Here is a 57,671-nt window from a genome sequence, read left to right as displayed (position 1 = left end):
AGCAAACCCAGGCGTTTTCGGAAATTCCCTTGGCTCCATCGCAAGAGAAGTATGGTTTACAATCGTAGCCAACGGCTCATAGCCATTTGCTTTTGCTACATCTTCATCCATTAGCATGAGCGCAGCTGCTCCGTCATTCACGCTAGGTGCATTTCCTGCTGTAATAGTTCCGCTGTGACTAAATACAGGCCGAAGAGACGAGAGTTTTTCTAACGACGTATCTTTTCTTGGTCCTTCATCTTTTTGAACCGTTATCGTTCCTTTTTTAGACGGAATATCAACTGAAATTCTTTCTGCAGTCCATATCCCTTTCTCTTCTGACTCCACCGCTAATTGATGACTGCGAAGGGCCCATTCATCCTGCTTTTCTCGGGAAATATTCATTTCAGAAGCTATTTCATTTCCATACGTACCCATTTGAACTCCTGTAAAGCTGCATGTCAATCCGTCATGAACCATCAAATCCGTCACAACACTATCTCCCATACGGAATCCCCATCTTGCTTTTGGAAGAAGATACGGTGCGTTACTCATCGATTCCATTCCACCTGCAATGATTGTTTTTGCTTCTCCTAATCGAATCAGCTGATCAGCAGTTGTAATGCTGCGCATGCCCGATGCACAAACTTTATTAATGGTTTCCGTCTCTACTTGCCACGGTAAACCTGCATAATGCATGGCTTGCCTAGAAGGCAGTTGTCCTTGGCCCCCTTGCAGCACGCACCCCATAATAACGGAATCAATTTCTGCACGTCCCTTTGATGCTGCTTGAATCGCTTTCCCGCCTAGTTCTGCCGCTTTTAGTCCACTTACGCTGCCACCTAATTTTCCAAAAGGTGTTCGAACTGCACTCACAATAACTGTTTTCCCCACTATTGTTTCCTCCTCTTTTTCCTAATCTTTGTCCTTCTCGATTGAACGCTTGCTCAATTTCCTTTCTGTAAAAAGTAGAGATGAAGACCATCTCTACTTCTCCTTTATGAAACCTGTTCTTGGACGTCACCATAAATTGACTTTTCAAGCAGTTCTGCTACGTCATACGTATGAACCTGTTCTTCTACTTCTTTTGCTTTTGTTCCGTCACTTAGCATCGTTAAGCAGTACGGGCAACCTGAACTGATAATGCTTGGGCTAACGGCCAAGGCTTGTTCCGTGCGCGCTACATTAATGCGCTGGCCGGTCGTTTCTTCCGTCCACATTAACCCTCCTCCTGCTCCACAGCACATACCATTTTCACGGTTGCGATCCATTTCAATCAAACGAACACCTGGAATCGCTTTCAAAATTTCTCTTGGTGGACTGTATACTTCGTTATATCTTCCTAAATAACAGGAATCATGGAAGGTAATTTTTTCATTAACCTCGTGTTTTGGTGACAGCTTACCTTCTTTCACCAACATAGCTAATAATTCTGTGTGATGATACACTTCTCCTTCAAAACCGAAATCTGGATATTCATTTTTGAAGATATTGTAAGCATGTGGATCAATCGTAACAATTTTTTTGATTTCATTTTTTTCAAATTCAGCGATATTTTTAGAAGCTAACTCTTGGAATAAAAATTCATTGCCCAACCTGCGCGGCGTATCACCAGAATTTTTTTCTTTATTTCCTAAAATCGCAAATGAAACACCCGCTTCATTGAGAAGCTTTGCAAACGATAGAGCGATTTTTTGGCTGCGGTTATCATAAGATCCCATCGAACCTACCCAGAACAAATACTCAAACGTTTCACCGGCTTTACTTACTTCTTTAACAGTCGGAATGTGAACATCTTCTCTTACATGCCGCCATTCTTCACGCTCTTTTCGGTTTAATCCCCAAGGGTTTCCTTGACGTTCAATATTCGTCATGGCACGCTGAGCATCCGCGTCCATCTTTCCTTCGGTTAATACTAAAAAACGTCGTAAATCTATGATCTTATCTACATGCTCGTTCATTACGGGACATTGATCTTCACAGTTTCGGCACGTTGTACATGCCCAAATTTCTTCTTCTGTAATGACATCTCCGATTAAAGCTGGATTATATTCTGCTGTTGCTGCAGCCTCTTCTCCGCCTTGGCTGGCCGCCATCATCGCCAGCTGATTCCCTTTTGTTTTGGAGAATGCATACGTAGGAACCCAAGGTGCCTTAGATGTCACAACCGCTCCTTTTTCTGTTAAGTGATCGCGCATCTTTAAAATTAAATCCATTGGAGATAAAATTTTCCCTGTACCCGTTGCCGGACACATATTCGTACATCGACCGCATTCTACACAGGCATATAAATCAATAAGCTGATGCTGTGTAAATTCTTCAATCTTTCCAACTCCAAACGTCTCCTGCGTCTCATCTTCAAAATCAATCTTTTCAAGCTTACCTGGCTTAGAAACACGGTTAAAAAATACGTTAGCCGGTCCAGCCAGTAAATGAGCATGTTTTGATTGAGGAACATATACTAAAAACGTCAATAACACGGCTAAGTGAATCCACCATGAAACATAAAAAATGGAAATAGCGGCAACATCATTGATTCCCTTAAACAAGATGACAATAGATGACGCAATCGGTTCTGTCAATGCTGGTTCATGATTATGCCAGATGATTGACATAGCGTTTCCAACCAGCACTGACAGCATAAGTGCTCCAATAAAAATCAGTACTAAACCAGATTTAAACCCTCTTTTTAAACGCACAAGCTTTTCTACGTAGCGGCGGTGAAAAGCCCAGACAACTGCTACTAAAATCAAAAACGTCACAATTTCTTGAAAAAATGTAAAGCCGGGATATAAAGGTCCAAGCGGCAAATGTTTACCTGGAAGCAAACCTTTTATAATGAAGTCTAACGCGCCGAACTGAACTAAAATAAACCCATAAAAAAACATGACGTGCATAATTCCACTTTTTTTATCTTTTAACAGCTTCTTTTGTCCAAACACGTTCACCCAAATTTTTTGTAGCCTTTCTTTTAACCGCTGATCAAATTCAACTTTTTTTCCTAATTGAATATACTCAATGCGTGTGCGAATTAAATATAAAAACAAAGAAACAGCGTAAGCGGTTACAATAATAAAAAAGAGAAAATTCACCCACAGCAACCCTGTCATCTCGTCCCCTCCTTGAATAATTTGTTACCTTTCTTTCCTCCTGACGACTAAATTTTCTGATAATATATCTGTTTTCATTGTATATAATGAATGAGCATTCAGTCAATATCTTTTCTTTCTTTTGTTCATATTCTATTTAAACAAGGTGACACTAAGAACAACATAAAATGTATTTACATCGGGAAAAGAGGTGACATGATGAGCGGCATGGTTGTAATTTTACTTTTTATTATTTTTATTGCTTGGCTTGCAATTGACCTTGGCGTTGGAAAGAAAGTATTTTCTCAGGCTGAAAATACATTTCCAAAGCGCCGTGCTTCTCTTTTTTTGTTCGCAGACGGGAATGTCTTGTATAAAGATTTATTTCACGAAATAGAAAATGCCTCTTCATTTATCCATTTATCGTTTTACATCGTACAAAATGATGAAGTTAGCCAAGATTTTTTAGATTTACTAGTCCAAAAAGCACAGCAAAATATTGAAGTCCGGTTATTGGTAGACCGTGTGGGAAGCTATAAAATCAAGAAAAACAAAATTGCATTCTTAAAAAAACAAGGTGTTCATTTTGCTTACAGTCGAACGCTACGGTGGCCTTATTTGTTTTATACACTCAACGCACGCAATCACCGTAAAATGGCCGTTATTGATGGGAAAGTGGGCTACATTGGCGGTTTTAATATCGGAAGAGAATATTTAGGACTCGACGCCAAGCTTGGGGTGTGGAAAGATTACCACCTGCGTATGGAAGGTGAAGGTATCCAAGATCTTCAAATGCAGCTGTTGAGCGACTGGTATGCTGCTACCGGCTTAGACCTGCGTAAAATGGAAAGATACTTTCCACCAACCTCTGAAGGAGACTATGCTATTCAGCTACAGTCGACTGAAGGTTTTTCACTTGAAGAAAGCTTTTTATCGATTATCAACCAAGCCAATAGGGAATTGTACATAGGTACTCCTTATTTTATTCCAAGTGAACCTTTGATGAATGCTTTATTGCAAGCTCGTGCACGGGGAGTACAAGTTCATATTTTAATTCCAATGCGTGCAGATCAACCGCTTGTTCATCATGCTGCGTTTGCCTATCTTCCTACATTACTTCAAGCAGGCTGTATGATTTATCAATATTATTACGGTTTTTACCACGCAAAAGTATTAATTGCAGACAATGTTATCTGCGATGTAGGAACGGCTAATTTTGATAAAAGAAGCTTGTTCTTAAACGCTGAAATCAACTGTTTAATCTATGATGCCACATATATTGAAGAGGTAAAGAACAGCTTTAAAGCTTGTATGGGGGAATGCCCGGTTTTGTCTTTAGAAGATGTCAAAAACCGAACATGGAGTGAAAAATTAAAGCAAGGATTTGCAACCTTTATTTCTCCGTTACTTTAATGAACGAAAAGAGGAAGATTTATCATGAAAATTAGATTTGGCTATGTATCACATGCCCTGTCGCTTTGGGACTGCTCACCTGCTAAAACCCTCACGTTTACTAGATGGAAAAAAATGAAAAAAGACGAGAGACTGGATAAGCTTCATCATGTCACAAAACAAAATTTGAATCATACTAAGCGCGCTTTACATTTTAATATTGCTCATGAAATTATGCTGTATCGATTATCATCTTCTCTTGTCCCTTTAGCGACTCATCCTGAAGTAGATTGGAATTACATTGATGCGTTCCAAGACGATTGGTCAGAGATAGGAGAATTGATTCGGAATCATCAGCTGCGCGTGAGTTTCCATCCCAATCAGTTCACATTATTTACAAGCGATAAAAAACATATTACAGACAATGCGGTAAAAGATATGGATTATCACTATAGAATGCTTGAAGCGATGGGAGTAGCCGATCAAGCCCTTATTAATATTCATGTAGGAGGAGCCTATGGCAATAAAGAAAAAGCGATCGGTCGATTTCATGAAAACATTCAAACGCTGCCACCTGGCATTAAAAAGCGCATGACTCTTGAAAATGATGATAAAACATATACAACTGAAGAAACATTAGCTGTATGCGAAAAAGAGAAAGTCCCTCTCCTTTTTGATTATCACCACCACAAAGCAAATGAAGGAGAAGAACCTCTTGAATTATTGCTCCCTCGTATCTTTGACACGTGGAAACATATCGGGTTAAAACCAAAAGTACATATCTCTTCTCCTAAATCTGAAAAAGAATTTAGAAGTCACTCTGATTATGTCTCAACTGATTTTATCGCACCTTTTTTGCAAATAGCTAAAGATATCGGACAAGATTTTGACGTAATGATTGAAGCAAAGTTAAAAGATAAAGCGATGCTAAAATTAGTGGAAGATTTAGCATCAATGAGAGGAGTAAAGCGTACGGGAGGCGCCACGCTTGTTTTTTAAATAAAAAAAGAGCCAAGAGGCTCTTTTTTTGTTACATTTTTTCAGGTGCTGAAACACCAATTAGTTTTAAGGAGTTTTGAAGCGTTACTTGAACAGCTTTCACTAGTTCAATACGTGCTTTACTTGTTTCTACATTATCGCTGTCTAATACTTTTTCTGCATTATAGAAGCTATGGAACGTAGAAGCAAGATCAAATACATAGTTCGTAATGCGGTGCGGAATACGTTTTGTTGCTGCTTCCGCTACGGCCTGAGGGAACTCTCCGATTTTCTTCAGCAGTTCCATTTCTTTTTCTGCACTAATTAATGAAAGGTCAGCGCCAGATGTTGATTGAATCCCCATCTCTTCACCTTGACGAAGAATACTGCAAATACGGGCATGAGCATATTGCGCGTAGTATACAGGATTTTCATTAGATTGAGAAACAGCTAAATCTAAATCAAAGTCTAAATGTGTATCCGCACTTCTCATCGCAAAGAAGTAGCGAGTTGCATCAAGGCCTACCTCTTCTACTAGATCACGCATTGTTACTGCTTTACCTGTACGTTTGCTCATCTTCATTTTTTCGCCATTTTGATACAGTTGAACCATTTGAATAATTTCTACTTCCAGCGTATCTTTTTCATAACCAAGCGCTTGAATCGCCGCTTTCATACGAGGAATATATCCATGGTGGTCGGCTCCCCAAATGTTAATTAGCTTATCAAATCCGCGTTGAATTTTGTCTTGGTGATACGCAATATCTGGTGTTAAGTACGTAAATGAACCGTCATTTTTAATTAACACACGGTCTTTATCATCACCAAATGTCGTAGAACGGAACCACGTAGCACCTTCTTCTTCATATACATGGCCTTGTTTTTTCAGCGTTTCAAGTGCAATTGAGATTTTATCATTTTTATAAAGAGACGTTTCAGAATACCATACGTCAAATTTCACACGGAACTGTTCAAGATCACGCTTTAATTTAGCTAACTCATAATCTAACCCGTATTGACGGAAGAATTCAAAACGCTCTTCTTCAGAAGCATTTGCATACTTGTCTCCGTGCTCTTTTGCTAGCTCTTTTCCGATGTTTATAATGTCAGCACCATGATAGCCGTCTGCAGGCATTTCTTTCTCTAAACCAAGAGCCTGCATGTAGCGTGCTTCTACTGAATAAGCCAGGTTATTAATTTGGTTACCAGCATCATTGATATAATATTCACGTGACACATCGTAACCTGCTTTTTCAAGAACATTACATAATGAGTCTCCAACTGCAGCACCGCGGGCATGTCCTAAATGTAAATCCCCTGTCGGATTAGCTGAAACAAACTCAACCTGTACTTTTTGTCCGTTCCCTACGTTTGTTTGACCGTACGCTTCACCAGCTTTTACAATCGTTGGGATAAGCTCTGTTAAATAAGAGTTATTCATATAAAAGTTGATGAATCCAGGGCCTGCAATGTCAATTTTCTCGATAGATGCTTTTGATTTATCGAAGTTTGCTACAAGCTCTTCAGCGATAACACGCGGTGCTTTTTTGGCAATACGAGCTAGCTGCATAGCCATATTGGTAGAATAATCACCATGTGTTTTATCTTTTGGGGTTTCTAATAGAACTTCTGGAAGTTCTGCTTTTTCAGCAAGTCCTGCTTTGACCACAGCATCTTGAATTTCAGCTTTTAATTTTTGCTGCACTTGTTCGACGATGTTCATTTTTTCTCCTCCTTGAATGTAATGGTTAACGCATATTTCCCGGTAGGCTGACCCTGTACTTCTAGATCATACGTTAAAAATAATCGACCCTTTTGAGTCATTTGTTTATATTCAATGTTATGAGCGAATGTTAGTAAATCCATACGTCCATAAGGGCTTATATAAGTTCCTTCGATCTGTACCTTTTTACGAAACGATTGCTTCATTTGAACAGCACCGGTTCGATTAATTGATACTTCATCTTCGCTAATTTTCACCATTGTTCTAATATCTCCGATTTCCTCTTGGCGCTCTGTGTATGTAAGATAAATTTTCGATCCTTTTTCATAATACATACCTTTTGCATTTACCGATGTTGTCTCTTTTCGGTGACCATCGCGGATATCCGTCACAATTTTAACTTCAATGGGTTTCTTGACTTCTGAAGCGTTACTCACAAAAGACACTTCCTTATTAAAATGAATACGTTATAACTTAAATAGTATAAACATTCTAAAGAAAGAATTCAATAATACTTCAAAGGAAATATGATAGATACGCCGAGAATTCACCTTTTTACAGGACGTGACGCATTCACATATTTCAAATAAAAAAGGCAGCCACAGCGGCCGCCTTTTACTTTATTTATTTCTTTTGTACCCAGCCTAAGATCATTTCGCGAATAAGCTTGCTTGCTGTATTAGCTGTTTGTTCAGACGGATCATAAATTGGAGCTACTTCTACTAAATCTCCTCCGACAATGCGAAGATCTGATTTAGCAATTGCGTGAATAGAAGCTAAAAGCTCTTTTGACGTGATACCGCCTGCATCTACTGTTCCTGTACCAGGAGCGTGCGCTGGATCTAATACATCGATATCAATTGTTATATAAACAGGACGACCTGCAAGTGTTGGTAGAATCTCTTTTAACGGCTCTAGAACTTCAAATTTTGAAATATGCATGCCGTTTTCTTTTGCCCATTGAAATTCTTCTTTCATTCCTGAACGAATACCAAATGAATAAACATTCTCCGGTCCGATTAGTTCTGCAACTTTACGAATCGGAGTGGAATGAGAAAGTGGTTCTCCTTCATACTCTTCACGAAGGTCTGTATGAGCATCCATATGGATAATGGCCAAATCCGGGTATTTTTTATACATAGCTTTCATAACAGGCCAAGAAACCAAATGCTCTCCGCCCATGCCTAATGGGAACTTGTCTGCTGCTAAAAGCTGGTCGATATACTCTTCAATCATATTTAAGCTGCGCTGAGGATTCCCAAATGGAAGTGGAATATCTCCTGCATCAAAATATTTTACTTCCTCTAGCTCTCGATCTAAATACGGGCTGTATTCTTCTAATCCAATTGATACTTCACGAATACGAGTTGGGCCAAATCGTGAACCTGGACGATAGCTAACTGTCCAGTCCATTGGCATTCCATAAAGAACCGCTTCACTTTCTTCAAAAACAGGGTGACTGCCGATAAATACATTACCTGAATAAGCTTCATCAAAACGCATATTTTGTTCCTCCTTCATTATTCATAGAAAAGATGCCAGCCTTAAACCTCTGGCATCTCACTTGTATGTGATAACTTATTTAATAAGATCTTGCACAAATTTAGGTAAAGCAAATGCGGCTTTGTGCAATTCTTTTGTGTAATACTTTGTATCAATATCGAAGAAACGATCTTCGCTTACTTCTAATGGATCATGTTTCTTTGACCCCATTGTAAATGTCCATAAACCGCTTGGGTACGTTGGAATATTTGCTACGTATAGACGTGTAATCGGGAAGATTTCTCTTACATCACGCTGAACATTTGAGATAAGTTCTGGCGTAAACCAAGGGTTGTCCGATTGAGCAACAAAGATACCATCTTCTTTAAGTGCTTTTGAGATACCTGCATAGAATCCTTTTGTAAATAAATTTACAGCTGGACCTACTGGCTCTGTTGAATCCACTAAAATGACATCGTATTCGTTCTCGCTTTTAGCGATGTGCATAAATCCGTCATCTACTTGTACATCAACACGAGGATCTTCTAGTTTGCCCGCAATTGAAGGTAAGAATTTTTTTGAGTACTCAATAACTTTTCCATCGATATCAACTAACGTCGCTTTTTTTACGCTTGGGTGTTTTAAGATTTCACGGATTACGCCTCCGTCTCCTCCACCTACAACTAGTACGTTTTCTGGATTTGGATGCGTAAATAACGGTACGTGCGCAACCATTTCATGATAAACGAACTCATCTTTTTCTGTTGTCATTACCATACCGTCAAGTAGGAGCATGTTACCAAACTCTTCTGTTTCAACCATGTCTAATTTTTGAAACTCCGTTTGCTCTGTATGTAAAGTGCGATTAATTTTAGCTGTAATACCAAAGTTCTTTGTTTGCTTTTCTGTGAACCATAATTCCATTTCAAACTCTTCCCTTCTATTTTGAGAATTAACCTATGCATAGATTACCCTAACATAATTTATACAAACATGAAAAAAGTATAGATGAATTCAGCAAAAAAGCAAGTAAAATTTTTAGCAATGGAGGTTTAAAACCACCTTTTCTATTTCATACTGATGATAGATACAAGCTTTAGAATCTACTTGCATCGTTCTTTTAATAGAATTTTGTTGTGTTGAAAACAACATGTACGGTGCATAGTGACACATATTGGTGGTGAATAGAAATGGAAACGGTATTAACCGAACATTTAAAAAAGGCAAGACGCATCTTCCGAATTCTTCTCGTCCTTGGTATATTAGCGGGGGCTTTATTATTGTTTGCCTACATAAGCATCTTTCTCTACGCCAAAATCGCTGGCCCCCCTCCGCTAAACGTTTCTCAAACAGCTGTTTTCTACTCAGCAAACGGTAAAGTTCTTGATGAAGTTCACAATGGACAAAAGCGCTACTGGGTTTCACTTAATCAAATTTCACCTTACGTAAAAGATGCGACTTTAGCCGTTGAAGATAAGCGCTTCTATGAGCATCACGGCTTTGATATGCATCGAATCGCCGGAGCAGTTGTAGCTGATATAAAAGCTATGGGAAAAGTACAGGGTGCGAGTACCATTACTCAGCAGTATGCACGAAACTTGTTTTTAGAGCACGACAAAACGTGGACTAGAAAGCTTCAAGAAGCTCTGTATACGATTCGGTTAGAAATGAATTATAGTAAAGACCAAATTCTAGAAGGCTACATGAATACGATTTACTACGGTCATGGAGCTTATGGAATTGAAGCGGCAGCTAGGCTGTATTTTGATAAGCACGCCAAAAATTTGACGTTAAGTGAAGCGAGTATGTTAGCAGGTATTCCAAAAGGCCCTAGCTACTACTCTCCTCTTATTCATCAAGAAAATGCAAAAAAACGACAAAATATCATTTTATCTCTTATGAAAGAGGATGGAATTATTACAGCCAAGCAAGCAACAAAAGCGCTTGTAACACCTCTAGCATTCGCAAAGCCTGCCGAAAAAGATCCTAATAAAGAAGATGCTTCTTACTTTATGGATGCAGCGCTAGCAGAATTAAAGCAAGATTTAGGCATTGATGAAACCATGATTTACACAAATGGACTTCGCGTTTATACAACGCTGGATGAAAAGATGCAGCGAACGGCAGAAGAAAAAATGAAGGATGTTATCAGCAGCTCTTCAGACGTACAAAGTGCATTTGTTGCGATGAATCCTAAAAATGGACAAGTGAAAGCTCTTATTGGTGGAAGAGATTATGAAAAGAGCCCGTTTAATCGCGCGACTCAAGCAATAAGACAGCCTGGCTCAACGATGAAGCCATTTTTATACTATGCGGCGTTAAAAGATGGTTTTACTGAATCTACTCCAATGAAAAGTGAAGAAACGACGTTCAAATTGGAAGATGGCGTTTCGACATACACGCCTAGTAACTATCACAATTATTATGCAGATGCTCCTATTACAATGGCTCAAGCCATCGCACTTTCAGATAATATTTATGCCGTAAAAACGCATTTGTTCATTGGGGAAAACCGCTTGATTGAAACTGCTAAAACACTTGGAATATCATCACCTTTAAAGAAAGTTCCATCTTTAGCTCTTGGAACTTCGCCTGTCAAAGTCATTGATATGGTTAATGCGTACGGCATCTTTGCTAATGGCGGAAAAGAAATTCGTCCAACATTTATTAAACGAATTGAAACCCATGACGGAGAAGTTGTTTATCAAGCTCCTTCCGAACAGAAACAAGTCATTGATAAGCGCTATGCTTTTCTTACTACCCATTTAATGACAGGCATGTTTAATCAAAAGCTAAATGGCTATACAACCGTCACAGGAAAGCCTATTTCTAAATATGTATCTCGTCCTTACGCGGGAAAATCCGGCACAACCTCTACGGACAGCTGGATGATTGGCTACTCTCCTCAGCTCGTTTCAGGCGTTTGGGTTGGATATGATCAAGGAAGGACAATGGATGATGTAGCTGAAAAAGGATACGCAAAAAAAATGTGGGCATTATTTATGGAAGATGCTTTAAAGGGGAAGAAAAAAGAAAAGTTTAAAGCACCAAACGGATTAATGAGCGTAAACATTAATCCTCAAAATGGAAAGTTAGCATCCAAATCATGCCCTGTTCAATATAAAGCTTATTATTTAACTGGAACACAGCCAAAAACATATTGTACTGATCACATCGATCATGCAGCAAAAACGAAGAAAAAAGAGCGTGAAAAAGAAGATAAAAAGTTTCACTGGTTACCCAAATGGTTTGATTAAAAAAAGCTTAAGGCCAAGGCCTTAAGCTTTTTTAGCATTACGATGTTTGAAGCGCTTCTTTTAAGTCATCATTAGATAACGTCCAAATTTCTTCATTATGAGACTTCAAAAACTCACGAAGCAAATCCTTAGACTTGCTATCCATTTCTCCCACCATAATGCGTCGTTTTAAGGATTTATCCATTTTGTTTACATGTTCAGGAAGTGACTTATAGCCGCGGCGTATTTCACGATCAACGGTCATTTCACATGCTGTCATACCTGCGTAGTAAGGTCCTTCTTGCTTGCGATCAATTGTTACCCACACAAGCCAATATAACTTGCCGTTTGGCACCTCGTCTTTATTCGGTAAGAACTTAATTCCTTTTTCCACTACACTTCTTGCATGCATCGCACCGATATCCACAAATACTTCTTCATCGCTCGGACAAACAAAAACTGGTGAAATGTTTTCTAAACTTAACGCTCCAACCCCGTAACCGCCGTGGCCGTCGGTTGAATCGTCTTTTATGATATTAAATCCTATACTTTTCTTTTTTGACTGAGTCATAGTAAGCCTCCTCTATTCATTAAATCAGTGGTGCTAATATCTGCTGAAAGATATTCATAACAAACATTGCTGCTCCGTTTAGAAGCGGCCAGATCACAATTCGATCCAGAGGTGTAATCACAAGAATCAAAAATACAAAAATGCCCCAAGACTCATACTGCGTCATTTTGGCTCGCGTGGACGGCGGAACGAGATCTTCAATCACGCGGTAGCCGTCTAAAGGCGGAAAAGGCAACAAGTTAAATACACCTAGCGTTAGGTTTATTTGAATAAATAATGTAACAAAACGATAAAGCGCATCATTGTCCACTGCGGCGTTATTCATCAAATAATAAATAAGCAAGCCGATAAATGCCAACACCAAGTTGCTAAATGGTCCCGCTATCGATACTAGAATACCAGCTAAACGTGGCTTTTTAAAGAAATAGCGATTAACAGGAACCGGCTTCGCCCACCCAAAACCTGCGATGATTAACAAAAGCGTTCCAAATGGATCTAAATGAGCCAGCGGAGAAAGCGTTAGCCTTCCTTGCTTTTTAGCCGTGTGGTCTCCAAATAAATAAGCTACATACGCATGTGCAAACTCATGCAGCGTGAATGCAACAATAAGCGTCATTACCACGTAAGGAAGGTCTTGCAATGAAAAAGCTAAAAAATGTTCCACTCTTTATCTCCTTTATTTTAAAATAATTTCTACCTATCACATCTACTAGATGAATCTTTTTTTTTGCGGTAAGAAAGATACAAGGTTTCTTCAAATATGCCCTAAAAGTTCTCAAAGACCAGCGATGTGCTTCCTTTAGGCACACCTGTTTTTTTATATCGATGTTATTATAAAAGTATACTACAGATTATGGCCTCCATCACTATCTCATACTGTCATTTTATTCAGAAAACGGGTACACTAATCATATAATGATCAAAAAGGAGTGTACACATTATGCCAGTTGTAACTGTTAAAATGCTTGAGGGCCGTACAGATGATCAAAAAAGAGCTCTTGTTGAAAAAGTAACGGATGCTGTTGTTGAAACAACAGGTGCAGCACCTGAAAAAGTATCCATTATCATCGAAGAAATGTCTAAAAACCATTACGCTGTAGCGGGCAAACGCATGAGCGATCAATAACGCCTACATAAAAAAGATGCCATAGGAATGAACCTATGGCATCTTTTTTAATGGACAGACAGCGTTGCCTGAAGTTTTTCAATATATTTGTATGCTTCTGAAATGTCTTCTTCTGTATAGTTTTGCTTACGCTTTAACGTAAACACTTTTTCTTTTACTTCTTCTTTCGGTAAATTATCGAAATATAAAATCGTAGAGACAAGCTCCAAAAATTTCGAGCTTTGTTCGTTCATATCCTTCATACATTCCTGCAAGTGAGGAAGTTCTAAGTCATAGTGGCTTAGAAATCCTTCCCCCGCTTCTGTTAATACGTAGCGATACTGCATATACCCGCCTTTTTTCTCTTTAATTTCACTTAAAAAGCCTAAGTTACACAGCTCTTCAATTCGAAGCGTTAATTCCTCAGAATAAGGTCCAAAAAAGTGAAAATTATACTTTTCATAAAAAGGAAACTTCAGCTTTTTTCCGATAAATATCATCTTTTGTAACTTTTTTCTGCCAACAACTTCTCCCGCCGCGGAAAATACTTTCACAATCTTTGCGTGATCGTTTAACACAGCCCCTTCAACTCCTATACTATTTAACTCTGATCTCCTTTTAGTAAGTTTATAATCTGATCTTTAACTTTTCGCTTAGACGACAATTGATCAATGAGATCTTGTGGAAAATATAATTTATGATCGGTTCTCTTTTTCCCTGAAATTGCTTCAACAATCTCCGACTGACGTGATAATTCACGCACTTCATTATTTGGCATCAACAGATGAATCGGCAAACGCTCTTCCTCTTCACCCGGTCGATAAAAATCGTATGGTAAGTCGCTTGAAGAATCGACGACTAAATAATAATCTGGATTAATGCCCGCTTTTTTAAATAATGTTGTAAGCTCCATCCACATCTTCATTTGTGAATTCGGATTAAACTCAATGTATTTAAAAAGCTGACGATTCATAAATCTTCGGCATAGATCAGATAAAATTTCATCCTCTTCTTCTTCCCACGCTTGAAAATAAAATAAAATAACAGATTCATCTAATTTCAAATACTCTTTTAGCGATATTTCTTCTTCAAAAATCGAATAAAAATGAGTTGGCTCCTGCTTAAACTCATAGTAATGATGATGGAGCTCTTTTGCACGATGTAAAATTTTTGTCAAAATCACTTCAGCACTTCTCGTAACAGGATGAAAATACACTTGCCAGTACATTTGATAGCGGCTCATAATATAATCTTCAACCGCATGCATACCGCTGTGTTTAATCACGGCTTGGTCTTCCCGAGGGCGCATAACACGCAGAATTCGTTCCATATCAAAATGACCGTAGCTTACTCCTGTGTAATACGCATCACGCTGCAAATAATCCATGCGATCTGCATCAATTTGACTGGAAATCAAACTAACGACAAGCTTATTTTCATATGTTTTCGCAATTACTTCAGCCACTTTTTTAGGAAAATCCTTTCCTACTTTCGTTAACACTTGATTTACCTCTGTGTCACCTACGATAATGGCTTGTGTAAATTCTTCATGGTCTAAGTGGAAAACCTTCTCAAACGAATGTGAAAACGGACCGTGACCTAAATCGTGCAGTAAAGCAGCACAAAGACAAAGAAGACGCTCATCTTCATTCCATTCAGGGCGTCCTTGAAAACCGTCATCAATAATACGGCGCACAATTTCATAAACACCTAAGGAATGACTAAAACGGCTGTGCTCAGCCCCATGAAACGTTAAGTATGTCGTTCCTAGCTGTCTAATACGACGCAGCCTTTGAAATTCGGCTGTCCCAATTAGCTCCCAAATAACACGATCTCTTACATGGATATAGCGGTGAACAGGATCTTTAAATACTTTTTCTTCACTGAGTTTTTCATTAGGATATGTCATTTACATACCTCTCTATCTTCACTTTGTTGTTGCTATAATTTTTCGACACTCACTTCCTATTTTCCTATTCAGAATAAAAAATCACCTTGTCAAGCAACCAAGGTGATTTACCTAACAAACAAGGCGATTCTGTTTGTAAGAAGCTCGTTCGACAAATAAGTAGCAGAAAAGCAGCTATTTATTGTTTCACTATCTATTTTTTTACTTTTTTCTCAATCTTCTCAATTAATTCATCCTCTGTTGGCGCTGCTACAGGACGGTTGTTTACAAATGCAAATGACTTTTTACGTCCGGGTCCACAGTAAGACTGGCAGCCGATTTGTACTTCAGCTTGTTCATCTATTTTTTTAAGTCGAGGTAACAACGTTTTGACGTTTGTTGCCTGACAATCATCACAAATTCTAAATTCATTTGCCATGTTGACACAATCCTTTCAAAATTGGTTCATCATTTTGTCTAAGGGGTATTTTACCCCTATTTGAAGTCCGATGCAAGTTAAAGAAGGAAGCAAAATCTATCATACTCCTAGAAGAAATGGTATAAAGTATGGATTTTTTGTACATGATGATACTACAAAACATGATTACTATGAGTCATGGAAAATAGAGGAGTGAACAAAGTGAAAGATAGACAAGATGCTTGGACAGAAGAAAACGACTTATTATTAGCTGAAACAGTATTGCGCCATGTCCGCGAAGGAAGTACGCAGCTGAATGCGTTTGAAGAAGTTGGAGATGAATTAAATCGCACTTCAGCAGCATGTGGATTCAGATGGAATGCTGTGGTACGCCATCAGTATGAAAAAGCACTTCAGCTAGCCAAAAAACAGCGAAAACAGCGCATGCGTGCACTTGGACAAGAGCAAGGCAAAAAGAAATTATTATATACGCCACCAGCATCTGTAGAGCATGTGGAACAAATGATGTCTGCACCTACAGCAACATATAGCTTATCTGAAACACAAGTAGAAAAAAGCAGCAGTGAAGAGCTTTCAATGGCTGACGTTATTCGCTTTTTGCAAACAATGCCAAATCAAGCGAGCAATTTACAAGCATTGCAAAGCGAAAACAAACGCTTGATGCAAGAAAATACAGAATTAGCTAAGAAAAACACAGAGTTGGAAAAACAAATCAAACATCTCGAGGCAAATGCTACTACTATTCAAGAAGACTATGAAACATTAATGCAAATCATGAACCGTGCGCGAAAGTTAGCTCTATTCGATGAAGAAGAACGTTCTTCTACTACATTTAAAATGGATCGTAACGGAAATCTTGAGAAAATGGCTGAATAAGCTACACGAACGAAGAAAGAAGGATGTCAAACTTGGCTCTTCTTTCTTCTTTTTCTATTTTACAGCCAATGACACGACGCCTTTATGCTATAATATGTTCGTTTACTGTTTATAAAGGGGTTTGAGATATGCAGCAGAATAGTTTGAAGCTTTTGGCACAGCCCGCTTGGCGTATTATTGATCAATCCAGTCTAGGTCCTCATTTTGATGCCCGTCATTCTTTTGCCATCGATGACACGCTTTGTACAACCGTTGGAAGAGGTGAATCTCCAGCTGTCATGCGCTCATGGGTGCATCACGATACGATTGTATTAGGCATCCAAGATACAAAGCTCCCTCATTTAGCTGAAGGTGCAGCTTATTTACATGAACAAGGATATAAAACAATCGTCCGCAATTCAGGCGGCCTCGCTGTCGTACTTGATCAGGATGTTCTAAACATTTCTTTAATTTTTCCTGATGCAGAAAAAGGAATTGATATTGATCGTGGATATGAAGCCATGTTTGATTTGATTAAGGTCATGTTTGCATCTTACGGGACAGCAATTGAAGCGAAGGAAATCGTAGGCTCTTATTGTCCCGGCAGCTTCGATTTAAGCATTCGCAATCAAAAGTTTGCAGGCATTTCACAGCGACGCGTTCGCGGCGGAGTGGCTGTACAAATTTACTTATGCGTTAAAGGAAGCGGTTCTAAGCGTGCTTCTCTCATTCAAGAGTTTTACAAAAAAGGTCTCCAAAACACGGAAACTAAATTTTCATACCCAGATATCGAGCCTCACACAATGGCTTCTCTATCTGAACTATTACAGATTGAGTTAACTGTATCTGATGTCATGCTGCTTTTATTGCAAACACTGAATAGTATGAGCTCTTCTCTTGTAAATATGCCTTTAAATGCTACTGAACAAGAGCTGTTTGAGACGCAGCTGCAGCGCATGTATGACCGCAACGAAAAAGCATTAGGTTCATTAGCCGAATAAAAAAACTCCGCCCTAGGACGGAGTTTTTTTATTACAATGCTTGAGCTGCTGTGATTAAAGCAAGCTTGTACACATCTTCTTCGTTACAACCGCGAGATAGATCGTTTACTGGTTTGTTTAGACCTTGTAAGATTGGACCTACTGCTTCGAAGTTTCCTAGGCGCTGTGCAATTTTGTAACCAATGTTACCTGCTTCAAGGCTTGGGAATACAAATACATTTGCATCTCCTTTAATCACTGAACCTGGTGCTTTCTTTTCAGCTACAGAAGGAACAAATGCTGCATCGAATTGGAATTCGCCGTCTAATGTTACGCTTGGTGCTAATTCTTTTGCAATTTCTACTGCGTTTGCTACTTTTTCTGTTTCCGGAGATTTTGCTGATCCTTTTGTTGAGAAGCTTAGCATAGCAACACGAGGATCAATATCGAACATTTCAGCTGTACGAGCACTTTCGATAGCAATTTCAGCTAAATCTTGGCTATCAGGTGAAATATTGATTGCACAGTCAGCAAATACGTATTTTTGATCGCCACGAACCATGATAAATACGCCAGATGTTTTCTTAACACCTTGTCTTGTTTTGATAATTTGTAGAGCAGGTCGCACTGTGTCTGCTGTAGAATGAGCGGCTCCGCTTACAAGACCGTCCGCTTTGTTCATATGAACAAGCATTGTGCCAAAATAATTTTCATCTAATAAAATTTTGCGAGCATCTTCTTCTGTTGCCTTACCTTTACGACGCTCAACAAATGCTGCCACCATTTCATCAAATTCAGAGTAGCTTTGAGGATCTAAAACCTCAACACCGTCTAATTTTACGTTTAGTTCTGCTGCTTTTGATGCTACAGCGTCTTTGTTTCCAACAACGATAGGCTTTAAGATATTGTCGGCAGCTAAACGAGAAACAGCACCTAATACGCGCTCATCTAATCCCTCTGGGAATACGATTGATACATCGCTAGCTGATACTTTTTGTTTTAAACCTGTAAATAAATCACTCAAAGTAAATCCTCCTCGATATGTAAAAAACTTTTCTCATAATAGGATACTCCACTTTTTTTAAAAATCAAAGGCATGTCCTTCAAGAATCCATGATTACAAAAAAGTCTTTTAATTCTTAATTTTCCGCTAACACCTAAAATAAAACCTGTTTTTACTTTGCGACAATTGTTTAAAGTTTAGTCACAAAATCACAGGTTTTTCATTCCAGTTCTTCGGACAAACTATGATATAGTAGAATTGGAATTTATCATAATCGGACAATAGGAGTGAAACGAAATGGCAGAAGCAGCACAAACATTAGACGGTTGGTATGCACTTCATGATTTCCGTTCAATCGATTGGGGCGCTTGGAAGCAGTTATCAAGCGACGATCGCCAAGCGGCCATCCATGAATTTTTAGGTTTGATTGAGAAATGGAAAGGAACTGAAGCTGAGAAGCAAGGCAGCCATGCTTTATATACCATTGTCGGCCAAAAAGCAGACTTTATGCTAATGCTTGTTCGTCCTACTATGGAAGAACTAAATGAAATTGAAACAGAATTTAATAAAACAAAGCTTGCTGAGTTTACCATTCCTACTTATTCATACGTATCAGTAGTTGAGTTAAGCAACTACTTACCTGCTGGGGAGGATCCTTATGAAAATCCTCAAATCCAAGCTAGACTATATCCAACTTTACCAAAAGCTAGTCATGTTTGCTTTTATCCAATGGATAAACGTCGTCAAGGAAATGACAATTGGTACATGCTTCCTATGGAAGAACGCCGCAGCTTAATGCGCAGTCATGGAATGATTGGACGTCAATACGCTGGAAAAGTAAAGCAAATCATTACGGGTTCTGTTGGTTTTGATGATTATGAGTGGGGCGTTACTCTTTTTGCAGATGACGTACTTCAATTTAAAAAATTAGTATACGAAATGCGTTTTGACGAAGTAAGTGCTCGCTACGGGGAATTTGGCAGCTTCTTTGTCGGAAATTTATTAAAAGAAGAAGCTATTGCACGTTTTTTACACGTTTAAACTAAGCCGCAAAAGCGCTCATCGCTTTTGTAACGCCTAGAGCAATAAATATCAATGAGCTTTATCTAAAAAACCTGTTTCCAAGTGGAAACAGGTTTTTTATTTTCTAGCCATGGCATATTCGCACTTACAGGACCATATATATACAACAGTGTCACAAGTAAGCGAGGTGGGATAATGGCAGTCGTTGCACACAACGAAGAAGATGTTAAGCTCCTAGCCAGACTCATTCGAGCTGAAGCTGAAAGTGAAGGAAAACAAGGGATGTTACTGGTAGGAAATGTAGGCGTGAACCGCGCTAAAGCTCCCTGTTTAGATTTTAGAAATATAAGAACCATTCGTCAGATGGTGTTTCAAAACCCAGGCGGATTTGAAGCAACTCAAAAAGGCTACTTTTATCAGCGTGCCCGCCAGTCTGAAATTACACTTGCACGACGTGTATTAAGAGGGGAACGTTTTAACCCCGCGGAAAACTCACTGTGGTTTTTCAAGCCCAGCGGCGACTGTCCTGCTCAATGGTATAACCAAAATAACACAGGACGATTTAAATCTCACTGTTTCTTTGCACCAACTCAAGCTGATTGTCCAGGAGTTTACTAATTTCTTTTTGTTTGAAGGAGGTTCCTATGAAAAAACCAAAGTCTAATCAACCGCAACAGCAATATATGCAAAATCCGTATATGAGTCCAAACTACCCTTATTATATGCCTCAGCCGCAGCAGCCCCAGCCAGGCGGCCAGCAGGTTCAAGGGCAAAGCCAAGGAGGTCCGCCCCCTACCTCTTCTGGAGGCAGTGGTGCCCCGCAAGACCCAAATCAACTGCCCATTGAAGAATCATATATTGAAAATATTTTACGTTTAAATCGAGGAAAAATAGCGACTGTATATATGACGTTTGAAAATAATACGCAGTGGAACGCGAAAGTCTTTAGAGGGGAAATTGAAGCAGCCGGACGCGATCATATCATTTTAAGTGATCCACAAACTGGCACTCGTTATTTACTGCTTATGGTTTATCTCGATTACATCACTTTTGAGGGTCCAATCAAATATAATTATCCGTTTAGCGGTGGAGGCCAGCAGTTGAGCAATTATTCTCCGCGTTAAAAAAACCCCTTTTCAGGGGTTTTTTTATAGCCATTTTACAGCTGCAACAACAATTAAAATCCAAGCCACGATAAACGCAACTCCACCTAGCGGAGTAATCGCGCCGAGAACTTTAATACCGGACGTACTTAATACATAGAGACTGCCTGAAAACAGCACAATCCCCGCGAACATAATCCAGCCCGAAGCTGTTAACAAAGAAGATTGAGGAAATTTGCTTAATAGAAACGCAATGACAAACAGCCCCATTGCATGGAACATTTGGTACTGCACTCCCGTTTTCCATACCTCTAAATACTTCTCTGAAATTTTCCCTTCTAACCCGTGTGCTCCAAAAGCACCAAGAGCAACCGCTAACATCGCATTGATTGCACCGATTATTAAAAATAGTTTCATGTTTTTCTCCTCACTTTAGAAATCAAACAGACTATCGCCATTTGCATCATCTGATTTCAATTTCGTTCCCTCAAAATTAGGTTTGGATGACTGAATAATCTGTTGCTGCATAATCTCAGGAGATTGCATCATTTCCGGTGAAGACATTACAACAGGCTTTGAAACCGAGACAGGTTTCGATACTGAAACCTCTCCATTTTGATCTAATGCAAGCTCACACAGTGCTTTTATGGCAACCAATTGATCTCGAACGTTCGCACTATTCGAATGGTGCTTTGCTTTTTGTACTTCTGCACTAATTTTATCAAGGAGCTGCGCCATTTTTATATCCATGTAGACACCTCATCTTACATTCAATATGACTTTATACAGCTATTTTATCAAAAGATGAAATAGGAGGCTATGTCTGAAGCTAATCTTCATGAAATGCTCACTTTTACACATCGTCAATTTGCCAATCAATGGATTGACGTCCGTATTGGAGCAAAAACTCATTTGCTCGTTGAAAGTGATTATTGCCAAAAAAGCCTCGATTAGCCGAAAACGGGCTAGGGTGCGGGCTTTCCAAAATTAAATGGTGCGAATGGTGAATAAGCTCTTTTTTAGCTTGTGCATGCTTGCCCCACAGCAAAAACACAACTGGCTCCTCTTTTTGTGCCACTAATTCAATAATACGGTCCGTCAGCTGCTCCCACCCTTTTCCTTTGTGAGAGTTCGCTTCTCCTCTTCTAACCGTTAAAACAGTGTTAAGCAAAAGAACGCCTTGTTCTGCCCATTTGACTAAATAACCGTTATTCGGAATGTGATAATCCATTTCATTTTTCAGCTCTTTGTAAATATTCACTAAAGAAGGCGGTGTTTTTACTCCTGGTTGAACAGAGAAGCTCAGTCCATGCGCTTGATTTGGTCCATGATAAGGATCTTGTCCCAATATGACCACTTTTACATTTTTATAATCCGTATAGTGTAAAGCATTAAAAATATCATATTTATCAGGGTAAATGGTGTGGTGATTATATTCATCCACTAAGAATTCTCGAAGCTGTATGTAATAGTCTTTTTGAAATTCTTCTTCTAATAAAGGAGCCCAGTCATTTTTTAAAATACTCATTGCTTATCACCTCATAATAATCTTTTCTGTTATTTTATCGTAAACTCTGCCCCCTGCTCAAACGTGGCCTGCTTTAAATATGCTGAGAGCCTGGGCATATTTTAATATTGTCATGTTCAATGAAACTTTGTATACACTTATAAAGAGTGTATTTTTATATTAAAGGAGGGATTCCATATGATCATCAGCAATCCCCACCAAATAGACGTAACCTACAGCCTGGGTGTTACACCCGTTGAACCGATGATACCAAGAAAATACACCGTTTTCCCAGGTCAACACACTTCTGTTCCTTCCATTCAAATCGGCATTGAATTTGCCTACGATCATATGCAAAAAGAGCGGAACGAATATTTAGCATCCTTCGTCTTTGATAAAGGTTTTTATTCCCTTACTGTGTATTATTATATCGGTGCACATACATCAACAGATGGAACCATTACACGCTACCTTCACTTTTTAGAACAGCTCCCTGTCATTCTATCGTCCATCTATCACGCTGATGCTTCTTTTTTCGAAAAACATCCACTTTTAATGCACTGTCCTATTTTTATCATCGCCGATAGCCCTGACTTGCCATTTTCAACAAAAAAATCTATCGGTTCCCTGTATCAATATAAATAAATGAGAAAAGCTACTGTTAAAATAACGGTAGCTTTTTCTCCGTATTCGAAACAAAATACTTTTAAACTTGTTAAAAACATGGAATAATAACTACAAATTGTTTTAATCTATTTGCGTTAACCCTTTAAAATCGTTACAATTTATTAGTAGTTCTATACATAAAGGAAAAGGTAAACAAGCAATCATTCGTTTGTTTATAAAGGCCGAGTTTAACGGGCAATGAATCCCCAGATTTCATTTAAGTGTTGTCTGTTAAAGCGGAAAAAAATTGAACGTAACTACGACAAAGTGAGGTCCTAGAAGTAATGACAAATGTACAACCAAAATCCATTATCGTAATTTTTGGCGCTACAGGTGATTTAGCAAAACGTAAGTTATTCCCCTCTATTTTCCGCTTATATAAAGCGAACAAACTATCGGAAGATTTCGCTGTTGTTGGTGTCGCAAGAAGACCTTGGACTAACGACGAATTACGCGAAAATGTAAAAAAATCAGTGAGCAGTTTCAAAAACAGTGACGCTGACATTGAAAAGTTTGCTTCACATTTTTATTACCAACCGTTTGACGTAACAGATGTCGCTTCTTATCAAGAATTAAAAAGCCTAACAGAAAGCCTTGATGAGCAATACAACGTGCCTGGAAATCGTATTTTCTATCTAGCAATGGCACCTGAATTTTTCGGAACAATTGCTTCGAATTTAAAAAATGAAGGTTTAACACAAACAGACGGTTGGAGTCGCCTAGTCATTGAAAAGCCATTTGGCCATGATTATCCTTCTGCTAAAGAACTAAATGAACAAATTCGCCATGCATTTAAGGAAGATCAAATTTATCGTATCGACCACTACCTCGGTAAAGAAATGGTGCAAAATATCGAAGTTATCCGTTTTGCAAATGCTCTATTTGAACCGATGTGGAACAACCAATACATTTCAAACATCCAAATTACGTCTAGCGAGACGCTTGGTGTAGAAGACCGTGGCCGTTACTATGAATCTTCAGGTGCCCTTCGAGATATGGTACAAAACCATATGCTTCAAATGGTGGCCCTGCTTGCAATGGAACCGCCAATTAAATTAACACCGGAAGAAATTCGCAGTGAAAAAGTAAAAGTATTGCGTGCTCTTCGCTCTTTATCAGTAGATGAAGTGGATGATTATTTTGTACGAGGCCAATACGGCAAAGGTGTACTTGAAGGAGAAGAAGTGATCGGCTATCGCGAAGGAAACTCGGTTGATCCTGAGTCTAATACCGCTACATTTGTATCTGGTAAGCTTATGATTGATAACTTCAGATGGGCTGGCGTACCAATTTATATCCGTACAGGTAAACGCATGAAAGAAAAAGCAACGACAATTGTTGTACAGTTCAAAGACTTACCAATGAACCTGTACTTCAATAAAGATAAAGAAATTCACCCAAACCTGCTTGTCATTCATATTCAACCGGAAGAAGGCATTACGCTTCACTTAAACGCGCGTAAAACGCCGGGTGCAACATCGTCCACACCAATTAACTTGAACTATTGCAATAACTGTGGAGATAAAATGAATACACCGGAAGCTTATGAGCGCCTTATTTATGATTGCATGCTTGGAGATGCAACGAACTTTACTCACTGGGATGAAGTAGCCCTTTCTTGGAAGTTTGTTGATACCATTTCAGAAGCATGGGAAAGCACAAAAGCACAAAACTTCCCGAACTACGAATCAGGTTCAATGGGACCAAAAGAATCAGATGCATTGCTTGCTGAAGACGGTTTTCACTGGTGGCCAGTCGGCGAAGACAACTTCTCACCTAAAGAGTAAATAAAAAAAGCAGCTGTAGTATACAGCTGCTTTTCTTGTTTTTTATTTTAACCACTCAGTATGGAATACGCCCTCTTTATCAACACGTTGATATGTGTGAGCTCCGAAGTAGTCACGTTGCGCTTGTAAAAGGTTCGCTGGTAACGTTTCTGTACGGTAGCTGTCATAGTAAGCTAATGCACTTGAGAAACTTGGTACAGGAATACCTTGTTTAACCGCAATTGAAATAACTTCACGAAGAGCCGACTGATAGCCTTCTACGATATCCTTGAAGTATGGGTCTAATAATAAGTTTGTTAGATCTGCATCGCGATCGTAAGCTTCTTTAATTTTTTGTAAGAATTGTGCACGGATGATACAACCACCACGGAAGATCATTGCAATATCACCGTACTGTAAATTCCAGTCATATTCTTCAGAAGCTGCTTTCATTTGAGCAAACCCTTGCGCATATGAACAAATTTTACTCATGTACAATGCTTTACGGATTGCTTCTACTAATTCGGTTTTATCACCTTCAAATGCAGCTGCATTTGGACCGCTCAATACTTTGCTTGCTTTTACACGTTCTTCTTTCATAGCTGAAATAAAGCGCGCAAATACAGATTCCGTAATGATTGGTAGTGGTACACCTAAATCAAGCGCACTTTGGCTTGTCCATTTACCTGTACCCTTTTGACCTGCAGTGTCTAAAATAACGTCTACAAGTGCTTTACCTGTTTCTTCATCTTTTTTCGTAAAGATATCAGCTGTGATTTCAATTAAGTAGCTATCTAGCTCGCCTTTATTCCATTCAGCAAATACTTCATGTAGTTCATCTGTTTCTAAACCTAATACGTTTTTCATAATGAAGTATGCTTCACAAATTAACTGCATATCGCCGTACTCGATGCCGTTATGAACCATTTTTACGTAGTGACCTGCACCATTTGGTCCAATGTATGTGCAGCAATCATCGCCTTCAACTTTCGCTGAAATAGCTGTTAAGATTGGGTTTACAAGTTCATATGCTTCTTTTTGTCCGCCAGGCATGATTGAAGGTCCTTTTAATGCACCTTCTTCTCCGCCGGATACGCCTGTACCGATGAAATGGATACCTAATTCTTCTAGCTCTTTGTTACGACGAATTGTATCCTGGAAGAATGTATTTCCGCCATCGATTAAAATGTCGCCTTTTTCTAAGTATGGTTTTAACGAATCAATTGTTGCATCTGTAGCAGCACCAGCTTTAACCATTAATAAAATTTTACGCGGTTTTTCAAGAGAATTAATAAACTCTTCCACACTGTATGTACCTGCAAAATTTTTACCTTCTGCTTCTGTTTTTAGGAACTCTTCTGTCTTTTCAGGAGAGCGGTTATAAACTGAAACAGAATAGCCTCTGCTCTCAATGTTTAGCGCCAAGTTTTTCCCCATAACCGCTAAACCGATAACACCGATTTGTTGTTTTGCCATGTTAAATTCTTCCCTTCATGTGTAATATGAATTGGTCAACCTAATCGTAACTGAACATATCATAAAGAAAGTTACAGATTCAAGTTTGATATAACCATAATCATACGTTTTATTATACACATTTGAAAAGAATCATGCTCACCGAACATTGATTATTTTGAAGAAAATTTCGATAAAATAAGCGAAATGAACGCAGTTACTAATCATCCGTACATTCTTAACTACCTTTAGACGCATTTTAACATTTTCTTAAACAATTACTTTTGTTAAAATATTAAGCAGTTAATCATTTCAATGAATTAATGATCAACACGGTTGTTACCGTTTTACTATATTTATTGCAGCTAAAAAAGCTGTACTAGTACTTATTTTGTTTTATGAAGAGGGATTTTATATATGACGAAACCAATCAAAGATCCGTTCAAGGAAAATTTTGATACGCTTGAAGAATTCGCTGATCGCATTAGCGAAGTATTGAACTGTCCTATTACCATTGAAGATGCTAATCATCGCTTATTAGCTTATAGCACCCATGATGAAAGAACGGACCAGGCGCGTATTGCCACGATTATTGGAAGAAGAGTTCCGGAAAAAGTCATCAACAACTTATGGAAAGAAGGCATTATTCCTAAACTGCTTGAGACAAATGAACCTGTGCGTGTGAAAAATATAAATGAAATTGGACTTGGAGATCGTATAGCTATTTCCATCTGGAAAAATGAAGAAGTTCTAGGATTCATCTGGGCTGTTGAAATTGAGAAAGCCTTAGGCAACGAAGAAGTAGAGCTATTAAAAAAAGCTGCGAATGTATTAAAAAATAAATTGCTACAGCTTCAAATTCGAAAGTATAAACGAGAGGAACGTTCACAGGAATTCTTCTGGAAATTATTAACTGGTCACATTAAGTCTCGCCAGGAAATTTCAGAAGCGTTTTATGAAGCTCAAATTACAGCTCCATCAACGTTTTCCATTGCTATCTTCCGCTTCCAAGAAGATATTACGCCTGAAGCTGAACGTCAAATCTCGTATATGCTAAAAACGATGCATCGCTTGAAAATCGTTCTTTATACGATTGATTGCAATGACTTAATCTTACTGCTTTCTTTGGATGCGGTTGAAAACCCTCTTGATGAACAGCGAGATTTTGCAGACTATTTTAGAGGCAACATGTATGAACGCTTTGATGTTACTCAAATTAAAGCCAGCTGCAGCAGTATTTATTCATCGCACGATCATATCGAAAAAAGTTATAAAGAAGCCTTGAACGTATTAGATATGAAAAGTAAGTTTCCAGAAGAAACGAAAGAGATTATTAACTATCAGGAATTAGGTATTTATCAATTTCTTGATGTTATTTTAGAGAAGCGCGTGCAAGATCAATTTGAAAACCATTCTTTAAAGAAGCTAACTAATTACGATCTTCGTCATAATAGCAACTTGGTGGAGACTCTCGAAGTATTTTTAAATAATGATAATAACATTAACGAAGCAGCAAAAGAATTAAATGTGCATATGAATACACTTAGCTATCGATTAAAGCGAATTTCAGAGATTGGTGATATTAACTTAAAGGACGTTAATCAAAAAATGACTCTTTATATTGATATTAAGTTAATGAAATATAAAAAATAACAGATAATGTAACTTCTTTTAACATTGAGCTATTCGTTTATTAGAAAATAAATGAATAGCTCTTTTTATTCCCTTATGATGTTAGATATCCTTACATAAAAATTAAAAATTCTAGTAAGTAAGCGTTTACATTTGTGTGTTTAAACAAAAACCACTTCTTCAATTCTTCTTTCTAGACAAAGAAATTTCATAAAACTTTCTTTATACTAAAGGTACACAAACGACCAAGGGGGAAATTAATCATGATTATTGGCGTACCAAAAGAAATCAAAAACAACGAAAACCGAGTAGCGATTACACCAGCAGGCGTAGCATCATTTGTTGGTACAGGTCATCGTGTATTAATTGAAAATGAAGCGGGTATTGGAAGTAACTTCACAAACGAAGATTATGTAAAAGCTGGAGCTGAAATTGTTGAGACAGCAGCTGACGTTTGGGCACAAGCTGAAATGGTTATGAAAGTAAAAGAACCACTAGCAAGTGAATACGGCTATTTTAGACCAGGTCTTATCTTATTCACATACCTTCACCTAGCAGCTGAACCAGCACTAGCAAAAGCATTAAAAGATAGCGGCGTAACAGCCATTGCTTATGAAACAGTAGCAGTAAATCGTACATTGCCTCTATTAACACCTATGAGTGAAGTAGCAGGACGTATGGCTGCTCAAATCGGTGCTCAATTCCTTCAAAAATCAAACGGCGGAAAAGGAATTTTATTAGCGGGTGTTCCTGGAGTTAGCCGCGGAAAAGTAACGATTATCGGAGGCGGCGGCGTTGGTACAAATGCTGCAAAAATCGCAATCGGTCTCGGTGCTGATGTAACAATTATTGATTTAAGTCCTGAACGCCTACGTCAATTAGACGATATCTTTGGCAACCAAATCAATACGCTAGTGTCAAATCCTTACAATATTGCGGATGCAGTAGCAGAGTCAGATTTAGTGATTGGCGCAGTATTAATCCCAGGTGCAAAAGCTCCAAAACTAGTAACAGAAGAAATGGTGAAAACAATGAAGCCAGGTTCTGTTATTGTTGACGTAGCAATCGACCAAGGTGGTATCGTTGAAACAATCGACCACATTACAACACACGATCAGCCGACTTATGAAAAGCACGGGGTTGTACACTATGCAGTTGCAAACATGCCGGGAGCAGTTCCTCGCACATCAACAATTGCTTTAACAAACGTAACCGTACCTTACGCACTTCAAATTGCTTCTAAAGGTGTTCACAAAGCAATCGCTCAAAACGAAGCGTTAAAATTAGGAGTGAACGTTGCAAACGGAGCCATTACGTACGAAGCAGTTGCACATGATTTAGGTTATGATTATGTGTCAGTAGACGTAGCTCTTGAAAAAGAATTAGCTTCTATCTAATAAATAGTGAAAAACGTCCTTAACCCGCTGTTAAGGGCGTTTTTATTTTGCATGAACAACAATTAGCTATAAAAAACACGACTATTTAAAGCTTTGTGTATCTGTTCACTGGTAATCTCCGGTACTATTGGCCAGAATTCAGGAGTAGGAAACATAAGGTTACTAGGCGTTCTATTATGATTTCCATCTAGTTCATGAAAAGGTTCTGGATCATCCGTCTCGTTAAAACGATTCGTAATAAACATAAAATGACCCAATTCATGTGCGAGAAGATACTCATCTGTACTTGCATTTGTCATAATAATAAGCGGAAAAGAATTATAAGTTACAGCGAGAGTAGATGAATAATCAAAATTAACAGGCCCAAATCTATTTCCATTCATGTAAAATACATACACATCAGCATTTTGACAAACTTTTCGGCCAGTTTTAAGCATTGCTTGTACCATTGTAAGATGACTAGACCCTCCAATTGGAAAATTTTCCGCATTACTAACAATGCCACTGATGTTTTCCAAAAAAACAACTGAACGTGTAATAGTAAATGTAACACCTTGGATTAATCGGTTTTTCTCATATTGTTTCCATATTTTATTAGCAGCCGCTATGTCTCTTTTTACACGATTGGGAACTATAGACTGATTATCTGTGGAGTTTCTATCAACTTTAGCTCCTGGTAATACAATTATACAAACATTTAAAGTGCCTGCCTTAACAGTTCGGAAGTGATCGTTTGTTAAATTTGAATTCATATAATAATCTTTGTGGTTTTTTTTGCGAGGTTGTGATTTATTGAAAGAATACGAATCGTCTTTATAACTGTCATGATTAGAATGTTTTTTTATGTGAATCACCCTTTCTTAAGTTTCTCTTTATTTTATTCATGAAAAGAAAGAGTGCTTGGACCATAAGTTAAAAGAGGCTAAGACAAAAGTATACACTTAGGATTCATACAGTTTTTAGAAATTGAATATCTACATTAAAAGCGATAAAATAAAAGAAAAAGTGAAAAGTGAATGGAAGAAATTTATCTAAAACACATTGGGCAGCTAAAAACCGACCGGTGGAAGTTTTACTCTATTTTCTCTATGAACTTAAAATACGGGAGGATTTTTTATGACAATGAATAAAGCATTAACCATTGCGGGTTCTGACAGCAGCGGCGGAGCTGGCATTCAAGCAGATTTAAAAACATTCCAAGAACTAGGTGTTTACGGAATGACAGCTTTAACAACAATTGTAACAATGGATCCCGATAACAGCTGGTCTCATAACGTATTTCCACAAGAAGTTTCAACTGTTGAGCAGCAGTTGAAAACAATTGTAAAAGGCGTAGGCGTACAAGCTCTAAAAACAGGTATGCTTGGCTCAGTGGAAATTATTGAGCTAGCCGCAAAAACAATTGAAGAATATGGTTTAAAAAATGTCGTAGTAGATCCTGTGATGGTATGTAAGGGAGAGGACGAAGCGCTTCACCCCGAAACAACTGTCAGCTTGCGTGATGTACTAGTTCCAAAAGCAACAGTCGTAACGCCTAACTTATTTGAAGCTAGTCAATTAAGCGGACTTGGTCCTATCAAAACGGTGGATAAAATGAAAGAAGCAGCCGTCAAAATTTTTGACCTTGGTGCCGAATATGTATTGATTAAAGGCGGAAGTAAATTGGCGCATGAAAAAGCAATCGATTTGCTTTATGATGGAAAGACGTTTGAGATCTTAGAGTCTGAACGTATTGAAACGACATTTACGCACGGTGCTGGATGCACATACTCAGCTGCGATTGCCGCTGAATTGGCAAAAGGCAGTGACGTCAAACAAGCTATTTATACAGCAAAAGAATTTATTACAGAAGCAATTCGTCATTCGTTTGCTTTAAATCAATATGTTGGACCAACAAACCACGGTGCATACCGTCGTAACAAGGAGAAAGTAACAAACTAAAAAGCATGCCTAAAGGCATGCTTTTTAGTTTGCTTATTGTTTAACTGTTTCAAGCGCATTTAAAATAGCTTGAGCTACGCCGTGCTCGTCATTTGTTCCTGTTACGATATGGGCAAATTCTTTAATTTCTTGAGGGGCATTCCCCATCGCTACAGCACGTCCAACTCGCTGAAACATCGATACGTCGTTATAATTGTCTCCAATGGCCATCGTTTCTTCTAAAGAAATATGGCGCTCTTGAACAAATGATGTAACTGCAATTCCTTTTTGAGCATTTTCATCATTTATTTCAATATTTTCTTTACCAGATGCACTGACTGCAATCGAATCTAACTTCACAAGTTCTATTTTTGCCTGTTCTAACTTTTCTTCGTCAAAAGAGAAAGCAAGCAGCTTATAAATGTCCTTGTTTGGATCTTGAAACAACGCTTCATACTCTTCAATAAGCTTTACTCTGCCGCTATTGAAACGCTCTTTTGCCGCTTCTAACGATTTTTCATAATTATCTTTTAAGCTAGCGCTTAAATAAATATCCATTAATACCGACAAAGCTTTTTCATAGTCATTTGAATACGTACCTTCACTTGTATAGACTTCAAAGTACAACTGAAACTTCTTAAAAATATTTTCTACTTCGCGAATAGATTCCATCGTCATGCCTACTGAATATTGTTTTTCCCCTTGTGGATTCCGAAGCTCTGCTCCGTTTGCACAAATTAAATATGTATGAAGTCCTGCTTCTTCTAAAACATAACGGGCCTCTTCATAAGAACGTCCCGTAGCAATAACAACTTCCACCCCTGCCTTTTGAGCTGTCTTAATCGCTTGGGCATTTTCTTTACTTACAACTTGTTCACTATTTACTAAAGTTCCATCCATATCGATCGCAATACATTTAATCATGATGTACCCCTTCCTATGTATCTTTGCTCTCTTATTTTATTCTAGCATATGTTTTTTTGCGCTTTGCTACTTGCATGTAAAAGATTTACTAATTTTTTGTATACGCTCTGTTATAATCTGTTCCTTTTCTTGCTTTTTCGAAAACCTCTTTGATCGTCTTTAAATGCAAATCAGCTGTTGAATATACGTGAAAATTCATATCCTCTTCCTTCAGATGCTTACCAACGCCGATAGAAACCATATCTGTTTGATTAATAGCTTTTATACCCGCCTCTCCATCTTCTATAGCCACACATGCATGGGGTGTTACTTTTAGTTGATCGGCAGCTGTCAAAAATATTTCTGGATCTGGTTTTCCCTTCTTTAATTTTCTCACATCCACAATGCAATCAAAAAAAGGACGTATTCCTAACGCATCCACTACAGTATTTGCATTTGAACTAGAAGAAGCAATCGCCGTTTTAATACCTTGTTTTTTACAATCCTCTAACAACAATTGTATTCCTGGAAGTAAGTGATTCTTTGTCATTTCCTTTATTAATGCTTGATAATGCTTATTCTTTTCATCAGCAAGCTGTTCTTTTTTTTCCACTGTGAGACGCACGTTACCTTGTGCAGCAATGAGCTCTACAGTTTTCACTCGGCTGATTCCCTGCAGCTGCTGATTTAGTTCTTCAGAAAATGAAACGTTAAGTTGATCTGCTACTTTTTTATTTGCTTTATAATATAAATGTACCGTATCTGCAATAACACCGTCTAAATCAAAAATAATCGCTTGTAGCTCTTCTTTTTTCATATTATCCTCCTCTGTACTTGTCTTTATGCCATTATTTGAATGCTTTTATTACATTCCATCATGTTAAAATACCGTTGATATTGTTCACTTTATCATAAAAATTTTTTCATCATTTATGATTCATGAATAAATTTTTCAAAAAAAGAGAAATTACAGTCTTGCATTATGAAAGCCCTTTTATTACAATAGGGTTATGCAAACGGTTGCACTATCTTGGAAATATAGTTTATCAAAAAATAAAATGAAAACCCATACATAGGGGAAGGGGAAAAACTATGAAAAAGTTCTTTTCATTTGATTTTTGGCAGAAATTTGGTAAGGCTTTATTAGTAGTAGTAGCGGTTATGCCCGCAGCTGGTATTATGATTTCACTTGGAAAGCTAGTTGCAATGACTGGGGGAGACATCACTGCTGTACAAACAATTGCACGCGTGATGGAAGATATAGGTTGGGGTATCATTACAAATCTTCACATCTTGTTCGCTGTTGCCATCGGGGGATCTTGGGCAAAAGAACGTGCTGGCGGTGCATTTGCTGCACTCATTGCATTCATTCTTATTAATCGAATTACAGGAGCCATTTTCGGAGTTAAAGCAGAAATGCTCTCAGATTCAAAAGCAACGGTTCAATCACTGTTTGGACAAGAATTAGTTGTAAAAGACTACTTCACATCTATTTTAGGATCTCCCGCTCTTAACATGGGAGTGTTCGTAGGAATTATCGCTGGGTTTTTAGGCGCGAATTTATTCAATAAATATTACAACTATGATAAATTGCCTGAAGCCCTTTCGTTTTTTAACGGTAAGCGCTTCGTACCATTTGTGGTCATCGGTGGTTCAGTTGTAACGGCACTGCTTTTATCCATTGTATGGCCGTTTATCCAAGGTTCATTAAACAGCTTCGGACAGTGGATTGCAACATCTAGAGACACAGCTCCTATTCTAGCACCATTTATTTTCGGAGCATTAGAGCGCCTGCTTCTTCCATTTGGTCTTCATCATATGCTGACAGTTCCTATGAACTACACGGAGCTAGGTGGTACGTACAAAATTTTAACGGGTTCTGGAGCAGGTTCCACTGTTGCTGGTCAAGACCCTTTATGGCTTGCTTGGATTGCAGATTTAAATAATTTCCGCGCTGCAGGAGATATGGACAGCTACAAACAGCTCTTACATGACGTTACACCTGCACGATTTAAAGTAGGACAGATGATTTTATCTTGTGCGTCATTAATTGGAATCGCTTTAGCAATGTATCGGAACGTAGATCCTGACAAACGTTCGAAATATCGTTCAATGTTCTTTTCAGCTGGACTAGCTGTTTTCTTAACAGGCGTAACAGAACCGATTGAATTTATGTTCATGTTCGCGGCACCTCTTCTATACGTCGTATACGCCATTATGACGGGACTGGCTTTTGCCATTGTTGATATTGTTCATGTTCGAGTACACTCATTTGGTGTAATTGAACTATTAACACGTACACCAATGATTATCAAAGCCGGACTATGGGCTGACTTAATGAACTTTGTCATCGCCTGCCTTGTATTCTTTGGCTTAAATTTTGGAGTGGCAAACTTCTTAATCAAACGTTTTAACTTCCCAACGCCGGGACGTAACGGAAACTATATCGATGAAGAAACAACTGCAACAAGCAGCAAGAAGGTGAAAAATGATTCGCTTGCCCCAGTCATTATTGGACTGCTTGGCGGAGAAAACAATATTGAAGACGTTGATGCTTGTATGACTCGCTTACGTGTAACGGTAAAAGATATACATGCCGTTGCAGGAGAAAGTGAGTGGAAACAAAACGGAGCCCTTGGTTTAATCTTGAAAGATAAAGGGGTACAAGCTATTTATGGACCTAAAGCGGATGTTTTGAAATCCGACATTCAAGATTTGTTAGGAGCTTAACATAATGAAGCTATTAACGTTAAATTGCCACTCTTGGCAAGAGGAAAATCAGCTAGACAAGTTATCTTGTCTAGCTGAAGTAATTAAAAAAGAAAAATATGATGTCATTGCTTTACAGGAAGTAAGCCAAAAAGTAGACGCACCTTATGTATATGACTACATTCGTAGCGATAATTACGCTTGGCTTTTAGCAAAAGAACTGGGTAAGCAAGGTGAAGACTATCAATTGGTATGGGATTTATCTCATATAGGCTATGAAGTGTATGAAGAAGGAATTGCCATTTTAACGAAACACCCGATTATTGAGGAGCATTCATTTTTTGTTTCACAAACGTCAAATATTGACTATTGGAAAACGAGAAGAATTGTTGGAGCAACAATCGAATATGAAAAAGAACTCCTTACGTTTTATTCTTGTCATCTTGGCTGGTGGGATGACGAGGAAGAGCCGTTCAAGCAGCAAGTTGATACGCTGCTAGCTCATGTACACAAAGATAACCCATTTTTCCTACTCGGAGACTTTAATAATGACGCTCATAGACGAAATGAAGGTTACGACTACCTGTTGAGCCAAGGCCTCTATGATACGTATACTCTATCGAACAAAAAAGACAGCGGTATTACAGTTAAAGGTAACATTGCTGGATGGGATGATAATGAACGGGCACTGCGCCTTGATCTAATTCTATCGAGTCATGCGCAGGATATTCAGTCATCAACTGTGGTTTTTAACGGCATACATTATCCCGTTGTTTCCGACCATTTTGGGGTAAGCGTTGAAGTGAAATAAGTGACATAAAGCGAACGAATAGCGTTCGCTTTTTTTCGTGTGATTATGATGATGTGAAAATCATCTTCTTTACTGCTTTATCTATCGTTTTAGAAGTGTCCGATAAACTTTCGCATTTTAAAAAGTAGGTGTGCTATAATATTGTGATGTTGGCGATATGCAACCCATTTTTGCATGTTTATCGATGAAATCGCTCAACTTAATAGTAAGATGATACATGTAAGCTCTATTTAAATGAACACCCGTTGTCATTATCATAAACTAATAAAGAAAAATAGGTGTGAAACAATCATGAAAATTTTGTTGATTTCAAATATGTATCCTTCGGAACAATTCCCAAGCTATGGTGTATTTGTTCAAAACACTGAAAAAATTTTAGTTCAACATGGTATTCAAGTTGATAAAATTGTCATGCAAAAAAAGACAAGCAAATTAAGCAAGCTTTTTAGCTATGCTTCTCATTATGCTAATGTCGTCTTGACGGGCTTGACAAAAAACTACGACTACCTTTACGTACATTATGCATCTCATAATGCTCTTCCGCTGCTGATTCTTAAAAAGCTAAAGAAGAATGTGAAGATTGTGACAAACGTGCATGGTTCAGACGTTGTACCTGAAGTACCTTCACAGGAAAAGTATCAGCCTAGAGTAAATGACTTATTGCAACATTCCACTAAAATTATTACTCCTTCTCCTTATTATAAAGGGCTCGTTGAAGAGAAATATAAGGTTCATAACCCAATCTATATTTTTCCAAGCGGAGGAGTGAATAAAGATCTGTTTCACCCTTATGCAGATAAAAGCAAAGCTTATCAAGAACTAAACTTGGACCCTACTATCCGTTATCTTGGATGTGTAAGCCGCATTGATGTGGGTAAAGGATGGGAATACTACCTGCAAGCAATTGCAAAAGCTGAACAACAAATGCCCACTTCTTACAAATACCTATACGTTGGAAGCGGAAAAGACGAAGCTGCATTTAAGGAAATGATCAAGACTCTGGGCCTAGAGGAAAAAGTCATCCATTTCCCTCTCCTTCCTCAGTCCTCTCTTGCTTACGTATATAATGCGATTGAAGCATTCGTGTTTCCGACCGTAAGAAAAGGAGAAAGTTTGGGCTTAGTCGGACTCGAAGCTATGGCTTGCGGAGCACCCGTAATTGGGAGTCAGATTGGTGGTCTAAAAGATTACATTATAGACGGAAAGAATGGTCTATTCTTTGAGCCTAAAAATGTAGACGAACTAGCTTCACAGCTACAGGCTTTTATTAATCTTCCTGAAGATGTGAAACAGCAAATGTCTCAACAGGCGTTACAAACAGCAAACCGCTACACAGTAGATGTAATTGCTGAACAACTCCCAACAATTTTTTTTGATGAGGTGGAAAAATGAAAGTCGCAGTTTTAATTCCTTGTTATAACGAGGAAGTAACAATTGGAAAAGTAATTGACGATTTCAAACGCGAACTGCCTAGTGCAGATATTTATGTGTACGATAACAATTCAAAAGATCGCACAAGTGAAATTGCACTTGAACACGGGGCAATCGTCAAAAAAGAATTCAAGCAAGGAAAAGGAAACGTTGTACGTTCGATGTTTCAAGAAATTGATGCAGATTGTTATGTCATGGTAGATGGGGATGATACGTATCCTGCAGAATTTGTTCATCAATTAATTGAGCCTATTAGAAATCGAGAAGCTAACATGGTCATTGGAGATCGTTTATCAAACGGAACGTATCTCGAAGAAAACAAACGTGCTTTCCATAATTTTGGTAACAACTTAGTACGTTCTTTAATTAATGGCCTTTACAAAAGCAACATTAAAGATATCATGACAGGTTATCGTGCGTACGATAAATTATTTGTAAAATCAATACCTGTGATGAGCCCGGGATTTGAAATTGAAACAGAAATGAGTCTTCACGCGTTAGATAAACGCTTCCGCCTAAAAGAAATCGCGATCGATTATCGCGATCGACCTGAAGGCAGCGAATCGAAACTTAATACGTTCTCTGATGGATTTAAAGTGTTACGAATGATTTTTACGTTATTTAAAGAGTACAAGCCGCTTCAGTTCTTCTCCATTTGGACAGTGTTATTTATTGTCGCAGGATTAGCTGTTGGTGCTCCAGTACTTTATGAATTTTTTGATACAGGCTTTATTACTAAAGTACCTTCATCTATCTTAGCAACTGGATTGATGGTGTTAGGTGTTTTATCTTTCGTCTGTGGATTAATTCTAGATACAATCGCTTCATTAAATCGCAAGCAATATGAATTAGAACTAAATAAAAAAATTGAACAGATTGAACAAGTAGGAGAATAACAATGATGAAGAATAAAAAAAGTATTTTGCTGCTTACAGTAACAGCTTTAATTATTCTTATCGGTTTAAGTATTGGTAATCCAGACGGTGTTCAATATCTTTCCCTTTTTGCTGCACTTGTATTTACCATCATAAGCTCTATTTTTATAAATAAAAATAGAGCTTATGCTTCATTTAAACCGCTAGAATGGCTATTGCTGATTGTTTTTTCGTTTATCGTACAGTTTTCGCTTTTAGATAACTTACATATGACGAGCTCAACTATTTTTTCACTCGTTTTGTATGCCATCAGCCGTACTTTATTGGCAATGCTGCTGACGGCCGCTGTACTCAGCGCTATCAAACAGATAAACGATTTTCACTATAAATTTGCACACCCAAAGCGTTACCTAGGAATTGTTACGATTCTTATTTTAGCTGTTAGTCTATATTACTGGTTCGCCTTTTTCCCAGCGGCCATGACTCCCGATTCATTAGCACAGTGGAGACAGGCACATAACGGAGAATTTAACGATTGGCACCCTATTATGATTACGTGGCTGATTATGCTGCTGACAAAAATATGGGATAACCCAGGAATTGTAGCATTCACGCAAATTGTTGTTGTAGTAAGCATATACGCCTATACGTTTGACTTTTTCATTAAACGCAAAGCACACCCTGTTATGATTGGACTTTTAACAGCTATTATTGTCATTATTCCAAGCTTTTTAATCTTTTCAATTATTATTTGGAAAGATATTTTATACAGTGCTTTTCTGCTGTTTTTTACGGTGAATATTGCAAAAATCTATTTATCAGAAGGTGCTTGGATTAAAAGTAAAGCAGGCTTTTTCTTACTTTTACTTTCCGCATTTGGAGTAGCTTTCTTTAGACATAATGGTTTTCCTGTATTTGTTTTGACTTTCCTTTTAATGATCGTCTTATTCAGAAAAAATTGGAAACCTCTTGTCACGATTTTCTTAGTCGTCTTTATTTTACAAAAGATTGTTACAGGCCCTGTGTTCACTTGGCTTGATGTACAGCCTTCGGATCCAAATGAAGCTTTGTCTATCCCAACTCAACAAATCGCAAACATCATTTCAAATGATGGGGAGATGTCAAGAGAAGAGCGCGAATATTTTAATAAAGTGCTTCCTATTGAATTGTGGAAAGAAAAGTACAATCCATATAAAAGCGATCCTATTAAATTCACTTGGAAATACTACGACCGCGAGTTTATTTTTAATGATCTAGGTCTTTATTTTAAGAATTATGCTAGCATTGTCATCAAAAATCCTTATCTAGCAACGGAAGGCTTTCTCAAACAAACGGCTTTAGTATGGCAAATCAATCCTTTTAAAGATGGCTACACAGATACGTATGTAACCAACATTTATTACGGCAATGATTTAGGTCTTAAAAATAAAGTAATCGAGCCGTTTATTACGCATACTGCCAATGCTTACTTAGCTATTTTTAAGCACCCTGTTTTTACATTCTTATGGAAACCAGCTTTTTATCACTGTGTCATTTTATTATTTTCATTAATGCTAGTGATTCGAAGAGGAATTACGTCACTTATTATCGTCATTCCTTGGGCTCTTAACACGCTTTCTGTTCTTGCGGCATTGCCGGCTCAAGATTTTCGATATTTATTAGCAAGCGTATTTGTGTCTTTCTTCTTTATTGGTCTTCCTTTTGTCCGATTTGATCAGAAAGAAAGGGATGTGACCTCCTGATGGAGAGCAATTACAACAAAAAGCTAGGAATCACACTCATTATCGTGGCTTCCCTGTTTACAGCTGTTGGACAACTTTTTTGGAAGTTGTCCGAAGCTTCATTTAACTTAAATTTAATTATTGGTTTTTTTCTTTATGGATTAGGAGCGGTTTTTATGATTGCCGCTTTTAAATTTGAAAGAGTTTCCTTACTTCATCCATTTTTAAGCCTAGGATACGTAATCAGCATTGCTCTTGGTTTCTTTCTATTAAATGAAACCATTAGCCCTATGAAGCTGGTCGGTACTCTTATTATTATCGTAGGTGTAATTTTAGTAGGTGGCCAAGATGAATAGTATCCCGCTTTTAATTATTATGACCCTTTTAGGTTCAGTTGGAGCTGTCTTTTTCAAGTATATTTCTACGTATTTAAATGAAAAAAAGATAAAGCTAGCGCTTATTTGCTTTGTGGGTGGCGGCCTTTTTTACGGGACGGCAGCTCTGCTTAATGTGTATGTTTTAACGCTGTTACCTTATTCTATTGTATTTCCGCTCACGTCTATTACGTATATTTGGACATTAACATTCGGTTACTTTCTAATTAAAGAAAAAGTTACAACAAAACAAGTTATCGGCTGTATTCTTCTAATTGTCGGATGCTTCTTTATTGCTAATAGTTGATGAGATAACTTGAAAAGGTAGGAGTTTCGCATGAAAAACTTAAAATTCGCGAGCATTTTACTGCTCATATCAACATTATTTTTGAAATTTTCTAGTATGATTCGTGATTTAGTTATTGCTAACTATTTCGGTACAAGTTATATCGTCGATTCATACAACGCAGCAATGATCATTCCAAACGCTTTTATTTTATTTATGTTAACGGGGATGAAGGATGCGTTTATTCCTAGTTATTTACGTTATGAAAAAGAAAATAAAGGAAAGGTTCATTTGACTAATATTGTTAAATCAACCTTTCTTATTTGTTTCATTATTTCGGTTCTCGGATCAATTGCCGCTTTCTTTTACTTTCCCGCTTCGTATTCTAATTTTTCCAAAGCAGCAATTGAACTAGGAATTTATACGGGCGTTATGTACTTTTTATCTCTTTCACTAGTTGGAGTGAATGCCGTATACGAAGGTGTATTTGATGCACGAAGTCAATATTCTTTCTCCGTGTTTTCTCAAACGGTTGTCGTACTATTTACGATTTTAAGTACAATCCTATTACATTCAATTATGGGCGGCTATGCAATTGCTCTTGGCTATTTTATAGGAACAATTGCTTCTTTCTTAATTAAAGTTGTCTATTTTAAACCGCAGCATCTGCTGTTATGGAAGCAAAAAATTGACCGTGATGAAGTGGTGGCTTTTTATAAAGTATTCATCCCTGTTGGTGTGACCATTATGGTCGGTCAAATTAATTTAACTGTAAACTTCTTCTTTGCTGGCTCCTTTGGTGAAGGTGTTATTTCATACTTAAATTACGCCTTCAGACTTGTAAGTATTCCCCAGGCAATATTCGGGGTTACGGTCGCAACCATTATTTATCCGCTGATTGCAAGAGCCATTTCTGAAAAAGATGAAGAACGCTTTAAATCAGGAATTGAAAAAGGGATTACTTTTATGCTGATGCTGCTAATTCCGACGATTGTTATTATGATCTTTTATATGAAAGACATTGTAATGATTGCTTATCAGCGCGGTGCATTTGACGCACATTCAACGTTAAAAACAACGGATGTATCTTATTATTACCTAGGTTCGGTGTTTTTCTATTCGCTGCAAGCTGTTCTTGCAAAAGGATTTTATTCTCTTCAAAAAGGTTATCTTATTATGAGAGCAGGCTTATTATCCATTGTGTTAAATATCATCTTTAACATGATTTTCACTAAATTTATGGGATACCAAGGATTAGCACTTTCCATGTCAGTGGTTGCCTTTTTCTACACGGCCATCGTATTCGTTATGCTGGCAAAACAAATCAATCACTTCCATTACGGATATCTAGTGAAAGAAACAGGAAAAATTCTTTTAGCTTCCGTACCTGTTGCTATCGTCATGTTCTTCTTAAAGGACATCGCATTTTTGAATTCATTACATGTTATCTTACGATTTGGTATTGTCTGTATTGCAGGTGGTTTAGTATACTTAATGTCGACGCTATTATGCAGAGTAGAAGGTGTTATGCTTTTAGTTAAAAGAAAACGTTAATTCACGTAAAACAGGAGAGTACTATATGAAGAACACATACTGGTTATTTTTTCTGTTCGTTGGTTTTATTTCAATTCAGCCAATTATTGATATGCTAACGACGTACATGGTTTTGAACATGGATAGTGGTCTCTCAATTGGGGTTGTTATTCGCTTTCTATATATGATTTTTGCAGGTGTCCTACTTTTAGTGTTTGCCAAACAGTCAAAATGGGCTAGATATTCGATTATCTACCTTATTGCTTTTGCACTCTTTCTTGGACTCAATATCTACTTAAATCATCAATGGAAAGATCCTTATTATATTGGGCAAGAAATTAAATTTTTCAATAAGGTTGTTTATATGAACGTTACCTTACTTGGAATGATTGTGATGTTTTCACATTATCGATCGTCTGTGGATGTAAAAAGAATACTGAGCAAAAACTTATTGACTGCTTCACTCATCATCAGTATTGTTTTTATCGGTACAATGCTAACAGGTACAGCACTAGAGAGTTATCAGTATAATAAAATCGGATTCAAAGGCTGGTTTTATGCAGCGAATGAGCTAGGGGCAACCATTGCTATTTTGCTTCCTCTGACACTGCTTTTAGCTTTAGATAAAGTACGTTCGTTTTCAAAAGCTTATTACTGGATTCCTTTTATCTTATTAGCCGTTTCATCCATCATGCTTGGAACGAAAGTAGGCTTAGGTGCCGTTATTCTTTCTTTAGTTGTAGCAACAGTTGTCTTATTTGCAAAATTATTTACGAATAAACGCAGCTTAATTAAAGCCAACTTAGTAATCTCAATTCTGCTTTTAATTGTAACCGGAGCAACTACTCCGATTTCTCCAGCTTATAAAAACACATATACGCACATCGATATGTTAGAAGCTAAAAAAGAGAAAACAGAGAAAGAAAAGCCGGAAAAGAAAGAAAAAGAAAAGCCTGCTAAAAAGAAAAAACAAAAGGAATCAAATTTAGATGACAAAGATATTCAAAATCTGATTCTAAGCAGCCGTGAGCAATTTTTAGCTCATCATAAGGAAGAGTATGCAAAAGCACCTATTGCACGAAAAATGATAGGTATGGGCTTTTCTGGTGACTATACCAAGCAGCTTCCGCCAAAGATGATTGAAATGGATTTTTATGATTTGTTTTTCTCTTTAGGTATCATCGGATTTTTACTATGGGTTCTTCCACTTCTAGTAGTTGGTTTAACCGTGTTGGTTCGATTATTTAAAGACCCATCACAGCTTCTGGATGAAAGCTTTATGATGTATAGTACAGCAATTGTATTAGCTCTTGGAATTGCTTTTGTAGCTGGACATGTCTTCACCGCACCAGCCGTTACCATCTATTTTGCAGCAGCTGCTGCTTATCTGTTCGTCATTCATTTTAAACAAAGACAAGCATAAAAAACAGGCCATTGAAGGCCTGTTTTTTTATCTTTTTAATGGCTGAAGGCTTAATACCGTATCACCCGCATTAACGTTTATTTCTTGATCATGAGCAAAAAAACTCAATGCCTTTCCTTGCTTGCTCACTGCTAGTAAAAGAGAATCATCGCTTTTCTCCTCAAGATATGTTTCATACGTATATTCATCCGTAATTTTTGTATTGTAAATCGTATATCCGTGCTCCATTTTATGATGCAGAAACTCCCACGTAATTCCTTTCTTAAAGAGCATGCGTCCTCTTACTGTGTGCATAATTTCATCGACGTCTTCTCTTGAATCTTCTTGGTCACGAATGCTCAATTGAAAAACATTGTTCCGCCCCATATCTTGAAGAAAAGCAGTACAAACAAGCGCATTATATGCATCTAACTCAGTTGCAGCAATCACGTATTCATAAGGAGTTAAATCTAAATGATATTCCGTTTGCTCAGCTAGAACTTCTCCGTGATACACATCTACTTCCGCTCTGCGCGCAACTCTTAAACGCTCCCACGAAGAATCAGCAACTAATACTGGATAGCCCAGCTGTTTTAACTTGGAAGCAAAGGCAACCGTAAAATCATTGCTTCCTACAAGCAAAATACCAGGTTCTTCTCCAATTGATAAATCAAGCTTCTTAGCTAGCCATGAAAGGGAAAAACCGTGTGCACAAACCGTAGCAAACACTAAAGCAAATGTCAGAGTTGTTAGGATGGAAGCATCTTTAAATCCTTCATCAATTAGTACTTTCGCAAAGTAGCTCGAGACCGTTAACGCTACAATTCCGCGCGGGGCAATCCAGCCAATCAGTATTTTTTCTTTTATAGATAAATCTGTCCCTACCGTTGATAAAAAGATGGAGACAGGTCTGACAATAAACAGCATAAGTAAAACAAACAAAATAATATTCCAATGAAAAATTTCAGTAATGGTCTTCATCGTCAGTCCAGCCGTTAACATGATAAAAATAGTAGAAGTCAATAGAACCGAAATGTTTTCTTTAAAATGTCGCATATCACTAATAGATGAAATATGCATATTAGCAAGCGTAATTCCCATCGCTGTTACTGCTAGAAGACCTGTTTCATGCTTAATTTCATCAGCTACCGTAAAGCAGGCAATAACGACAATAAATACGACCGGAGATTTTAAATACTCTGGAATATGACCCTTTTGAAACATCCATCCTATTCCGCGGCCAAGAAGCCACCCTATTAAAACAGCAATAATAGAGGCTGCAAAGAAAAAGAGAATTGTTTTTCCACTCACTTCTCTCAGCACTAAAAATTGAACAACTTCAAACGAAAAAACGGCCAGCAGTGCACCAAATGGATCAACAATAATACCTTCCCATTTTAAAATCGCTGCTGGTTTTGGCTTTAATTTAGCTTGTCGTAAAAGAGGTAAAATCACGGTTGGACCCGTCACAATAAAAAGCCCTCCGATAACAATTGCCACCGCCCATGATAAATCCGCTATATAATGAGCAGCTAAAGAGCCTAAAATCCAAGCTAGCATGGCTCCGAGCGTCACAATGCGAAACACAGGCTTTTCGATTCCCCTTACCTCTCTCATGTCTAAATTCAAGCTGCCTTCAAATAAAATAACAGCTACAGCAATCGATACAAAAGGATCAAAAAGCTGAGCAAATTGTGCTTTAGGATCAATTAAACCTAAAATAGGGCCTGTTAGTAGTCCGATAATTGACATCACGACAATTGCTGGTAACTTAAATCTCCAAGCCAGCCACTGAGATAGAACTCCTAGTCCCACTACGAGCGTGATATGTATAAGCATAGGTTCCATTGTATCTTCCTTCTCTCGTTCGCATAATGTGTATATATTTTCCCTAAAATAAACCGATGTTATACAGGAAGAAACAAACACTACCTTGTTTTACCACTTTTTCAAAAATGCTAAACGCATACTCTTTTCTTTGAATCCAAGCTGCTTTCTTTCTTTCATTCGACACATATTTTACTCGTGTTTGTCGAATTTCACTTTATTATCAAATAATAAAAAGCCTTTAGCTTCTGCTAAAGGCTTTTTGCCGGATGATCCAATTCATATAGCTTTTGATAGTGACTGTTCGTCGCAAGTAATTCGTCATGCGTTCCTCGAATGGCTATCTTACCATCTTGCAAAAATAAGATTTCATCCATTTTTTCCATCCCAGCTAAATTATGCGTAACCCAAATTAGGGTTTTGTCTTGAAGAGTTTCAAAGATAGTGGATAACAGACGCTTTTCAGTGATAGCATCCAACCCTGCAGTTGGCTCATCTAGCATAACAATTGGCGTATGCTGAAGCAGAACACGTGCTAACGCAATCCGCTGACGTTCTCCTCCCGAGAAGCGCTGACCTGTTTCGAGCATCGGCGTTTGATATCCTTGGTGCAAACCTTCCACAAGGGAGTGCATATTCACTTGCTTCATGGCCTCAATTACTTCTTCTTTTGTGGCCTCTTCATTAGCTAGTAATAAATTGTTGGCTACGCTTGTATTAAATAAATAAGGATTTTGATTTAATACAGAGATGAGTTTTGGTACATCTTCACGAACTTCAGCAACAGACTGACCATTTAGCTGAACTGTACCTTCTGTAGGTACTAAGGAGCCTTGCAGCAACTTTAATAGAGTCGATTTTCCAGCTCCACTCTTGCCAAGAATCGCAATTTTTTTCCCTTGCTCGACTTGAAATGAAAGATCATGAATTACTGACTCCTCCTCATTACTATAGCGAAAGCTTACATGCTCAACTTTTAATCTAACCGAATTCCATGAACCTTTATAAGGTAGAGAAAGAGTATGTTTTTTCTTTTCGTTCACATCTTCCCAGTTCTTTTCCATTGCCTGTACTCTATTTAATGATTCTTCAAACTGAGGAATCTTTTCTACTGCATTAGATACTGGCAGCAGCGCTTCAGATAAAGGAAATACTACTAAAATAAAAGCAGCAATAAACACACCTGCAAGCTCTTTATCTGCAAAAAGAGAAGCCCCAAACCAAATCATTGTGACAATTAAACCTGCTACAACAAGTTGTCCAAACAATTCTCGATAATACGTCCATAGTTTAAGCTTACGATCCATGCCGTCTAACTCATTTTCTGTTTTGTTATACGAATGAAAAAATGACTGCTGCTGACCGCTTAACACCCAATCGGCCACTCCTAAAAAGCCGTCTGTGACCTTGGCATATAACTGTGCTTTGCTTGATTTATATCGCTGATTGGCTGCCTTCATATGCCAAAGGGAAAAAAGCGGCATCACTACTACTAATAAAAATAAATAGATGGCAATCAAACATGCAAACTTTAGGCTAAAGAATCCTAAAGCTACAATCGAAATAACGTATAAAATAACAGCTGAAATTGTTGGAAGAATGGTACGCAAGAACAAGTCTTGTAAACTTTCAATATCCTCCGCGAGAACTCCTAAAACATCTCCTGTTTGATAGCGAGATGTAGCAATTAACGGTTCAATCAAATGATAAAGACGTGTACGCATTTTAGCTAAAATACGAAGAATAAAATCGTGACTGACAAGACGCTCCGCATAACGGAAAGCGGCTCGGCTTAAACCAAATGTACGCACAAGTACAATTGGAACATACACCAATAAAATCGTTTCTGGCCGTAAGGAAGAAGCTGAAATCAAATAACCTGACGTGAACATTAACGCGCAAGCAGAACCAATCGTTAACATGCTTAGTAATAAAATAGAAAAGATACGATAATTATATGTTTTAAAGTAGGGCCATATCCAACTTTTATATTTCATCATATCTCCTCCTCTTCATATAAAAATTGATAGTAAGCTCCTTTTTTTCGAATCAGTTCTTGATGATTACCGATTTCTGCAACTTTTCCGTCCTCTATTACAACAATGAGATCCATGTCTTTCATCCAATGCAGACGGTGCGTAGCTAAAATAAATAACTTCTCTTGGAACATTGTTAAAATATCTTGCTTTAATTCATATTCCGTTTCAATATCGACTTGTGCCGTTGGTTCATCAAGCATAATAATAGGACGGTCGCTTAGAAATGCCCTTGCTAGAGCAATCCTTTGAGCTTGGCCGCCGCTAAGCTGTCGTCCCCCATCCCCTATCATTTCATTTTCCTTCTTAGGCATCTGTTGAACCGTTGATAAAAGTCCTGCTTTCGTTAAAGCATCTTCATAATCATATGAGCCGCCTCTGTCTTGATAAAATTCAATATTTTCTTTTACTGTTCCATTAAAAATAAATGGGTGCTGAGGGATATACGTAATCTGCTCTTGCCAAGCATCTGAGCGTAAATCAATTGGCACGCCGTTTACTTCAGCAGAGCCTTCTGTAGATTGTACAAAGCCACTTAGTATATCAATAAGCGTCGATTTTCCAGCTCCGCTTTTTCCGATGATTCCAATTTTCTTCATTCCTTTAACATGCAGTGACACATCTTCAAGAGAAGGTGGATGTTCTTCGTCATATTTTACAGTGATATGCCTTAATTGAAGTTCACTGTTTTCAGTCCAACTAGGAACATCTTCTTTTTTAGCCGGCGATTTTTCAGCCTGCTTCACAATCTTAAGTAATGCATCTCCGGATTCTTTTCCATCTAATGTCGCATGGTAATCATTTCCAACTTCTCGTATCGGCAGGAAATATTCAGGCGCCAGCAATAAAATCATAAGTGCAGGCTCTAATGTCATAGACCCGTTTACGAGCCGCAAACCAAGCATAACAGCCACGATGGCTACAGATAACATCGTAAAGAAATCTAAAGCAAACGTAGATAAAAAAGCAATTCGGAGCGTTCCCATTGTCGCTTTTCGATAACGGTCACTGACTCTTTCAATCGTTTCAGCATGCTCCTTACTTTTCCCGAGAAATGTTAAAGTTTCTAACCCTCGAAGCGAATCCACAAAGTGGTTGGACAACACGTGATATGTCTCCCATTGGCTATCTATTTTTTTTTGTGCAGCCAACCCAAGCAAAATCATAAATAAAATTAAAATTGGCATGGTCACAAGTAAAATAATGCCTGAAAGCCGATCATGGTACCAAACGAAAGCAAGCACTAGCCAAGGTGTAACGCTAATGGCCGCCAGTTTAGGCAAAAACAGCTCGAGATAAGCGCGAAGCTTCTGTAGGCCTGTGGTGATGAGCGTCACCAAGTTTCCTGTTCCTTCATCTTTGGTAAAACGCGGTCCTAATGCAAAAATGCTTTGCATGACTATCAAACGAAGTTCCTGAGTCGTTTTGACTCCAAATTGATATGCTGTTTTTTTTACTATAAAACCTACGATCTGACGAATCATAAAGGCAGACAAAAACAATCCGATTGCTTTTGTCTGCGAAGTTAAACTTTCACCATGAAAAAGAGCGGTAATTACTTCCGCGAGCCACTTAGCTTGAAAAATAATGGCTACACTTTGAATAGTAATAAGCCCTATTAACATGGCAAGAACCATTTTTATTCCGTTGTAAACCATTAAATTTCTACCCATTAATACTCCATATGCTCCTTATGATCTACACGTTTTCTGAAAACGTAGTAGCTCCAAATTTGATAACCTAACACAAAAGGCAGTAATGCAATAGCAGCGTAAGACATAATTTTTAAGGAATAATTCCCTGATGCTGCATTATGAATCGTTAAACTATAGCTTTCATTGATTGAACTAACCAAAACGGTTGGAAACAATCCTGCAAATATAGAGGAAATTGATAAAATTAAAATTAAGCCAGACATAGCAAATGCCCATCCGTCTTTTTTACGTGTAACGAAAAATCCTGCTAGTAAATACACGAAAATACCGATGAAAAATGTATATAGCATCAAGTGGCTATGATTACTGAATAAATCTGTTTCAAAAAACGTCATGCCTGAAAAGATAAGAAGTAATAAAGCATTTATAGGCAAAAGCTTCATAGCGACCTTCCGTGAACGATCTCTAATATCGTCCATCGTCCGGATCGTGGCAAAAATAAGTCCGTGCCATAAGCAAAGCATTGTTAACGTAACGCCGCCTGTGATGGTATATAGATTAACAATATCCGAAAAGCCGGCATTCATTTGCATGTTGCGCTCAACAGGCAGTCCTTTCATTAGCGCTGAAAATAAGATACCAAAAATGAGCGGTGGAAAAAGACTTCCAAAGAAGATAACCCAATCCCATGTATTTTTCCACGCTTGTTTTTCAACTTTCCCTCGAAATTCAAATGCTACACCGCGGCCAATAAGCGAAAGCAAAAGAAGAACAAAAAGAACATATGACCCGCTTAATAGTGTTGCATACCAGTTTGGAAAAGCGGCAAACATAGCACCGATTGCTGAAATTAGCCAAACTTCATTTGCATCCCAAAAAGGACCGATTGTATTAATAAAAGCTCGTCGCTCTAAGTCGTTTCTTCCTAAAAAACGAGACACCATTCCAATCCCAAAATCAAAGCCTTCTAAAAAGATAAAACCAACAAACAGAATGGATACTAGTAAATACCAGAATTCATTAAGAGAAAACATTGTATCCCTCCTTTGTAAACGGATCAGTTGATACTACTTTTGTATGTGCTTCGTGATCATGATCTGGACCTTTTTTAATTTCTTTAACGAACAAGAACACCATAATCACAGCTAAAATTAAATAAAAGAACGAAAACGAGATAATAGAAAACAGCAATTCACCTGCTGTTACACCAGGAGACACGGCATCTTCCGTTTTCATATAGCCAAATACAACCCAAGGCTGACGGCCAATCTCTGTCATAATCCAACCTGCTGAGCTTCCAAGGAACGGAAAGGCAATGGCAATCGTCATAATACGTAAAAATAGTTTGCTTTCTTGAAGTTTTTTACGAGAAAGCAAGTACGTGCCCCAAATGCCTAATGCACATAATACGCCACCTAGACCAGCCATAATGCGGAAACTCCAAAATGTTGTCCGAACGGGTGGAATATAATTTCCTGCTCCATATTTCGCCGTGTACTGCTCCTGCAGCTCGTTCATCCCAGGAACGGAACCTGAAAATTTCCCGTATGATAAGAAGCTTAATAAATAAGGTATTTTGATTTCACTCGTATTTTTCTTTTCATCGGGGTGAATATTTGCTGTTACCGTCCAAGCGCCTGGACTCCCGCTGTTTTCCCATAATCCTTCACTTGCGGCCATTTTCATCGGCTGTGTTTTAACTAAGTATCCAGCCTGTTCATGACCAGATAACGCAATTCCTATACCTGAAACTAACCCTACAATAATGGCAACTTGAAATGATTTTTTGGCAAAAGCCACATGTTTTTTCTTCAAGAGCATAATGGCACTGACACCCGTGATAAAAAAGGCGCCTGTTGCAAACGAACCTAAAATGGTATGAGGGAATTCAACCCACAGCTGACCGTTTGTTAACAATTTAAAGAAGTCATTCATTTCTAAACGTCCATTATTCAGCTCCATTCCAACCGGATGCTGCATAAAAGAATTAGCCGTTAAAATAAAGAACGCTGAAAAAATAGTACCTAGACTAACAAGCCAAATACATAGACAGTGCAGCCATTTAGGCAAACGATCCCACCCGAAAATCCACAGTCCGAGGAAAGTGGACTCCATAAAAAACGCGAGCAGTGCTTCAATAGCAAGCGGCGCACCGAATACATCTCCTACAAACCGTGAGTACTCTGACCAGTTCATGCCAAACTGAAATTCTTGTAAAATACCTGTTACGACTCCGACAGCAAAGTTAATCAGGAATAAGTGCCCCCAAAACTTTGCCATCTTTTTATACTGTTCATCTTTTTTTACTACGTACATCGTTTCCATGATCGCTACTAAAAAGACAAGACCGATAGATAGCGGTACAAAGATAAAATGAAACAGCGTCGTTGATGCAAATTGAATACGTGATAGTATAACTGTATCCATCTTCTTTCTCCTTTCATATATAAGAACATTCATCATTTAATAGATACTTTGCTTATTTCTGAGCATCTTTTACTTACATTGTGAAACGTTGAGCATGATAATTCAAGAGGTATGCTCAATGTTTCACATACATATGTAATATCTCTCTTTCTATCTACATAGTATAGTCTATTTTTTTAGCTGTGCACGTACATTTTTTGAACGTTTTTAGACTAAAACGTGACTTTCTTGTGACAAAAAAGTGAAGGATCTCTTTATTTTTTCATAAAAAAAGCACGCTCTGATTTGAGCTTGCTTCTCTACGGTCGATATTTTGCTTTGGCATTTAATTTAGATTGACGAATGATTTGGTTGATGACTTCAGAAAACACAATACCAATGGCAATTGAACCTGAAATCATAAAAGCTTTCGCTGCAAGACTAATCGCTTCATTATAGTTATTTTCTACAAAGTTACGCATGGCATCGTATGCTGTTCCTCCTGGAACTAGCGGAATAATACCTGCTACGGTGAAAATAATGATCGGCGTTCGGTAAATTTTTGCGTAAATTTGACTAATAATAGCAATAAAGAAGGCCGATGCAACTGTGCTTGGAATTTCATCTACGCCATAGAACGTTAGCAAATAGTAAATGAGCCAGCCAATCATTCCGACAAAGCCACTTTTTAATAATGATTCACGTGGAACATTAAAAATGATCCCAAATGCTGCTGAAGCAATAAAACTTGTAATTATCTGCTCTACGATATGCATATGATGCCTCCCTTCTATAGAAGCGTAAATACAATGGCAATACCTGCACCGATAGCGAATGCCGTCAGAAACGCTTCTGCTCCTTTTGATAATCCAGACAGTAAATGTCCTGCCATTAAATCTCGCACTGCATTGGTAATGGATAAGCCAGGAACGAGAGGCATAACGGATCCAATAATAATTTTATCAATTTGCGTGCCTAGTCCTGAAGCAACTAAAAGAGCTGATAAAAGTCCAATAACTAACGAAGCGGTAAACTCAGCAAAAAAGCGAATCGGAATAAGACGGTGGAAATACACCACGGTTAAAAATCCGAGACCTCCTGAAAACATAGCTGGAATAAAGTCCGACCATAAACCTTGAAACATGATTAAAAAGCATCCGCTAGAAATGGATGCAGCTGCAAGTTGAACCCATAGTGGAAAAGCTACGTTCGTTGCTTCAATTTCTTGTAGCATTTCATACGCTTCCTCCAAGGAGATGTGTCCTTGACTGATTGTTCTTGAGACGCTATTTACCATGGTTACTTTTTTTAAATCTGTCGTTCGTTCCGAAATACGAATTAACTTCGTTTTCGTCGGTTCTTTCGTTTCAAGTGAAAACATAATCCCTGTTGGCGTCACATAGCTGTGGGATTTTTTTATACCGTAAGACGCTGCAATCCGCATCATTGTGTCTTCTACTCGATACGTTTCTGCTCCGCTTTCTAACATAATTTTACCTGCTAGTAAGCTAACGTCCATAATTTCATATTTATCTAATTTTTGTTGTGTCATCAAATCGCTCCAAACATATTAAAGCTTGGTTTTTTCCCCTACAGCATACAGTGTATAAGAAAGAGGGAAGTGGACGCAATGGTTAATGCAAAAAAGTGTGGACTTTTTGTCTCACACTTTCAGGAATAGTATATACATTCCTTATCAATTCATACGTTTTGTGGTCTCGCGCTCTACTAATACAGGTGCCATTTTATACTGTATCTGATCTATTTCTTGCTGATCCTGAATTTGCTGAAGTAAGAGGTTTACTGCTTTTTCAGCCATTTTTTCCATCGGTTGACGGATAGTTGTTAGTGGAGGATGCGCTTCACTAGCTTCTGTAATATCATCAAACCCTATAACAGACAAATCTGCTGGAACGTGAAGCCCATTTTGCCACGCACAGTGTATCACTTTCAAAGCAATGTAATCCGTAGCACAAATAAGCGCAGTTGGAGGCTCTGGATGATGAGCTAGCTTATTTATAAACTGATATAGTTCATCTGAGTTATTCATATCTTCTTTCACAAACTTTGCGTTTGCTGACGGTACATACTGATAAAAAAGAGACAGACGGTGTTCGACTCCGCTTACAGCTTTTCCAACGAACCCTATATTCTTATGACCAAGGTCCGTTAAGTGAGCAACAGCTAATTGCATTCCCACCGCATCATCTACATGTACAATCGGCCAAAGTGCAGAAGAGGCGTCTCCTGTAAGAGAAACGTAAGGCGTTTGATATTGTTTTAATATATCTACAAACGGATGCTGAGCAGCTACATAGTCTAATAAAATGACCCCATCAAACCAATGGTTCATCATAACATTTAATTGACGCTCAGCCGTTGTTTCTTCGTAATCCGTGTGTCCAATAAGAACATCCATCCCTCGACTTTGGACTTGTTGCTGTACCTTTTTTAATAGTTCAATTAGAAACGGATCTTTTAAATCTCTAATTAATATTCCGATAATCCCTGTTTTTTGGGCCCGCAGAGCTGCCGCAAATGGATTCGTCTGATACCCTAAATGAGCTGCTGCTTTTAGTACTTTTTGTTTAGTTTTTTCACTGATTTTAATTTTACCGTCTTTATTATTGAAGATTCTTGATACCGTAGCTAATGAAACTCCCGCTTCTTTTGCTACTTCTGTAATCGTGACTTTTTTTCTCCCCATTCGTACCGACTCCTATTTTCTTTTAGTCTATCGACCAAGTAAACATTTTTCTTTATTATACTACTAGAAGCCGGAACCACCGAAAACTACCTTCCCTACTTTTCACTAAACAGCCACTTTAACACATCTTGAATTTTTTGATCCCAATATGCCCAGTCGTGACTTCCTTTTCCTTCTTCATATGTAAAACAAATAGGCTCTTGCTTACATCGCTCGGAAAAACGTTTATTTTCCTGATATAAAAAATCTTCCGTTCCACAGCATTGATAAATACGCGGAGTCACTTCTCCATAGCGCCGGCGATTTTCAAGCAGCCAGAAAAGATCATCTTCAGGTCTAATAACAGGCGGCATGCCAAAAATCAAAGGATAATCTAAGAACTGAACTTCTCCTCGCCCTCCAAGCCCTTCAACGTCCATCACTCCTGATAAACTGGCAGCTGCAGAAAATTGATGTGGTTTGCGAAACGCCCATTTTAAAGCGCCGTACCCTCCCATAGAAAGGCCAGCTACAAAATTATCTTCTCTTTTTTCCGATAATGGAAAGAATGATCTAGCCAATTGAGGAAGTTCTTCTGTTACAAACGTCCAATACTTTTTTCCATAAGCCATATCCCTATAAAAGCTACGATCTACATTTGGCATTACAACTGCAAGTCCTAATTCTGATGCGTAGCGTTCAACCGAAGTCCTTCTCATCCATATCGTATGATCATCAGAAAGACCGTGTAATAAATAGAGCGTAGGGTGTTTCTCACTTCTTGTATTGGTTTTTAAACCAATTTGACATTTTGTTTGCTGCGGTATCAAAACGTTCATTGAAGTACTTATTTGCAATACTTCTGAAAAAAAATCACATTGCATAAATGCCATATTTCTCTTCCCCCCTATTTTTTCTTCCCTATTGATTGATAACAAAACGTACATAATTCATATAAAATTTAAAAAATAGTTTGATTATTTACAATTTTTAGTTTAACATAAAAACATCTTTTATGAAAACGTTTTACGTATAACGTTTTTTTATTAAAATAATGACCGTGATTCAAAGGAGGAATTTATATGGGGATAGTAAAAGTAACTTCTGACGAGTATAAGGAGCAAAAAGGAAATCTATTTTTCGTGATTTTCATTTCATGTGCAGCTGCTTTTGGAGGGTTACTTTACGGCTATGACACAGCCGTCATTTCAGGAGCTATTGGGTTGATGGAAGTACATTTTAATCTTAGTCCAACGATGGTAGGTTTTGTTGTATCTAGCCTGCTGCTCGGTGGTGCCGTTGGGGTACTTGCTTCAGGGAAACTGAGTGATCGATTCGGTAGAAAAAGCATCTTACTTTTAGCAGCTTCTTTATTTATCGTGTCCGCAATTATGCAAGCGCTATCTTCATCCATCTCTTTTGTGATTATTTCTCGAATTATTGGAGGACTAGGCATTGGTATGGCTTCTGTTCTTTCGATAACCTATATTTCTGAAATAGCCCCTCGGCACATGCGCGGCCGCTTAGGCTCTCTTTATCAATTTGCTGTTGCTGTTGGGATTGTTTCTGTCTATTTTGTAAATGACTACATTTTATCTATTGGGGAAGACGCTTGGCAGAATTCCACGGGATGGCGCTACATTATCGGCGCTTCTGGCATTCCAGCTCTTTTATTTCTTCTTATCCTTTCTACTGTTCCTGAAAGTCCGAGGTGGCTGGTAAAAGCAAACCGCACTTTAGAAGCTATGGACATTTTAATTAAAATCAATGGTACACACATTGCACGCCAAGAGCTGTATCATATTGAGCAATCGTTAAAAGAAAATCAACCGGCTTCTCTTTCGCTTTTTAAAGAGGCTGGTCTTCGAAAAGCGCTGCTTATTGGTATTCTACTTGCAGCCTTTCAACAGCTTGTCGGAATTAATGCCATTATTTATTACGCCCCGCAAGTTTTTGAAGCAGCTGGAGCTAGAGGAGATTTATCGCTCCTTGTTACGTCTATGATTGGTGTAGCTGCCTTTTTAGGCGTTCTTTGTTCCATGTGGCTTATCGATCGGATTGGCCGCAAAGCTTTATTGCTTATTGGCACAGCTGGTATGGCCGTTACGCAGCTTCTCGTTTCCTTTGGATTTCATTCTCAGGGTAATGAAGGGTTGACTACTAGTTTACTTATTGTTTTTTATTTATTTCTTTTTAATATTTCTATGGGACCGGTTGTATGGGTTGTGATTTCGGAAATTTTTCCTAATCACGCGAGAGGCTATGCAATGTCTATTTCTACGTTTTTCTTGTGGATAGCTAATTGGTTTGTATCTCAGTTTTTCCCTATCCTTTGGAACAAAGCTGGAGGATCTTTCACATTTTTATTCTTTATGATTATGTGTATTGCTTCATTTTTGTTTATATGGAAGTGGGTTCCGGAAACAAAAGGAAAGTCACTTGAAGAAATTGAACATATATGGAAATAAGAGAAGCCTGGGCATATGCCTCAGGCTTCTTTTTTATCGAATTTGTCCATCTCCGTAAATAATATATTTTAGCGTTGTTAATTCCTTTAATCCCATCGGTCCACGCGCATGAAGCTTTTGTGTACTGATTCCGATTTCTGCCCCGAAACCAAACTCTTCTCCGTCCGTAAACCTCGTTGAAGCATTCACATAAACAGCGGCTGAATTAACGCGCTGTAAAAAACGCTGAGCATGAGCATAATTTGTTGTTACAATCGCTTCAGAGTGATGTGAACTATGAACATTAATATGGGAAATCGCTTCATCGATATCATCTACGATTTTAACCGCCATGATGAAATCCAAGTATTCTTTCTTCCAATCCTCATCCCCTGCTGGAACAAGATCTGGAACGATTGTTAGCGCACGTTCATCACCGCGTACTTCTACATCTTTCTCTCGTAGCGCTTGAACAATAATCGGCAAAAATTCATGAGCCGCTCGTTCATGAATAATCAGCTTTTCGGCTGAGTTACACACCGCTGGACGAGATGTTTTTGCATTAATGACAATATTGGCCGCCATGTCACCGTCATATTCTTCATCAACATAAATGTGGCAGTTCCCAGTTCCTGTCTCAATAACGGGAACCGTTGCATTTTTTACCACCGCTTCAATTAAACCAGCACCGCCTCGAGGAATTAATACATCGATATATTCATTTAATTTCATTAACTCCAGTGCTGTTTCTCTCGACGTATCTTCAATAAGCTGTACGCTATGCTCAGGCAATCCTGCACTTGCCGCAGCTTGAGATAATACAGAAACAATCGCTTGATTCGAATAAAACGCCTCGCTGCCTCCGCGCAAAATAACTGCATTTCCTGCTTTTAAGCATAAGCCTGCTGCATCACACGTAACGTTTGGACGCGCTTCATAAATAATTCCTATGACACCAATAGGTACACGCTGCTGCCCAATTTGTAAGCCATTTGGTCGCTTCGCCATAGACAGCACTTCTCCTACTGGATCGGAAAGCGCAGCTACTTGGCGCAGGCCGTCTGCCATTCCGTGAATCCGCTCTTCATTTAAAGATAGGCGATCCAACATAGCTTTTGATGTGCCTTTTTGAACGGCCTTTTCTACGTCTAATTTATTTGCTTTTAAAATCGCTTCTTGCTGACTCAATAAAGCAGCCGCCATTTTATAAAGTGCCTGCTGTTTTTGTTCGCTCGTTACATTTCCTAAGAAATAAGAGGCTTCTTTTCCCTGCTTTCCTTTAAGCTGCAATTCACTCATTTCATTACTCCTTCAGCTTGTTTTAAGAATAACGTTCCAATTTCTTGGCCCTCAATAATATCTCGCAAAATACTTGGTTCT

54 protein-coding genes (2 of these 54 cut by a window edge) are annotated in these 57,671 nt (G+C 38.1%); 24 read left to right on the top strand and 30 right to left on the bottom strand.

Going from position 1 to position 57,671, the window contains the following annotated elements; genetic code table 11:
- Both LAV82_RS21460 and LAV82_RS21455 read right to left on the bottom strand, forming a co-directional pair.
- A protein-coding gene (locus tag LAV82_RS21460) for an acetyl-CoA C-acetyltransferase (protein WP_499716865.1) crosses the window boundary here: on the bottom strand, nucleotides 1-873 show its 5' portion. It extends 291 nt beyond the left edge of the window; only the first 873 of its 1,164 coding nucleotides appear in the window; it begins with the start codon at nucleotides 871-873; its stop codon lies beyond the left edge, outside the window.
- 104 nt (nucleotides 874-977) lie between these two features.
- Nucleotides 978-3,089, bottom strand: a complete 2,112-nt coding sequence (locus LAV82_RS21455; protein WP_499716864.1) for a (Fe-S)-binding protein — start codon at nucleotides 3,087-3,089, stop codon at nucleotides 978-980.
- Between the two features lie 198 nt (nucleotides 3,090-3,287).
- On the opposite strand from LAV82_RS21455, the gene cls reads away from it, so the two are divergent.
- Together cls and uvsE are read left to right on the top strand one after the other, a co-directional pair.
- Nucleotides 3,288-4,481: a cardiolipin synthase gene (gene cls / locus LAV82_RS21450; protein WP_499716863.1), complete on the top strand. Its 1,194-nt coding sequence runs from the start codon at nucleotides 3,288-3,290 to the stop codon at nucleotides 4,479-4,481.
- 24 nt (nucleotides 4,482-4,505) lie between these two features.
- On the top strand, nucleotides 4,506-5,459 hold the full coding sequence (uvsE, locus tag LAV82_RS21445) for a UV DNA damage repair endonuclease UvsE (protein ID WP_211078627.1): 954 nt from the start codon (nucleotides 4,506-4,508) through the stop codon (nucleotides 5,457-5,459).
- 31 nt (nucleotides 5,460-5,490) lie between these two features.
- Here the strand turns inward: uvsE and argS are convergent, their stop codons facing one another.
- The 4 genes from argS to speE all read right to left on the bottom strand — a co-directional run bounded on the left by argS (nucleotide 5,491) and on the right by speE (nucleotide 9,567).
- Nucleotides 5,491-7,161: an arginine--tRNA ligase gene (argS, locus tag LAV82_RS21440; RefSeq protein ID WP_025601750.1), complete on the bottom strand. Its 1,671-nt coding sequence runs from the start codon at nucleotides 7,159-7,161 to the stop codon at nucleotides 5,491-5,493.
- A complete protein-coding gene (locus tag LAV82_RS21435) occupies nucleotides 7,158-7,598 on the bottom strand; it encodes a YwiB family protein (RefSeq protein WP_014457736.1) in 441 nt (146 codons plus the stop codon). Before LAV82_RS21435 ends, argS begins: the two co-directional genes overlap by 4 nt.
- A 187-nt stretch (nucleotides 7,599-7,785) precedes the next feature.
- On the bottom strand, nucleotides 7,786-8,664 hold the full coding sequence (gene speB, locus LAV82_RS21430) for an agmatinase (protein ID WP_057240019.1): 879 nt from the start codon (nucleotides 8,662-8,664) through the stop codon (nucleotides 7,786-7,788).
- Nucleotides 8,665-8,739: 75 nt separating this feature from the next.
- Nucleotides 8,740-9,567, bottom strand: a complete 828-nt coding sequence (gene speE / locus LAV82_RS21425; RefSeq protein ID WP_013059843.1) for a spermidine synthase — start codon at nucleotides 9,565-9,567, stop codon at nucleotides 8,740-8,742.
- A gap of 266 nt (nucleotides 9,568-9,833) precedes the next feature.
- On the opposite strand from speE, the gene LAV82_RS21420 reads away from it, so the two are divergent.
- Nucleotides 9,834-11,900 carry a transglycosylase domain-containing protein gene (locus LAV82_RS21420; RefSeq protein ID WP_013059844.1) on the top strand — a complete coding sequence of 689 codons (2,067 nt, stop codon included), beginning with the start codon at nucleotides 9,834-9,836 and terminating at the stop codon, nucleotides 11,898-11,900.
- Nucleotides 11,901-11,937: 37 nt separating this feature from the next.
- Here the strand turns inward: LAV82_RS21420 and LAV82_RS21415 are convergent, their stop codons facing one another.
- Both LAV82_RS21415 and LAV82_RS21410 read right to left on the bottom strand, forming a co-directional pair.
- Nucleotides 11,938-12,450 (bottom strand): YwhD family protein, encoded by a 513-nt coding sequence (locus tag LAV82_RS21415; protein WP_499716862.1) that lies wholly within the window; start codon nucleotides 12,448-12,450, stop codon nucleotides 11,938-11,940.
- A 19-nt stretch (nucleotides 12,451-12,469) separates the two neighbouring features.
- A complete protein-coding gene (locus tag LAV82_RS21410; protein ID WP_013059846.1) occupies nucleotides 12,470-13,114 on the bottom strand; it encodes a site-2 protease family protein in 645 nt (214 codons plus the stop codon).
- Between the two features lie 276 nt (nucleotides 13,115-13,390).
- Here LAV82_RS21410 and thmT point away from each other — a divergent pair, with 276 nt between their 5' ends.
- The gene (gene thmT / locus LAV82_RS21405) at nucleotides 13,391-13,576 is read left to right on the top strand and encodes a 2-hydroxymuconate tautomerase (protein WP_013059847.1); all 186 of its coding nucleotides are present in this window, start codon (nucleotides 13,391-13,393) and stop codon (nucleotides 13,574-13,576) included.
- A 47-nt stretch (nucleotides 13,577-13,623) separates the two neighbouring features.
- Here thmT and LAV82_RS21400 read toward each other — a convergent pair whose 3' ends face one another.
- The 3 genes from LAV82_RS21400 to LAV82_RS21390 all read right to left on the bottom strand — a co-directional run bounded on the left by LAV82_RS21400 (nucleotide 13,624) and on the right by LAV82_RS21390 (nucleotide 15,882).
- Nucleotides 13,624-14,133, bottom strand: a complete 510-nt coding sequence (locus LAV82_RS21400) for a YwgA family protein (RefSeq protein WP_013059848.1) — start codon at nucleotides 14,131-14,133, stop codon at nucleotides 13,624-13,626.
- A 23-nt stretch (nucleotides 14,134-14,156) separates the two neighbouring features.
- Complete coding sequence (locus LAV82_RS21395) at nucleotides 14,157-15,464, bottom strand: HD domain-containing protein (protein WP_013059849.1); 1,308 nt, start codon at nucleotides 15,462-15,464, stop codon at nucleotides 14,157-14,159.
- Between the two features lie 193 nt (nucleotides 15,465-15,657).
- Complete coding sequence (locus tag LAV82_RS21390) at nucleotides 15,658-15,882, bottom strand: YuzB family protein (RefSeq protein WP_013059850.1); 225 nt, start codon at nucleotides 15,880-15,882, stop codon at nucleotides 15,658-15,660.
- Nucleotides 15,883-16,083: 201 nt separating this feature from the next.
- Here LAV82_RS21390 and LAV82_RS21385 point away from each other — a divergent pair, with 201 nt between their 5' ends.
- Both LAV82_RS21385 and lipL read left to right on the top strand, forming a co-directional pair.
- Nucleotides 16,084-16,758, top strand: coding sequence for an RsfA family transcriptional regulator (locus LAV82_RS21385; protein ID WP_029319426.1), 675 nt, complete (start codon nucleotides 16,084-16,086; stop codon nucleotides 16,756-16,758).
- 128 nt (nucleotides 16,759-16,886) lie between these two features.
- Nucleotides 16,887-17,738 carry an octanoyl-[GcvH]:protein N-octanoyltransferase gene (lipL, locus tag LAV82_RS21380; protein ID WP_013059852.1) on the top strand — a complete coding sequence of 284 codons (852 nt, stop codon included), beginning with the start codon at nucleotides 16,887-16,889 and terminating at the stop codon, nucleotides 17,736-17,738.
- Nucleotides 17,739-17,769: 31 nt separating this feature from the next.
- Here lipL and pta read toward each other — a convergent pair whose 3' ends face one another.
- Nucleotides 17,770-18,741, bottom strand: coding sequence for a phosphate acetyltransferase (gene pta / locus LAV82_RS21375; protein ID WP_013059853.1), 972 nt, complete (start codon nucleotides 18,739-18,741; stop codon nucleotides 17,770-17,772).
- Between the two features lie 276 nt (nucleotides 18,742-19,017).
- On the opposite strand from pta, the gene hemQ reads away from it, so the two are divergent.
- From hemQ to gerQ, 3 genes are all read left to right on the top strand, one after another.
- Nucleotides 19,018-19,761, top strand: a complete 744-nt coding sequence (gene hemQ, locus LAV82_RS21370) for a hydrogen peroxide-dependent heme synthase (protein WP_013059854.1) — start codon at nucleotides 19,018-19,020, stop codon at nucleotides 19,759-19,761.
- Nucleotides 19,762-19,938: 177 nt separating this feature from the next.
- Complete coding sequence (locus tag LAV82_RS21365) at nucleotides 19,939-20,361, top strand: cell wall hydrolase (RefSeq protein ID WP_016765947.1); 423 nt, start codon at nucleotides 19,939-19,941, stop codon at nucleotides 20,359-20,361.
- 26 nt (nucleotides 20,362-20,387) lie between these two features.
- Entirely contained in the window at nucleotides 20,388-20,867 is a 480-nt protein-coding gene (gerQ, locus tag LAV82_RS21360) for a spore coat protein GerQ (RefSeq protein WP_013059855.1), read from the top strand.
- 24 nt (nucleotides 20,868-20,891) lie between these two features.
- On the opposite strand, the gene LAV82_RS21355 is transcribed toward gerQ, so the two are convergent.
- From LAV82_RS21355 to LAV82_RS21345, 3 genes are all read right to left on the bottom strand, one after another.
- Nucleotides 20,892-21,263, bottom strand: a complete 372-nt coding sequence (locus LAV82_RS21355; protein ID WP_013059856.1) for a DUF423 domain-containing protein — start codon at nucleotides 21,261-21,263, stop codon at nucleotides 20,892-20,894.
- A 15-nt stretch (nucleotides 21,264-21,278) separates the two neighbouring features.
- Complete coding sequence (locus tag LAV82_RS21350) at nucleotides 21,279-21,584, bottom strand: YwdI family protein (RefSeq protein ID WP_223269014.1); 306 nt, start codon at nucleotides 21,582-21,584, stop codon at nucleotides 21,279-21,281.
- A gap of 115 nt (nucleotides 21,585-21,699) precedes the next feature.
- The gene (locus LAV82_RS21345) at nucleotides 21,700-22,374 is read right to left on the bottom strand and encodes a uracil-DNA glycosylase (protein ID WP_057275270.1); all 675 of its coding nucleotides are present in this window, start codon (nucleotides 22,372-22,374) and stop codon (nucleotides 21,700-21,702) included.
- 177 nt (nucleotides 22,375-22,551) lie between these two features.
- Here LAV82_RS21345 and LAV82_RS21340 point away from each other — a divergent pair, with 177 nt between their 5' ends.
- Nucleotides 22,552-22,998: a staygreen family protein gene (locus tag LAV82_RS21340; protein ID WP_063670726.1), complete on the top strand. Its 447-nt coding sequence runs from the start codon at nucleotides 22,552-22,554 to the stop codon at nucleotides 22,996-22,998.
- 305 nt (nucleotides 22,999-23,303) lie between these two features.
- Nucleotides 23,304-24,806, top strand: coding sequence for a glucose-6-phosphate dehydrogenase (gene zwf, locus LAV82_RS21335; protein ID WP_013059860.1), 1,503 nt, complete (start codon nucleotides 23,304-23,306; stop codon nucleotides 24,804-24,806).
- Between the two features lie 42 nt (nucleotides 24,807-24,848).
- On the opposite strand, the gene gnd is transcribed toward zwf, so the two are convergent.
- Nucleotides 24,849-26,261 carry an NADP-dependent phosphogluconate dehydrogenase gene (gene gnd, locus LAV82_RS21330; protein WP_499716861.1) on the bottom strand — a complete coding sequence of 471 codons (1,413 nt, stop codon included), beginning with the start codon at nucleotides 26,259-26,261 and terminating at the stop codon, nucleotides 24,849-24,851.
- A gap of 396 nt (nucleotides 26,262-26,657) precedes the next feature.
- Here gnd and LAV82_RS21325 point away from each other — a divergent pair, with 396 nt between their 5' ends.
- Both LAV82_RS21325 and ald read left to right on the top strand, forming a co-directional pair.
- The gene (locus tag LAV82_RS21325; RefSeq protein ID WP_499716860.1) at nucleotides 26,658-27,893 is read left to right on the top strand and encodes a PucR family transcriptional regulator; all 1,236 of its coding nucleotides are present in this window, start codon (nucleotides 26,658-26,660) and stop codon (nucleotides 27,891-27,893) included.
- A 242-nt stretch (nucleotides 27,894-28,135) separates the two neighbouring features.
- Nucleotides 28,136-29,269, top strand: coding sequence for an alanine dehydrogenase (gene ald, locus LAV82_RS21320; RefSeq protein WP_013059863.1), 1,134 nt, complete (start codon nucleotides 28,136-28,138; stop codon nucleotides 29,267-29,269).
- A gap of 62 nt (nucleotides 29,270-29,331) precedes the next feature.
- Here the strand turns inward: ald and LAV82_RS21315 are convergent, their stop codons facing one another.
- Entirely contained in the window at nucleotides 29,332-30,021 is a 690-nt protein-coding gene (locus LAV82_RS21315; RefSeq protein ID WP_235567489.1) for a hypothetical protein, read from the bottom strand.
- Nucleotides 30,022-30,385: 364 nt separating this feature from the next.
- Between LAV82_RS21315 and pdxK the strand changes: the two genes are divergently transcribed.
- Nucleotides 30,386-31,210 (top strand): pyridoxine/pyridoxal/pyridoxamine kinase, encoded by an 825-nt coding sequence (gene pdxK, locus LAV82_RS21310; RefSeq protein WP_013085513.1) that lies wholly within the window; start codon nucleotides 30,386-30,388, stop codon nucleotides 31,208-31,210.
- Nucleotides 31,211-31,243: 33 nt separating this feature from the next.
- Here pdxK and LAV82_RS21305 read toward each other — a convergent pair whose 3' ends face one another.
- Both LAV82_RS21305 and pgmB read right to left on the bottom strand, forming a co-directional pair.
- A complete protein-coding gene (locus tag LAV82_RS21305) occupies nucleotides 31,244-32,113 on the bottom strand; it encodes a Cof-type HAD-IIB family hydrolase (RefSeq protein ID WP_013059866.1) in 870 nt (289 codons plus the stop codon).
- A gap of 88 nt (nucleotides 32,114-32,201) precedes the next feature.
- Nucleotides 32,202-32,909, bottom strand: coding sequence for a beta-phosphoglucomutase (gene pgmB / locus LAV82_RS21300; RefSeq protein ID WP_499716859.1), 708 nt, complete (start codon nucleotides 32,907-32,909; stop codon nucleotides 32,202-32,204).
- 275 nt (nucleotides 32,910-33,184) lie between these two features.
- Between pgmB and LAV82_RS21295 the strand changes: the two genes are divergently transcribed.
- The 9 genes from LAV82_RS21295 to LAV82_RS21255 all read left to right on the top strand — a co-directional run bounded on the left by LAV82_RS21295 (nucleotide 33,185) and on the right by LAV82_RS21255 (nucleotide 43,255).
- On the top strand, nucleotides 33,185-34,822 hold the full coding sequence (locus LAV82_RS21295; protein WP_499716858.1) for a PTS transporter subunit IIBC: 1,638 nt from the start codon (nucleotides 33,185-33,187) through the stop codon (nucleotides 34,820-34,822).
- 4 nt (nucleotides 34,823-34,826) lie between these two features.
- Nucleotides 34,827-35,612: an endonuclease/exonuclease/phosphatase family protein gene (locus tag LAV82_RS21290; protein ID WP_013059869.1), complete on the top strand. Its 786-nt coding sequence runs from the start codon at nucleotides 34,827-34,829 to the stop codon at nucleotides 35,610-35,612.
- A gap of 291 nt (nucleotides 35,613-35,903) precedes the next feature.
- Nucleotides 35,904-37,004, top strand: coding sequence for a glycosyltransferase family 4 protein (locus LAV82_RS21285; RefSeq protein ID WP_013059870.1), 1,101 nt, complete (start codon nucleotides 35,904-35,906; stop codon nucleotides 37,002-37,004).
- Nucleotides 37,001-37,939, top strand: a complete 939-nt coding sequence (locus LAV82_RS21280) for a glycosyltransferase family 2 protein (protein ID WP_013059871.1) — start codon at nucleotides 37,001-37,003, stop codon at nucleotides 37,937-37,939. Before LAV82_RS21285 ends, LAV82_RS21280 begins: the two co-directional genes overlap by 4 nt.
- Before the next feature lie 2 nt (nucleotides 37,940-37,941).
- A complete protein-coding gene (locus LAV82_RS21275; protein WP_499716857.1) occupies nucleotides 37,942-39,660 on the top strand; it encodes a DUF6020 family protein in 1,719 nt (572 codons plus the stop codon).
- Complete coding sequence (locus LAV82_RS21270; protein ID WP_013059873.1) at nucleotides 39,660-39,995, top strand: EamA family transporter; 336 nt, start codon at nucleotides 39,660-39,662, stop codon at nucleotides 39,993-39,995. Before LAV82_RS21275 ends, LAV82_RS21270 begins: the two co-directional genes overlap by 1 nt.
- On the top strand, nucleotides 39,988-40,320 hold the full coding sequence (locus LAV82_RS21265; protein WP_013059874.1) for an EamA family transporter: 333 nt from the start codon (nucleotides 39,988-39,990) through the stop codon (nucleotides 40,318-40,320). Before LAV82_RS21270 ends, LAV82_RS21265 begins: the two co-directional genes overlap by 8 nt.
- A gap of 30 nt (nucleotides 40,321-40,350) precedes the next feature.
- A complete protein-coding gene (gene murJ / locus LAV82_RS21260; protein WP_013059875.1) occupies nucleotides 40,351-41,853 on the top strand; it encodes a murein biosynthesis integral membrane protein MurJ in 1,503 nt (500 codons plus the stop codon).
- A gap of 25 nt (nucleotides 41,854-41,878) precedes the next feature.
- Nucleotides 41,879-43,255, top strand: a complete 1,377-nt coding sequence (locus tag LAV82_RS21255) for an O-antigen ligase family protein (protein WP_078082236.1) — start codon at nucleotides 41,879-41,881, stop codon at nucleotides 43,253-43,255.
- 27 nt (nucleotides 43,256-43,282) lie between these two features.
- Here the strand turns inward: LAV82_RS21255 and LAV82_RS21250 are convergent, their stop codons facing one another.
- The 9 genes from LAV82_RS21250 to LAV82_RS21210 form a co-directional block, all read right to left on the bottom strand.
- The gene (locus LAV82_RS21250; protein WP_211078633.1) at nucleotides 43,283-45,082 is read right to left on the bottom strand and encodes a cation:proton antiporter; all 1,800 of its coding nucleotides are present in this window, start codon (nucleotides 45,080-45,082) and stop codon (nucleotides 43,283-43,285) included.
- Between the two features lie 230 nt (nucleotides 45,083-45,312).
- Nucleotides 45,313-47,058 (bottom strand): thiol reductant ABC exporter subunit CydC, encoded by a 1,746-nt coding sequence (gene cydC, locus LAV82_RS21245; RefSeq protein WP_244856622.1) that lies wholly within the window; start codon nucleotides 47,056-47,058, stop codon nucleotides 45,313-45,315.
- A complete protein-coding gene (cydD, locus tag LAV82_RS21240) occupies nucleotides 47,058-48,770 on the bottom strand; it encodes a thiol reductant ABC exporter subunit CydD (RefSeq protein WP_499716856.1) in 1,713 nt (570 codons plus the stop codon). Before cydD ends, cydC begins: the two co-directional genes overlap by 1 nt.
- Nucleotides 48,770-49,786 (bottom strand): cytochrome d ubiquinol oxidase subunit II, encoded by a 1,017-nt coding sequence (gene cydB, locus LAV82_RS21235; RefSeq protein ID WP_211078636.1) that lies wholly within the window; start codon nucleotides 49,784-49,786, stop codon nucleotides 48,770-48,772. The genes cydD and cydB overlap by 1 nt, the downstream gene beginning before the upstream one ends.
- Nucleotides 49,773-51,179 (bottom strand): cytochrome ubiquinol oxidase subunit I, encoded by a 1,407-nt coding sequence (locus tag LAV82_RS21230; RefSeq protein WP_211078637.1) that lies wholly within the window; start codon nucleotides 51,177-51,179, stop codon nucleotides 49,773-49,775. Before LAV82_RS21230 ends, cydB begins: the two co-directional genes overlap by 14 nt.
- A gap of 299 nt (nucleotides 51,180-51,478) precedes the next feature.
- Entirely contained in the window at nucleotides 51,479-51,934 is a 456-nt protein-coding gene (locus tag LAV82_RS21225) for a threonine/serine exporter family protein (RefSeq protein WP_013059882.1), read from the bottom strand.
- Nucleotides 51,935-51,948: 14 nt separating this feature from the next.
- Nucleotides 51,949-52,710, bottom strand: a complete 762-nt coding sequence (locus LAV82_RS21220) for a threonine/serine exporter family protein (RefSeq protein ID WP_029319463.1) — start codon at nucleotides 52,708-52,710, stop codon at nucleotides 51,949-51,951.
- Nucleotides 52,711-52,854: 144 nt separating this feature from the next.
- Nucleotides 52,855-53,865, bottom strand: coding sequence for a LacI family DNA-binding transcriptional regulator (locus tag LAV82_RS21215; protein ID WP_013059884.1), 1,011 nt, complete (start codon nucleotides 53,863-53,865; stop codon nucleotides 52,855-52,857).
- Nucleotides 53,866-53,960: 95 nt separating this feature from the next.
- A complete protein-coding gene (locus LAV82_RS21210; protein WP_029319467.1) occupies nucleotides 53,961-54,737 on the bottom strand; it encodes an alpha/beta hydrolase in 777 nt (258 codons plus the stop codon).
- Nucleotides 54,738-54,926: 189 nt separating this feature from the next.
- Between LAV82_RS21210 and LAV82_RS21205 the strand changes: the two genes are divergently transcribed.
- Nucleotides 54,927-56,312 (top strand): sugar porter family MFS transporter, encoded by a 1,386-nt coding sequence (locus LAV82_RS21205; protein WP_098325246.1) that lies wholly within the window; start codon nucleotides 54,927-54,929, stop codon nucleotides 56,310-56,312.
- Between the two features lie 33 nt (nucleotides 56,313-56,345).
- Here the strand turns inward: LAV82_RS21205 and LAV82_RS21200 are convergent, their stop codons facing one another.
- Both LAV82_RS21200 and proB read right to left on the bottom strand, forming a co-directional pair.
- Entirely contained in the window at nucleotides 56,346-57,590 is a 1,245-nt protein-coding gene (locus LAV82_RS21200) for a glutamate-5-semialdehyde dehydrogenase (RefSeq protein WP_057275258.1), read from the bottom strand.
- Nucleotides 57,587-57,671, bottom strand: partial view of a glutamate 5-kinase gene (gene proB / locus LAV82_RS21195; RefSeq protein ID WP_055991570.1) — the end only. The gene runs 749 nt beyond the window's last position; 85 of the gene's 834 nt are visible here — the last part of the coding sequence; the start codon falls outside the window, past its right edge; it ends in the stop codon at nucleotides 57,587-57,589. The genes LAV82_RS21200 and proB overlap by 4 nt, the downstream gene beginning before the upstream one ends.

It is taken from the genome of Bacillus sp. ILBB4 (assembly GCF_035064545.1).
Classification (GTDB): Bacteria; Bacillota; Bacilli; order Bacillales; family Bacillaceae_H; genus Priestia.
The sequence above is the reverse complement of the archived record's forward strand: the minus strand, read 5'-3'. Positions and strand labels throughout refer to the sequence as shown.

What these genes read in the sequence shown, in the direction of transcription:
- LAV82_RS21205 (WP_098325246.1), top strand. Translation starts at nt 54,927, where the DNA reads ATGGGGATAGTAAAAGTAACTTCTGACGAGTATAAGGAGCAAAAAGGA.
- LAV82_RS21305 (WP_013059866.1), bottom strand. Translation starts at nt 32,113, where the DNA reads ATGATTAAATGTATTGCGATCGATATGGATGGAACTTTAGTAAATAGT.
- cydC (WP_244856622.1), bottom strand. Translation starts at nt 47,058, where the DNA reads ATGAAATATAAAAGTTGGATATGGCCCTACTTTAAAACATATAATTAT.
- LAV82_RS21255 (WP_078082236.1), top strand. Translation starts at nt 41,879, where the DNA reads ATGAAGAACACATACTGGTTATTTTTTCTGTTCGTTGGTTTTATTTCA.
- pgmB (WP_499716859.1), bottom strand. Translation starts at nt 32,909, where the DNA reads ATGAAAAAAGAAGAGCTACAAGCGATTATTTTTGATTTAGACGGTGTT.
- LAV82_RS21315 (WP_235567489.1), bottom strand. Translation starts at nt 30,021, where the DNA reads ATGAATTCAAATTTAACAAACGATCACTTCCGAACTGTTAAGGCAGGC.
- LAV82_RS21455 (WP_499716864.1), bottom strand. Translation starts at nt 3,089, where the DNA reads ATGACAGGGTTGCTGTGGGTGAATTTTCTCTTTTTTATTATTGTAACC.
- LAV82_RS21285 (WP_013059870.1), top strand. Translation starts at nt 35,904, where the DNA reads ATGAAAATTTTGTTGATTTCAAATATGTATCCTTCGGAACAATTCCCA.
- LAV82_RS21275 (WP_499716857.1), top strand. Translation starts at nt 37,942, where the DNA reads ATGATGAAGAATAAAAAAAGTATTTTGCTGCTTACAGTAACAGCTTTA.
- argS (WP_025601750.1), bottom strand. Translation starts at nt 7,161, where the DNA reads ATGAACATCGTCGAACAAGTGCAGCAAAAATTAAAAGCTGAAATTCAA.
- LAV82_RS21280 (WP_013059871.1), top strand. Translation starts at nt 37,001, where the DNA reads ATGAAAGTCGCAGTTTTAATTCCTTGTTATAACGAGGAAGTAACAATT.
- LAV82_RS21365 (WP_016765947.1), top strand. Translation starts at nt 19,939, where the DNA reads ATGGCAGTCGTTGCACACAACGAAGAAGATGTTAAGCTCCTAGCCAGA.
- LAV82_RS21295 (WP_499716858.1), top strand. Translation starts at nt 33,185, where the DNA reads ATGAAAAAGTTCTTTTCATTTGATTTTTGGCAGAAATTTGGTAAGGCT.
- LAV82_RS21350 (WP_223269014.1), bottom strand. Translation starts at nt 21,584, where the DNA reads ATGGCGCAGCTCCTTGATAAAATTAGTGCAGAAGTACAAAAAGCAAAG.
- cydD (WP_499716856.1), bottom strand. Translation starts at nt 48,770, where the DNA reads ATGGGTAGAAATTTAATGGTTTACAACGGAATAAAAATGGTTCTTGCC.
- LAV82_RS21220 (WP_029319463.1), bottom strand. Translation starts at nt 52,710, where the DNA reads ATGACACAACAAAAATTAGATAAATATGAAATTATGGACGTTAGCTTA.
- LAV82_RS21415 (WP_499716862.1), bottom strand. Translation starts at nt 12,450, where the DNA reads ATGACTCAGTCAAAAAAGAAAAGTATAGGATTTAATATCATAAAAGAC.
- LAV82_RS21270 (WP_013059873.1), top strand. Translation starts at nt 39,660, where the DNA reads ATGGAGAGCAATTACAACAAAAAGCTAGGAATCACACTCATTATCGTG.
- cls (WP_499716863.1), top strand. Translation starts at nt 3,288, where the DNA reads ATGAGCGGCATGGTTGTAATTTTACTTTTTATTATTTTTATTGCTTGG.
- LAV82_RS21230 (WP_211078637.1), bottom strand. Translation starts at nt 51,179, where the DNA reads ATGGATACAGTTATACTATCACGTATTCAATTTGCATCAACGACGCTG.
- LAV82_RS21200 (WP_057275258.1), bottom strand. Translation starts at nt 57,590, where the DNA reads ATGAGTGAATTGCAGCTTAAAGGAAAGCAGGGAAAAGAAGCCTCTTAT.
- uvsE (WP_211078627.1), top strand. Translation starts at nt 4,506, where the DNA reads ATGAAAATTAGATTTGGCTATGTATCACATGCCCTGTCGCTTTGGGAC.
- lipL (WP_013059852.1), top strand. Translation starts at nt 16,887, where the DNA reads ATGCAGCAGAATAGTTTGAAGCTTTTGGCACAGCCCGCTTGGCGTATT.
- LAV82_RS21265 (WP_013059874.1), top strand. Translation starts at nt 39,988, where the DNA reads ATGAATAGTATCCCGCTTTTAATTATTATGACCCTTTTAGGTTCAGTT.
- hemQ (WP_013059854.1), top strand. Translation starts at nt 19,018, where the DNA reads ATGGCAGAAGCAGCACAAACATTAGACGGTTGGTATGCACTTCATGAT.
- pdxK (WP_013085513.1), top strand. Translation starts at nt 30,386, where the DNA reads ATGACAATGAATAAAGCATTAACCATTGCGGGTTCTGACAGCAGCGGC.
- LAV82_RS21395 (WP_013059849.1), bottom strand. Translation starts at nt 15,464, where the DNA reads ATGACATATCCTAATGAAAAACTCAGTGAAGAAAAAGTATTTAAAGAT.
- speB (WP_057240019.1), bottom strand. Translation starts at nt 8,664, where the DNA reads ATGCGTTTTGATGAAGCTTATTCAGGTAATGTATTTATCGGCAGTCAC.
- murJ (WP_013059875.1), top strand. Translation starts at nt 40,351, where the DNA reads ATGAAAAACTTAAAATTCGCGAGCATTTTACTGCTCATATCAACATTA.
- ald (WP_013059863.1), top strand. Translation starts at nt 28,136, where the DNA reads ATGATTATTGGCGTACCAAAAGAAATCAAAAACAACGAAAACCGAGTA.
- LAV82_RS21225 (WP_013059882.1), bottom strand. Translation starts at nt 51,934, where the DNA reads ATGCATATCGTAGAGCAGATAATTACAAGTTTTATTGCTTCAGCAGCA.
- LAV82_RS21390 (WP_013059850.1), bottom strand. Translation starts at nt 15,882, where the DNA reads ATGGCAAATGAATTTAGAATTTGTGATGATTGTCAGGCAACAAACGTC.
- LAV82_RS21345 (WP_057275270.1), bottom strand. Translation starts at nt 22,374, where the DNA reads ATGAGTATTTTAAAAAATGACTGGGCTCCTTTATTAGAAGAAGAATTT.
- gnd (WP_499716861.1), bottom strand. Translation starts at nt 26,261, where the DNA reads ATGGCAAAACAACAAATCGGTGTTATCGGTTTAGCGGTTATGGGGAAA.
- LAV82_RS21355 (WP_013059856.1), bottom strand. Translation starts at nt 21,263, where the DNA reads ATGAAACTATTTTTAATAATCGGTGCAATCAATGCGATGTTAGCGGTT.
- LAV82_RS21420 (WP_013059844.1), top strand. Translation starts at nt 9,834, where the DNA reads ATGGAAACGGTATTAACCGAACATTTAAAAAAGGCAAGACGCATCTTC.
- LAV82_RS21215 (WP_013059884.1), bottom strand. Translation starts at nt 53,865, where the DNA reads ATGGGGAGAAAAAAAGTCACGATTACAGAAGTAGCAAAAGAAGCGGGA.
- LAV82_RS21325 (WP_499716860.1), top strand. Translation starts at nt 26,658, where the DNA reads ATGACGAAACCAATCAAAGATCCGTTCAAGGAAAATTTTGATACGCTT.
- zwf (WP_013059860.1), top strand. Translation starts at nt 23,304, where the DNA reads ATGACAAATGTACAACCAAAATCCATTATCGTAATTTTTGGCGCTACA.
- speE (WP_013059843.1), bottom strand. Translation starts at nt 9,567, where the DNA reads ATGGAATTATGGTTCACAGAAAAGCAAACAAAGAACTTTGGTATTACA.
- thmT (WP_013059847.1), top strand. Translation starts at nt 13,391, where the DNA reads ATGCCAGTTGTAACTGTTAAAATGCTTGAGGGCCGTACAGATGATCAA.
- LAV82_RS21210 (WP_029319467.1), bottom strand. Translation starts at nt 54,737, where the DNA reads ATGGCATTTATGCAATGTGATTTTTTTTCAGAAGTATTGCAAATAAGT.
- gerQ (WP_013059855.1), top strand. Translation starts at nt 20,388, where the DNA reads ATGAAAAAACCAAAGTCTAATCAACCGCAACAGCAATATATGCAAAAT.
- LAV82_RS21250 (WP_211078633.1), bottom strand. Translation starts at nt 45,082, where the DNA reads ATGGAACCTATGCTTATACATATCACGCTCGTAGTGGGACTAGGAGTT.
- cydB (WP_211078636.1), bottom strand. Translation starts at nt 49,786, where the DNA reads ATGTTTTCTCTTAATGAATTCTGGTATTTACTAGTATCCATTCTGTTT.
- LAV82_RS21290 (WP_013059869.1), top strand. Translation starts at nt 34,827, where the DNA reads ATGAAGCTATTAACGTTAAATTGCCACTCTTGGCAAGAGGAAAATCAG.
- LAV82_RS21340 (WP_063670726.1), top strand. Translation starts at nt 22,552, where the DNA reads ATGATCATCAGCAATCCCCACCAAATAGACGTAACCTACAGCCTGGGT.